This is a genomic window from Agathobaculum sp. TL06 (assembly GCF_054658635.1).
Genome location: NZ_BAAGGY010000009.1, coordinates 1 through 56,825, shown reverse-complemented (window position 1 = coordinate 56,825; position 56,825 = coordinate 1). Strand labels below are relative to the sequence as shown.

The 56,825-nt window shown below is 52.0% G+C and carries 55 protein-coding genes and 2 tRNA genes; 29 read left to right on the top strand and 28 right to left on the bottom strand.

The genetic code is table 11. The features are described 5' to 3' along the window. The first annotated feature begins 34 nt into the window (after positions 1-34). On the top strand, positions 35-511 hold the full coding sequence (locus tag ACYQ3S_RS06910) for an ABC transporter substrate-binding protein (RefSeq protein WP_459688081.1): 477 nt from the start codon (positions 35-37) through the stop codon (positions 509-511). 67 nt (positions 512-578) lie between these two features. On the opposite strand, the gene ACYQ3S_RS06905 is transcribed toward ACYQ3S_RS06910, so the two are convergent. The 3 genes from ACYQ3S_RS06905 to ACYQ3S_RS06895 form a co-directional block, all read right to left on the bottom strand. Then, positions 579-1,604 (bottom strand): zinc-dependent alcohol dehydrogenase family protein, encoded by a 1,026-nt coding sequence (locus ACYQ3S_RS06905; protein WP_459688079.1) that lies wholly within the window; start codon positions 1,602-1,604, stop codon positions 579-581. 250 nt (positions 1,605-1,854) lie between these two features. After that, on the bottom strand, positions 1,855-2,337 hold the full coding sequence (locus ACYQ3S_RS06900) for a flavodoxin (RefSeq protein ID WP_459688077.1): 483 nt from the start codon (positions 2,335-2,337) through the stop codon (positions 1,855-1,857). Between the two features lie 13 nt (positions 2,338-2,350). Further along, positions 2,351-2,890, bottom strand: coding sequence for a flavodoxin family protein (locus ACYQ3S_RS06895; RefSeq protein WP_459688075.1), 540 nt, complete (start codon positions 2,888-2,890; stop codon positions 2,351-2,353). Between the two features lie 98 nt (positions 2,891-2,988). Between ACYQ3S_RS06895 and ACYQ3S_RS06890 the strand changes: the two genes are divergently transcribed. The 5 genes from ACYQ3S_RS06890 (at position 2,989) to ACYQ3S_RS06870 (ending at position 5,947) form a co-directional block, all read left to right on the top strand. Continuing rightward, positions 2,989-3,369: a hypothetical protein gene (locus tag ACYQ3S_RS06890; protein ID WP_459688074.1), complete on the top strand. Its 381-nt coding sequence runs from the start codon at positions 2,989-2,991 to the stop codon at positions 3,367-3,369. Positions 3,370-3,517: 148 nt separating this feature from the next. Further along, the gene (locus ACYQ3S_RS06885; RefSeq protein ID WP_459688072.1) at positions 3,518-3,823 is read left to right on the top strand and encodes a MerR family transcriptional regulator; all 306 of its coding nucleotides are present in this window, start codon (positions 3,518-3,520) and stop codon (positions 3,821-3,823) included. After that, positions 3,820-4,677, top strand: a complete 858-nt coding sequence (locus ACYQ3S_RS06880) for an aldo/keto reductase (protein WP_459688070.1) — start codon at positions 3,820-3,822, stop codon at positions 4,675-4,677. The genes ACYQ3S_RS06885 and ACYQ3S_RS06880 overlap by 4 nt, the downstream gene beginning before the upstream one ends. A gap of 19 nt (positions 4,678-4,696) precedes the next feature. Further along, positions 4,697-5,128: a cupin domain-containing protein gene (locus ACYQ3S_RS06875; RefSeq protein WP_459688069.1), complete on the top strand. Its 432-nt coding sequence runs from the start codon at positions 4,697-4,699 to the stop codon at positions 5,126-5,128. A 60-nt stretch (positions 5,129-5,188) separates the two neighbouring features. Then, positions 5,189-5,947, top strand: a complete 759-nt coding sequence (locus ACYQ3S_RS06870; RefSeq protein WP_459688067.1) for a carboxymuconolactone decarboxylase family protein — start codon at positions 5,189-5,191, stop codon at positions 5,945-5,947. Positions 5,948-6,026: 79 nt separating this feature from the next. On the opposite strand, the gene ACYQ3S_RS06865 is transcribed toward ACYQ3S_RS06870, so the two are convergent. The 5 genes from ACYQ3S_RS06865 to ACYQ3S_RS06845 all read right to left on the bottom strand — a co-directional run bounded on the left by ACYQ3S_RS06865 (position 6,027) and on the right by ACYQ3S_RS06845 (position 10,055). Beyond that, positions 6,027-7,070: a flavodoxin gene (locus tag ACYQ3S_RS06865; RefSeq protein WP_459688065.1), complete on the bottom strand. Its 1,044-nt coding sequence runs from the start codon at positions 7,068-7,070 to the stop codon at positions 6,027-6,029. 76 nt (positions 7,071-7,146) lie between these two features. After that, on the bottom strand, positions 7,147-8,013 hold the full coding sequence (locus ACYQ3S_RS06860; protein WP_459688064.1) for an aldo/keto reductase: 867 nt from the start codon (positions 8,011-8,013) through the stop codon (positions 7,147-7,149). Between the two features lie 121 nt (positions 8,014-8,134). Continuing rightward, on the bottom strand, positions 8,135-9,214 hold the full coding sequence (locus ACYQ3S_RS06855; RefSeq protein ID WP_459688062.1) for an alpha/beta hydrolase: 1,080 nt from the start codon (positions 9,212-9,214) through the stop codon (positions 8,135-8,137). 62 nt (positions 9,215-9,276) lie between these two features. Next, positions 9,277-9,816: a flavodoxin family protein gene (locus ACYQ3S_RS06850; protein WP_459688061.1), complete on the bottom strand. Its 540-nt coding sequence runs from the start codon at positions 9,814-9,816 to the stop codon at positions 9,277-9,279. Between the two features lie 14 nt (positions 9,817-9,830). Next, complete coding sequence (locus tag ACYQ3S_RS06845; protein WP_459688060.1) at positions 9,831-10,055, bottom strand: hypothetical protein; 225 nt, start codon at positions 10,053-10,055, stop codon at positions 9,831-9,833. A 129-nt stretch (positions 10,056-10,184) separates the two neighbouring features. Between ACYQ3S_RS06845 and ACYQ3S_RS06840 the strand changes: the two genes are divergently transcribed. Beyond that, entirely contained in the window at positions 10,185-11,063 is an 879-nt protein-coding gene (locus tag ACYQ3S_RS06840) for a LysR family transcriptional regulator (protein ID WP_459688059.1), read from the top strand. Positions 11,064-11,179: 116 nt separating this feature from the next. On the opposite strand, the gene ACYQ3S_RS06835 is transcribed toward ACYQ3S_RS06840, so the two are convergent. Further along, positions 11,180-11,860 carry a helix-turn-helix transcriptional regulator gene (locus ACYQ3S_RS06835; protein WP_459688057.1) on the bottom strand — a complete coding sequence of 227 codons (681 nt, stop codon included), beginning with the start codon at positions 11,858-11,860 and terminating at the stop codon, positions 11,180-11,182. A 429-nt stretch (positions 11,861-12,289) separates the two neighbouring features. Between ACYQ3S_RS06835 and ACYQ3S_RS06830 the strand changes: the two genes are divergently transcribed. From ACYQ3S_RS06830 to ACYQ3S_RS06800, 7 genes are all read left to right on the top strand, one after another. After that, complete coding sequence (locus ACYQ3S_RS06830) at positions 12,290-13,327, top strand: threonine synthase (protein WP_459688056.1); 1,038 nt, start codon at positions 12,290-12,292, stop codon at positions 13,325-13,327. Position 13,328: 1 nt separating this feature from the next. After that, entirely contained in the window at positions 13,329-13,703 is a 375-nt protein-coding gene (locus ACYQ3S_RS06825) for a RidA family protein (RefSeq protein WP_459688054.1), read from the top strand. Positions 13,704-13,739: 36 nt separating this feature from the next. After that, positions 13,740-15,005 carry a dicarboxylate/amino acid:cation symporter gene (locus ACYQ3S_RS06820; RefSeq protein WP_459688053.1) on the top strand — a complete coding sequence of 422 codons (1,266 nt, stop codon included), beginning with the start codon at positions 13,740-13,742 and terminating at the stop codon, positions 15,003-15,005. A 75-nt stretch (positions 15,006-15,080) separates the two neighbouring features. Then, the gene (locus tag ACYQ3S_RS06815) at positions 15,081-16,085 is read left to right on the top strand and encodes an asparaginase (protein WP_459688051.1); all 1,005 of its coding nucleotides are present in this window, start codon (positions 15,081-15,083) and stop codon (positions 16,083-16,085) included. A gap of 564 nt (positions 16,086-16,649) precedes the next feature. Beyond that, entirely contained in the window at positions 16,650-16,859 is a 210-nt protein-coding gene (locus ACYQ3S_RS06810; protein ID WP_459688049.1) for a helix-turn-helix domain-containing protein, read from the top strand. After that, the gene (locus ACYQ3S_RS06805) at positions 16,859-17,725 is read left to right on the top strand and encodes a DNA-methyltransferase (RefSeq protein ID WP_459688047.1); all 867 of its coding nucleotides are present in this window, start codon (positions 16,859-16,861) and stop codon (positions 17,723-17,725) included. Before ACYQ3S_RS06810 ends, ACYQ3S_RS06805 begins: the two co-directional genes overlap by 1 nt. Beyond that, positions 17,725-18,612, top strand: coding sequence for a DNA methyltransferase (locus tag ACYQ3S_RS06800; protein WP_459688045.1), 888 nt, complete (start codon positions 17,725-17,727; stop codon positions 18,610-18,612). Before ACYQ3S_RS06805 ends, ACYQ3S_RS06800 begins: the two co-directional genes overlap by 1 nt. 206 nt (positions 18,613-18,818) lie before the next feature. On the opposite strand, the gene ACYQ3S_RS06795 is transcribed toward ACYQ3S_RS06800, so the two are convergent. Both ACYQ3S_RS06795 and ACYQ3S_RS06790 read right to left on the bottom strand, forming a co-directional pair. Further along, positions 18,819-19,550: an MvaI/BcnI family restriction endonuclease gene (locus tag ACYQ3S_RS06795; RefSeq protein WP_459688043.1), complete on the bottom strand. Its 732-nt coding sequence runs from the start codon at positions 19,548-19,550 to the stop codon at positions 18,819-18,821. A gap of 142 nt (positions 19,551-19,692) precedes the next feature. Next, positions 19,693-19,768 (bottom strand) — tRNA-Ala (locus tag ACYQ3S_RS06790). 154 nt (positions 19,769-19,922) lie between these two features. Between ACYQ3S_RS06790 and ACYQ3S_RS06785 the strand changes: the two genes are divergently transcribed. Then, entirely contained in the window at positions 19,923-21,314 is a 1,392-nt protein-coding gene (locus ACYQ3S_RS06785; protein WP_459688042.1) for a glycine--tRNA ligase, read from the top strand. 132 nt (positions 21,315-21,446) lie between these two features. On the opposite strand, the gene ACYQ3S_RS06780 is transcribed toward ACYQ3S_RS06785, so the two are convergent. The 3 genes from ACYQ3S_RS06780 to ACYQ3S_RS06770 all read right to left on the bottom strand — a co-directional run bounded on the left by ACYQ3S_RS06780 (position 21,447) and on the right by ACYQ3S_RS06770 (position 23,033). Then, positions 21,447-21,662 (bottom strand): DUF378 domain-containing protein, encoded by a 216-nt coding sequence (locus ACYQ3S_RS06780; RefSeq protein ID WP_459688040.1) that lies wholly within the window; start codon positions 21,660-21,662, stop codon positions 21,447-21,449. A 116-nt stretch (positions 21,663-21,778) separates the two neighbouring features. Then, positions 21,779-22,495, bottom strand: coding sequence for an NAD-dependent protein deacylase (locus ACYQ3S_RS06775; protein ID WP_459688038.1), 717 nt, complete (start codon positions 22,493-22,495; stop codon positions 21,779-21,781). A gap of 16 nt (positions 22,496-22,511) precedes the next feature. Continuing rightward, a complete protein-coding gene (locus ACYQ3S_RS06770) occupies positions 22,512-23,033 on the bottom strand; it encodes a nitroreductase family protein (RefSeq protein ID WP_459688036.1) in 522 nt (173 codons plus the stop codon). Positions 23,034-23,208: 175 nt separating this feature from the next. On the opposite strand from ACYQ3S_RS06770, the gene ACYQ3S_RS06765 reads away from it, so the two are divergent. From ACYQ3S_RS06765 to ACYQ3S_RS06755, 3 genes are all read left to right on the top strand, one after another. Next, positions 23,209-24,813, top strand: coding sequence for an ABC-F family ATP-binding cassette domain-containing protein (locus tag ACYQ3S_RS06765; protein ID WP_459688035.1), 1,605 nt, complete (start codon positions 23,209-23,211; stop codon positions 24,811-24,813). Next, positions 24,813-25,187, top strand: a complete 375-nt coding sequence (locus tag ACYQ3S_RS06760) for a DUF2752 domain-containing protein (RefSeq protein ID WP_459688034.1) — start codon at positions 24,813-24,815, stop codon at positions 25,185-25,187. The genes ACYQ3S_RS06765 and ACYQ3S_RS06760 overlap by 1 nt, the downstream gene beginning before the upstream one ends. A 143-nt stretch (positions 25,188-25,330) precedes the next feature. Then, entirely contained in the window at positions 25,331-25,942 is a 612-nt protein-coding gene (locus ACYQ3S_RS06755; RefSeq protein ID WP_459688033.1) for a CpXC domain-containing protein, read from the top strand. A gap of 48 nt (positions 25,943-25,990) precedes the next feature. On the opposite strand, the gene ACYQ3S_RS06750 is transcribed toward ACYQ3S_RS06755, so the two are convergent. Continuing rightward, entirely contained in the window at positions 25,991-26,842 is an 852-nt protein-coding gene (locus ACYQ3S_RS06750) for a putative manganese transporter (protein WP_459688032.1), read from the bottom strand. Between the two features lie 126 nt (positions 26,843-26,968). Between ACYQ3S_RS06750 and ACYQ3S_RS06745 the strand changes: the two genes are divergently transcribed. The 3 genes from ACYQ3S_RS06745 (at position 26,969) to ACYQ3S_RS06735 (ending at position 29,992) form a co-directional block, all read left to right on the top strand. Next, positions 26,969-28,600, top strand: a complete 1,632-nt coding sequence (locus ACYQ3S_RS06745; RefSeq protein WP_459688030.1) for a DEAD/DEAH box helicase — start codon at positions 26,969-26,971, stop codon at positions 28,598-28,600. A 32-nt stretch (positions 28,601-28,632) separates the two neighbouring features. Further along, positions 28,633-29,814, top strand: a complete 1,182-nt coding sequence (locus ACYQ3S_RS06740) for a phosphodiester glycosidase family protein (RefSeq protein ID WP_459688028.1) — start codon at positions 28,633-28,635, stop codon at positions 29,812-29,814. A gap of 87 nt (positions 29,815-29,901) precedes the next feature. Further along, positions 29,902-29,992 (top strand) — tRNA-Ser (locus ACYQ3S_RS06735). Between the two features lie 115 nt (positions 29,993-30,107). Here ACYQ3S_RS06735 and ACYQ3S_RS06730 read toward each other — a convergent pair. From ACYQ3S_RS06730 to ACYQ3S_RS06715, 4 genes are all read right to left on the bottom strand, one after another. Next, the gene (locus ACYQ3S_RS06730; RefSeq protein WP_459688027.1) at positions 30,108-31,283 is read right to left on the bottom strand and encodes a tyrosine-type recombinase/integrase; all 1,176 of its coding nucleotides are present in this window, start codon (positions 31,281-31,283) and stop codon (positions 30,108-30,110) included. A 134-nt stretch (positions 31,284-31,417) separates the two neighbouring features. Then, the gene (locus ACYQ3S_RS06725; protein WP_459688025.1) at positions 31,418-32,440 is read right to left on the bottom strand and encodes a hypothetical protein; all 1,023 of its coding nucleotides are present in this window, start codon (positions 32,438-32,440) and stop codon (positions 31,418-31,420) included. Beyond that, a complete protein-coding gene (locus tag ACYQ3S_RS06720; protein ID WP_459688023.1) occupies positions 32,427-33,077 on the bottom strand; it encodes a DUF6100 family protein in 651 nt (216 codons plus the stop codon). The genes ACYQ3S_RS06725 and ACYQ3S_RS06720 overlap by 14 nt, the downstream gene beginning before the upstream one ends. A gap of 341 nt (positions 33,078-33,418) precedes the next feature. After that, a complete protein-coding gene (locus tag ACYQ3S_RS06715; protein WP_459688020.1) occupies positions 33,419-33,613 on the bottom strand; it encodes a helix-turn-helix transcriptional regulator in 195 nt (64 codons plus the stop codon). Positions 33,614-33,750: 137 nt separating this feature from the next. On the opposite strand from ACYQ3S_RS06715, the gene ACYQ3S_RS06710 reads away from it, so the two are divergent. Together ACYQ3S_RS06710 and ACYQ3S_RS06705 are read left to right on the top strand one after the other, a co-directional pair. Beyond that, positions 33,751-34,257 carry a hypothetical protein gene (locus ACYQ3S_RS06710; RefSeq protein ID WP_459688019.1) on the top strand — a complete coding sequence of 169 codons (507 nt, stop codon included), beginning with the start codon at positions 33,751-33,753 and terminating at the stop codon, positions 34,255-34,257. Positions 34,258-34,308: 51 nt separating this feature from the next. Then, complete coding sequence (locus ACYQ3S_RS06705) at positions 34,309-34,731, top strand: hypothetical protein (RefSeq protein WP_459688017.1); 423 nt, start codon at positions 34,309-34,311, stop codon at positions 34,729-34,731. Between the two features lie 511 nt (positions 34,732-35,242). Here ACYQ3S_RS06705 and ACYQ3S_RS06700 read toward each other — a convergent pair. From ACYQ3S_RS06700 to ACYQ3S_RS06670, 7 genes are all read right to left on the bottom strand, one after another. Then, positions 35,243-35,851: a DUF1349 domain-containing protein gene (locus ACYQ3S_RS06700; RefSeq protein ID WP_459688016.1), complete on the bottom strand. Its 609-nt coding sequence runs from the start codon at positions 35,849-35,851 to the stop codon at positions 35,243-35,245. 238 nt (positions 35,852-36,089) lie between these two features. Beyond that, on the bottom strand, positions 36,090-37,220 hold the full coding sequence (locus ACYQ3S_RS06695; protein ID WP_459688015.1) for a sugar ABC transporter permease: 1,131 nt from the start codon (positions 37,218-37,220) through the stop codon (positions 36,090-36,092). Then, entirely contained in the window at positions 37,217-38,740 is a 1,524-nt protein-coding gene (locus ACYQ3S_RS06690; protein ID WP_459688013.1) for a sugar ABC transporter ATP-binding protein, read from the bottom strand. Before ACYQ3S_RS06690 ends, ACYQ3S_RS06695 begins: the two co-directional genes overlap by 4 nt. Before the next feature lie 75 nt (positions 38,741-38,815). Next, complete coding sequence (locus ACYQ3S_RS06685) at positions 38,816-39,889, bottom strand: substrate-binding domain-containing protein (RefSeq protein ID WP_459688011.1); 1,074 nt, start codon at positions 39,887-39,889, stop codon at positions 38,816-38,818. Positions 39,890-40,026: 137 nt separating this feature from the next. Continuing rightward, positions 40,027-41,469, bottom strand: a complete 1,443-nt coding sequence (locus tag ACYQ3S_RS06680) for an ATP-binding cassette domain-containing protein (RefSeq protein ID WP_459688010.1) — start codon at positions 41,467-41,469, stop codon at positions 40,027-40,029. A 4-nt stretch (positions 41,470-41,473) separates the two neighbouring features. Next, complete coding sequence (locus ACYQ3S_RS06675) at positions 41,474-42,424, bottom strand: sensor histidine kinase (protein ID WP_459688009.1); 951 nt, start codon at positions 42,422-42,424, stop codon at positions 41,474-41,476. A 14-nt stretch (positions 42,425-42,438) separates the two neighbouring features. Next, complete coding sequence (locus tag ACYQ3S_RS06670; protein WP_459688007.1) at positions 42,439-44,007, bottom strand: response regulator transcription factor; 1,569 nt, start codon at positions 44,005-44,007, stop codon at positions 42,439-42,441. A 400-nt stretch (positions 44,008-44,407) separates the two neighbouring features. Between ACYQ3S_RS06670 and ACYQ3S_RS06665 the strand changes: the two genes are divergently transcribed. Continuing rightward, a complete protein-coding gene (locus ACYQ3S_RS06665) occupies positions 44,408-45,589 on the top strand; it encodes an iron-containing alcohol dehydrogenase (protein WP_459688005.1) in 1,182 nt (393 codons plus the stop codon). 425 nt (positions 45,590-46,014) lie between these two features. Continuing rightward, positions 46,015-46,785, top strand: a complete 771-nt coding sequence (locus ACYQ3S_RS06660) for a hypothetical protein (RefSeq protein ID WP_459688003.1) — start codon at positions 46,015-46,017, stop codon at positions 46,783-46,785. Positions 46,786-46,838: 53 nt separating this feature from the next. Here ACYQ3S_RS06660 and ACYQ3S_RS06655 read toward each other — a convergent pair whose 3' ends face one another. After that, a complete protein-coding gene (locus ACYQ3S_RS06655; RefSeq protein WP_459688002.1) occupies positions 46,839-49,112 on the bottom strand; it encodes an ATP-binding cassette domain-containing protein in 2,274 nt (757 codons plus the stop codon). Positions 49,113-49,171: 59 nt separating this feature from the next. Continuing rightward, positions 49,172-51,619, bottom strand: a complete 2,448-nt coding sequence (locus ACYQ3S_RS06650) for a GH39 family glycosyl hydrolase (protein ID WP_459688000.1) — start codon at positions 51,617-51,619, stop codon at positions 49,172-49,174. A gap of 293 nt (positions 51,620-51,912) precedes the next feature. Here ACYQ3S_RS06650 and ACYQ3S_RS06645 point away from each other — a divergent pair, with 293 nt between their 5' ends. The 4 genes from ACYQ3S_RS06645 to ACYQ3S_RS06630 all read left to right on the top strand — a co-directional run bounded on the left by ACYQ3S_RS06645 (position 51,913) and on the right by ACYQ3S_RS06630 (position 56,807). Beyond that, positions 51,913-52,401, top strand: coding sequence for an RbsD/FucU domain-containing protein (locus ACYQ3S_RS06645; RefSeq protein ID WP_459687998.1), 489 nt, complete (start codon positions 51,913-51,915; stop codon positions 52,399-52,401). Between the two features lie 101 nt (positions 52,402-52,502). Beyond that, on the top strand, positions 52,503-53,864 hold the full coding sequence (locus ACYQ3S_RS06640; protein ID WP_459687997.1) for an MFS transporter: 1,362 nt from the start codon (positions 52,503-52,505) through the stop codon (positions 53,862-53,864). Between the two features lie 22 nt (positions 53,865-53,886). Further along, complete coding sequence (locus ACYQ3S_RS06635; RefSeq protein WP_459687995.1) at positions 53,887-54,723, top strand: alpha/beta fold hydrolase; 837 nt, start codon at positions 53,887-53,889, stop codon at positions 54,721-54,723. Between the two features lie 311 nt (positions 54,724-55,034). Continuing rightward, the gene (locus ACYQ3S_RS06630; protein ID WP_459687994.1) at positions 55,035-56,807 is read left to right on the top strand and encodes a GH39 family glycosyl hydrolase; all 1,773 of its coding nucleotides are present in this window, start codon (positions 55,035-55,037) and stop codon (positions 56,805-56,807) included. Positions 56,808-56,825 lie beyond the last annotated feature (18 nt).

The following is a 56,825-nucleotide window of genomic DNA, read 5'->3' as shown; positions in this document are numbered from 1 at the left end:
AATATAGACAGAACAAAAAAGGAGGCGGATGCGAATGCATCGAATAGCGACCTTTGTCGAAAAGCTGCCGGCGCACCCCAACGCGGAATATTATAAGGTCTACCCGCGTTCCGTGCGGCAGTACCCGGGCGGTACGGCGTTCATGGCGGCGGACGAGCAGGGCTGTGACAAGCTGTATTCCTGCGGGTACTCCATTCCGGATTCGCCCATTGAAGCGGTTATACCGGAGGAGCGGACCTTTTTGGAAAAATTTATCCAACGCTACGGCACAATGCCGGTGGCGGAAGCGGCCTACCGCGGCTACGACGCGATGATGCTGTTAGCGGAGGCGATGCGGCGCGCGGACACGCTGGAAAGCGAGGATATTCGGGACGCGCTGGTCAGTATAAAGGGGTATAAGGGAATTGGAGGGATTTTTGACTTCACAGATGGTTCGGGAGATGGTATCCGAACCGCGCGTCTGTTCCGTATAGTCAACGGAAAACCAGCCCTCTTCACGATACAGAAATAAATGCCTGTCAATCGCAAGGAATAAAAAACGCCCGCCGTAAATACGGCGGGCGAAGAGAAATCCGCGGCTACAGGCTGGGATCGATGATGAATTTGCCCAGGCTGCGCTCCTGCGGGCTGCCAAGGATGCCGGAAAGCCGGTCCAGTCCGCAGACGGCATGCACCATGCTGGTCACATCCAGACGGCCGGAATCGATCAGGTCAAGCGCGCGGCGCTGCGTATAGGGGTTAATATAGGACGCTTTGAGGACGATTTCCTTTTGGAAAACGGTAAAAGGCTTGACCGCAATCGTTTCGTCCGGCCTGGTCAGGCCGAACATCATTACGACCGCCTTGGGGCCGGCCAGTTCAATGGCCTGCTCGATGGTGGCCGGCCGGCCGACGCATTCGATAACCGTGGTCAGACGGGGCATGCCGTGCGCGGCGAGCGCTGCCGGCACGTCCTCGTGCAGCGGATCGATGCAGACATCCGCGCCGAGCGCTTTGCCGACCGCGCGTTTGCCCTCGACCGGCTCCAGCAGCGCGATACGCGACGCGCCCGCAAGCCTTGCCAGCTGCACCATAATCAGGCCGATCATCCCGCCGCCGATCACGGCGACATGGCTGCCGGGCCGGATCTCGCACATATCCATGCCGTGCAGGCAGCAGGCGACCGGTTCGGTCATTGCGCCCTGTTGGAACGAAGTGCCGTCTCCGAGCGGGTAAACCTGCTTTTCGTTGACCGCGCAGTATTCCGCGAAAGCGCCGTCCACGGTGGTGCCGTAGCCGGTCATGTGCGTACAGTAATGCGCCATGCCGTCGCGGCAGAATTCGCATGCCCCGCAGTAGTAATTGGGATCAACGCACACGCGGTCCCCCTTGCGGTAGCGCGTGACCGCGCTGCCGGTATCCGCGATAACGCCGGAGAATTCGTGACCCAGAATCGTGGGGGGATGGGTTTCGGCCGCGCCCTTGTCCCCTTCGAAAATATGCACATCCGTACCGCAGACGCCGCACGCCTTGACCTGGATCAGCACATCGTGCGCGCCGACGGCGGGGATGGGACGGTCCTCTATCCGGATATCATGCCTGCCGTAAAAAACTGCGCTTTTCATAACAGCTTCCTCCTCTGCAATCCGATTGTTTGGATGGTTCTATCCTTATGATACCAGCCCGCGCGGCGCAATACAATATGCAGCGCGCGGGTTTTCTGTTTTCCTGCTGGGAAACGCACGGTTCAATGCGCGGGACGCGGGCAGCCCCGTCCGCCGGCGGACACGAAAAGCGGGCGGCAGTCAAAAAAATACCGCGCGGATCAGCCGGTTCGGCCGACCCGCGCGGTGCCGGTTTGAGGGCAGCTTGTGGTTACAGGGCCAATCCCTCCACCCAGGCTTTCAGCTCGGACGCGGACAGCCGGCCGTTGAGCAGGCGCCCGTTGACGATTTTGGTATCAGCGGCCACGCTGCTTCGTAGGCTGTCCGCGGTCCGGCCAAGGCCGCTGCCGCCCGAGGTGGCAAACAGGACGATGGTCTTGCCCGAAAAATCGTAGCTTTCCAAAAAGCTGTTGATAATGGTGGGCGCGATATACCACCAGATAGGGAAGCCGACAAAAATAACGTCATACGCTTCGATGGGTGCGTCCGTGTCGGCAAGCGCCGGACGGAAGGCGCTGTCCTGCATTTCGACAGAGCTGCGGGAGCGCTTATTGGTCCAGTCCAGATCGGCGCGCGTATAAGGCACGGCGGGTTTGATCTCGTAAAGGTCCGCGCCAATCGCTCCGGCCAGCGACTCCGCGGCTTTCGCGGTCACGCCGCTGGCGGAAAAATAAGATACCAATGCTTTTTTCATGGTCAAGTCCTCCTCATTCAGTCAGTGATTTTCCAAGCGCATAGGCCAGCTTGGGGAAACGGCTGCTTTGGGTCATGGATACGGTGCCGCAGCCAGTACCCAGGAGCATGCCCTGGTCGTTGAAATGTAAATACCGGCACAAGGTTTGGTAATGGCCGGCAAGGTCCTGCATCGTCCAGTCGTTGCTGTCCCAGGCCGCCGCGATCAGTGCGGTTTTCAGATGTTTGGCCGCCAGCTCGCCGTTGAAGCTGTAAAAGCGGTCGATTGCTGTTTTAAGCTGGGCGGACATGCCGAAATAATAGAGCGGCGTGACAAATACCACCATATCGGAAGCAAGGATTCGGCGCTGCAGTTCCTCCATGCCGTCCTTCTGCACACAGGGGCCGGACATACCGCAGGCGTCGCAGCCCAGGCAGGGGCGAAGGTTCGCGCGCGCCACGTCAAAAACCTGTGTCTGGTGTCCGGCCTCTGTGGCGCCGCGTATGAATTCCGCGGCCAACAAATTGGAGGAGCCGTGCTTGTGAGGGCTGCTCTCCATCACTAAAATCTTCATGTTTCACACCTCCTCAGAGCAACAGGATAATTGTTGCAAGGGCGGCTTTGGCACCCTTACGACACTTTTATTATACCGCACCGCTGCAGAAATAGCGAATGCTTGTTTTCTATCGCCAGAAATACATTTGGAGCATGATCGCGCTTGCGGCCGCCTTGCGGCTGATCCTGCCCACGCAGGAATTGATGCAGCAAGCGATGCTCCACTGGTTCGGGCCGTATGCGGAACAGATACAGGTTGTGGCGAGTGGGAACCTGCCGTATAATCAGGCGCAGCTGGCCCGCAAAGGGCTTGGGCTTTACCTTGCGATCGAGCTGGACTGCGCTTACGAAGGGCTGCGAATGCTTTCGCTATCGCTGCCGCTGGAATCCAGCACGGTTCTGGCGTGGGAAAAAACGAAATCCTTTTCAGCGGCTACGGCGGCATTCCTTGGGTTTGCACAAAAATACATAAAACGCATATCTGACCATCCATTATAAGTATTAGACAGGGGCCGGCTTTGGCCTTACAATGTAGATGTCCGTTCAGGGCATCTACATTTTTTTATTTTGAGGGATGGGAAATGACAATCCTGGAAGCGAGCGAACGATATCAGATCCCCCTGGAAATCCTGCGGGAATATGAGCGGTGGGGCTGTGCGGGGCGGTCAAGCAGGTGATGGGCGAGTGGCAGTATGACGATCAGGACCTGGAACGGCTGAGCCTGATCCTGACCCTGCACGACATCGGCTTTACCTCAGAGGAGGTGGAGACGTACATGCGCCTGCTGCTGGAGCAAAGCGGAACGGGAAAGGCGCGGCTGCGGATGCTGGAGCAGAAGCGAAAGGCCGCGCTGGACGAGATTCATTTTCGGGAAAAGCAGGTGGCGCGCGTGGATGGCTTGCGGTACCGGCGTTTACAGGAGCAACAATCGACAGAGGAGGCAGAACGATGATTTTGAAAGAAACCTATACACTGGCCAACGGTGTGGCAATCCCCAAGCTGGGGCTGGGGACCTGGTTCATCCCCGACGAACAGGCAGCGGAAGCGGTAAAAGTGGCGACCGCCCTGGGTTACCGCCATATCGATACCGCGCAGGCTTACGGCAACGAGGCGGGCGTGGGCGAGGGCGTGTGCGCCTGCGGCCTGCCGCGGGAGCAGGTGTTCGTCACCAGCAAGGTGGCGGCCGAGGCGAAGGATTACGACAGCGCGGCGCGGTCGATCGATGAATCGCTTGCCAAAATGGGGCTGGACTATATCGATATGATGATTATTCACAGCCCGCAGCCTTGGGCGGATTTCCGCGGCGGGGACTATGCGGAGGGCAATCGGGCGGCCTGGTGCGCACTGGAGGATGCGTATGCGGCCGGCAAGGTAAGGGCGATCGGCGTATCCAATTTCCTGCCGGGCGATCTGGAAAATATCCTGTCGTCCTGCCGGATAAAGCCCATGGTCAACCAGATTTTGCTCCACATCAGCAACACCGATCGGGCGCTGCTGGACTACTGCAAAAACCGGGGGATATTGGTGGAAGCCTATTCGCCGATCGCCCACGGCGAGGCGCTCAAGAATGAACAGATTACCGCCATGGCGGCAAAGTACGGCGTATCCCCGGCGGCGCTGTGCATCCGCTATGTGCTTGAGCTGGGTACGGTCGCCCTGCCTAAGACAGCGGACCCCGCCCATATGAAAGAGAACGCGGCGGTGGATTTCCCGATCGACCCAGCGGATATGGAAACGCTGATGCGGCTCACCCCCATTGAGAGCTATGGGGAGTTCAGCTGCTTCCCCGTGTTCAGCGGTAAGTAAAAACAGGAGGGATATCATTATGAAAACCTTGGATCAGAATGCATTTGCAAAGCAGAATATGTTTGGCTTGGGCGCGGAGAATACCGCCTATGCCCAGTATTTTATCGGGCAGTCCTATCTTAACCCGCTGACACGGCCGGAAGACGGGATGTTCCTGGGCAACGTCACCTTTGAGCCGGGCTGCCGGAATAACTGGCACATCCACCACGCGCAAAAGGGCGGCGGTCAGATCCTGCTCTGCACGGCGGGCGAGGGCTGGTATCAGGAAGCGGGCAAGGCGGCGGTCAGCCTGACGCCCGGGACCGTAATTGTCATCCCGCCGGAGGTCAAGCACTGGCACGGGGCGAAAAGGGATGCGTGGTTCAGCCATATTGCGATCGAAGTACCCGGCGAGGGCTGCAGCAACGAATGGTGCGAGCCGGTGACGGACGAAGAATACGCCGGCCTGTAAAATGTTTGTTTGCGGCCCGCGGCGCCGGACCGGACGAAGCGAAAAGGAGAGCGATCGACGATGTCTCGAATAGAAAAAGCGGAACAAACGATAGCCAAACTGTATGGGGATACGGCCTGCGCGCTGCGGCAGACCGATCCGGAATTTGCCGCGATCAAGGAGCGGCTGATCTACGGCGAGATCTATGCCGAAGAACGGCTGGACGCCGGACTGCGCGAGCTGCTCATTCTGGTGGTGGCGGTCACAAACCAGACGATGCACGAGGTCAGGCGCCATGTCAAGGCGGCGCTTCGGTGCGGCGTACCCCCGCAGCAGATACGGGAGGCGGTCTACCAGTGCGCGCCATACATCGGCCTGGGGAAAACCGAAGCGGCGGTAGAGGCGGCCAGCGAAACGCTGGCTGACAGCGGCGTTTCACTGCCGCTGCCCAGCGGCTGCACGGTGGAGGAGGAAGGGCGGCTGGCGGCCGGCATCGCCGCGCAAAAAGCTATTTTCGGCGGCACCATCGACGCGATGCGCGCGGCCGCGCCGGACAACCAGAAAAATATACAGGATTATCTTTCCGCCTACTGCTTTGGCGACTTTTATACCCGCGAGGGGCTGGGGCTGCAGGAACGGGAGCTTTTGACCTTCGCCATCCTCTGCGCCCAGGGCGGGTGTGAGCCGCAGGTCAAAGCGCATGTGGGCGGCAACAACGCCGTGGGAAACGGCAAGGAAATCCTGCTGGGCGCATTGACGGTGTGCCTGCCGTATATCGGCTTCCCGCGCACGCTCAACGCGCTGGCCTGCGTCAATGCGGTTTTGCCGGAGGAGAAATAAGGAACCATAAGATAAGGACAGCCCTGCCCGTGGATATATACACAGGCAGGGCTGTTCGCCTGCTTTGAAGGCGCAGCCCCTATCCGGCTAAAGAATAGGTGATCTCCACATTGCCCTCGCCCAAGTCCGCTTCCAGGGCGGAGAGGTCCCCTTCCAGCCGGCCCAAACGGGTAAAGGTCCAGGAGTTGGTGGAGTAGTAAAGCACGATGTTATTGCCCTGATACAGGATGAGATCTCCGGCCGCCGCGTCGATAGGCTCGTCGTTTTGGGGCAGGCTGGCGGGCAGCTCGCCCACCTTTTCAAACCTGCCGTAGTCATGGGCCTGTATGGTGAGTGAGCCGCCGTTTTCGGCCAGAAGCGCCGCGAAAGCAGCGGCGGAGGTGTTATCCGCCAAGGCCGCGGTATAGGTGTGTCCGTTAAAGGATACCTGAAGCTGGTCAGCGGCTTGCGCGTCCGCTGCATGCAGGTGCAGGTCCTCCGCCCAGCCGGCGATGTCGTCAGGGGAGACTGCGCCGGAAAAACGTTTGCCCTCCAGCCAGACCGCGCCCTCCGTCAGCTCCGGCAGACCCGTGTTGCTGTATGCGCTGCCGCCGGAGGTACAGAAGCCTGCCACGGTTTTGCCGCTCCAGTCGTAGCTTTCCGCGAAGGTTCGCATGATCTTGGGCGGGATGCCCCACCAGATCGGATGCCCCAGCAGCACCACATCGTAGGACGCCCAGTTCTCCACGACGCAGCCGCTGGCAATCGCGGGACGGGCGATTTTGTCCTGCTGCTCGGCATTGGCGCGGCAGTCGCTGTTATAATCCAGGTCAGCGGCCGTATAGGGCTGCGCCGGCAGAATTTCAAAAAGGTCCGCGTTTAAGGATTGGGCAAGGGTTTCCGCAACGTCCCTCGTTGTTCCGGTGGCGGAGAAATAGGCGACCAGAACCCGACCGCCCGTTTCGGCGCCGGTGTTTCCCTCCGGCGTGTTCTGCACGCCGGAACTCTGATCGCTGCCGGATACCGCCGAAGAACCCGCGCCGTTTTCCGGAAGCGGCGCTCCGTCTGAATTGGTGGGGCTGCCGCAGGCCGCGCAGGAAGCGGCCAGAACAAGCGACAGAAAAAAGCTGAAAATACGTTCCATGAGCATATCCTCCTGTTGACAAGGGTGTGTCGTTTCCGTCTTTGTGTGCGCCGCGCGTGCAAGGCCGGCGCAGCGGTTACAGGCTGGTCAGCACCGGATTGCGCAGGTAGTCGTATACCCGACGCACTTCGCTGGGGCGGTGGGGGTCCAGCATGGAGGGCTGGCCGCGGTCGAGCGCGGCGATTTGGACGAGGTCGTCCATGTCCAGCATGAAATCCCACACGTCCAGATTTTCCTCCAGCCGCTCTCGGTGGACGCTTTTGGGGATGACGGCCACGCCCCGTTGGATATCCCAGCGCAGGATGACCTGCGCCACGCTTTTGCCGTGCTTGTGGGCGATTGACGTCAGCACAGGATCGGTGAACATGCCGTGCATGCCCTCGGCAAAGGGCGCCCAGGCCTGGGGCTGCACGCCCAGCTCGGCCATGATGCGCAGCTCCTCCTCCCGCTGGAAGTGGGGATGGCGCTCGATCTGGTTGACCATAGGCTGGATATCCGCATTCCAGCACAGATCCATCAGTCGGGCGGCGTCAAAGTTGCACACGCCGATGGCCCGCACCTTTCCGGTCTGGTACAGCTCCTCCATGGCGCGCCACGCGCCATAGTAATCGCCGAAGGGCATGTGGATGAGGTACAGGTCCAGATAGTCCAGCCCCAGCTTCTGCAGGGACTCGGCAAACGCCGCTTTGGTCTTTTCATAGCCCATCTGGTGAATGTACGCCTTGGTGGTGACGAACAGCTCCTCCCGCGGGACGCCGGCGGCGCGGATCGCCGCGCCTACCGCCTGCTCATTCTGGTATGAACTGGCGGTATCGATGAGCCGGTAGCCCGCGCCGAGCGCGGTCTGAACGGTCCGGCGGCATACCTCCCCGTCGGTGACCTGGAAGACCCCGAAGCCTTCCAGTGGCATGGTCACGCCGTTGGACAGTTTGACGGTCTGCATTATTTTGCTCCTTTCCGGGCTGCCTGCCCGCAGACAGCCTCCGGACCGGCGGCTGGTCCGGAAGCAGTTGTTATACTTACGCACGTTGCCTCATACGGCCGGATAGGGGCCGCAGGCCTGCTTACAGCAGGGCGTCTTTGAAGAATGTCTCGACCTGATCGAACGGGATTTTGGATACATCGTCGTACAGATCCACATGGTTGGCGCCCGCCACGATCGACAGCTCCCCGTTTTCGCCAAGCTGCGCATAGACCAGCTCGCTCAGGCCGCGCGACATGGCGTTTTCACCGGCGAGAAGCAGGACCGGCCGGGGAGAGAGGGTGTCCAGGTGCGCCAGCAGGCTGTAATTGGCAAACGCGCTCTCGCTGGTGGTGGTAAAGTTCGCGCGGGCGCGGGGATGGAAGCCGCGTTCGGTGGCGTAGAAGGAATAAAATTCCGCGTTCATGGGGTCCAGCCCCTCAGGGATGTCCGCGGTGGGTTCCTCCGGATAGGAGGGGATATACTCCGGCTCGCCGTTTGCAAAGTCCGTCCAGCGCTGCGCGCTCAGTCGTTCCAGCAGGGCGGTGCGCTCCTCGGGCGTCAGGCCGGCATAGTTGCCGCTGATATCCACCATGCTGGCGGTGGCCACCGCTTTGATGCGGGTATCTACTTGGGCGGCGGAAAGGGCGAAGCCGCCGGAGCCGCAGATGCCGATGGCGCCGATCTGCTCCCGATCCACATACGGGAGGGAGCCCAGGTAATCCACACCAGCGCTGAAATCCTCGGTAAAGATATCCGGAGAGGATACATGACGGGGTTCACCGCCGCTTTCCCCATTGAAAGAGGGATCGAACGTCAGCACCACAAAGCCGCGCTGGGACAGCTCGTTGGCCCACACGCCGGAACCCTGCTCTTTGACACCGCCGTAAGGCGGGCCGATCACCAGCGCGGGATAGGTCTGGGACTCGTCCAGCGTCTTGGGGGTATAAAGGTCGCCGGAAAGCTCGATACCGTAACGGTTGGCATAGGTGACAGGGGTGCGGACGACGTTTTCGTTCAGGTCAAAGATATAGTGCTCTGTCTCGGCGGTTTCCGATGCCTGCGCCGGTGAGGTATCCGGCGATGCGCTCTGCCCGACGGAGGAGGCTGTGTTTTGTGTGCCGCAGCCGGCAGTGGTCAGCAACAGCGCGGTAGCGGCAAAAAGGCTTGTCAGTTTTTTCATGGCTCGATCTCCTTTTCCTTTAATATTTGTGGAACATGGAGCGGTGCATTAGCCAGCCCGCTTTACACGTTCCGGCCCATTTCACAGGCTTCCGCCAGCTTGGCGTCCAGATGCGCCATCTCGCCGGGCGCGTCGGCACCGCCGCCGCGGACCACGCCGGCCAGGCGGGCCTGCTCGAAGCAGGCGATCCAGCCCTCCAGCCCGTGAACGGGTCCGTCCGAGGCGCTGTCCTCCGCCTCGGCAGAGGCGGTCAGCAGATAGATGTCCCGAAAGGCGTAGTCTGCAGAAAAGAGCGGATTGGCACGGTCCAGCAGGGTCTTCATCTGGCCGGACATCTCGTAGTAGTAGACCGGCGTGGCAAAACAGATCACGTCCGCCCGCCCCATCTTTTCCACGATTGCGTTCGCGTCGTCCCGAATCGAACAGACGGGGGACTGCAGGCAGGCCATGCAGCCGGTACAGAAACGAAGCTCTTTGCCGCGCAGGGAAACGGTTTCCACCTGATGCCCGGCCGCCCGCGCGCCCGCGGCAAACTGCTCCGCCAGCAGGTCGGAATTGCTGTGCAGGCGCAGGCTGGTGGAAATAATCAGTACATTTTTCATCTCGATATCACTCCTTATGGCAATTCTTTGCGCAGGGTATGGATGAGCAGATCCAGCAGGTCGATGCGCCGCTGCGCCTGGTGCAGATCGCCCAGCAGACGGACGCGTTGGCCGGTCAGCAGGTGAAGCTGGCGGCTCCGGCACTCCTTTCCGGCGCAGGCGAGGATTTGCTCCCGCACCTCCGGCGGCACGTTGCAGGTTTTCAGGCAGTCCGCAAGCATCTGGTAGGATAGTTCCATCCGATTCCCTTCTTTCCTGCTACCATCATAATCCAGATACAGAAAAATGACAAACGGTTATTTAGAATGATTTATTATCGTTGACAGGAATGATAAAAAGAGGTAGACTGAAAAAAGGAGGCGGCAAGCATGATTGAGACCAGACTGCTTCGGTACTTTTTGACGATCGCCAGGGAGCAGAATATTACCAAAGCGGCGGAGGCTCTGCATGTCACCCAGTCCACGCTGTCCAAGCAGATGATGGAGCTGGAGGACCGGCTGAGGAAGCAGCTTTTGATTCGGGGAAAGCGCCGCGTCACGCTGACCGAAGAGGGACAGTTCCTGCGCAAGCAGGCGCAGGAGATTATGGAGCTGATGGACAAAACGGAGTCCGCCTTTTTGTCCGGTGACAGCATTGTGGGCGGCGATGTATATCTGGGCTGTGCTGAAACGCAGGCCATGAGCGAGATCGCGGCGGTTTTCCAATCTATCCATGCGGAGTATCCCCGCGTGCAGTTCCACATCTTCAGCGGCGACGCGGAGGCGGTAATGGAGCGGCTGGACAAGGGCTTGCTGGATATCGGCATCCTGCAGGATCCGGCCGTTTATGAACGGTTTGAATATACGCGTCTGCGGCTCAAGGACGTATTCGGGCTGCTGATGCCGCGGGATTGCGCGCTTGCCCAAAAGAAAGCCGTCACACTGGACGATCTGGAAGGCCTGCCGCTGATTTTTTCCCAGCAGACCCATCACGGCCCTTCGCGGACCGAGTGGTTCGGAAGGCGGTATGAGCAGTATCGCATCGTCGCGACGTATAATCTGCTTTACAATGCCACGCATCTGGTGGAGCAGGGAATCGGCTATGCTTTCTGTCTGGATGGGCTGACGGATACCAAGAACCGGAACCTGACGTTCCGCCCGTTCGTCCCGCCGCTGGAGGCAGGGCTTGTAGCGGTTTCCAAAAAGTATCAGCCCTTTTCACCGGCGGCCAAGGTGTTTATGGAACGGCTGAAGGAAGCATTCCTTTGATTGGAAATGGCGCGGCTGCCGGTGAAACGTAAAAACATCCTCAGAACTTGATGTTCTGAGGATGTTTTTTTATGTATTTGCGGCAGGATGCCTATGCGTACATATGGGATGACCGGTTAAGTATTAGCAGGTTCATTCCGATCCTTTTCCGGATGCTTATTGCGCACTTCATCCAGATAATTATAAATCGTTACCCGTGACACATTCAACCGTTCCGCAATTTTATCGACAGCCCCTTTGACCAGAAATACACCCTTCTTATCCATAAAATCAATGATCTCCAGATTGTCTTTTTTCTTGAAGCCGGAAGTATCGTCCGAACCGATAATGTTGTCAATAAGCTTGTCAACAATGGAAGTGACTTCATCAAATTTCACAGAAGAGTCCGGTTCGGTTACCGTTGGATTTTCGTTGACATCGGGCAGGAATTCGGTAAGCATAGCAAAGGCTTGATAAAACATGGTCAGATCGATATTGATGCAGAGCATGCCGATCACAACGTCGTTTTCATCCCGTATTAAGGAAGAGGAAGATTTGATCTTTTTCTTATCAAATTCAAAGATATAATTCGATACACGGTCGTTATCAAACTTGCTGTTGAGCAGCACCTGCTTAATCAGGTGTTCGAAAGACTGCCCAGGGGTGCGTCCGGTTACTTTGTTGTTGGCAACGTATATAACGGAATTTTGCGGATGCGTTAAATCGTGTACGACTACCTCGCAGCAGCTGCCGAATGTTTCCGCCAACATGTCGGCGACGGGGAAAAAATTTTGTAGGATTTTATTCATAAAAGTCATAGCCCTTTTCCTGTATATGATAATTCTATTATACACTGAAAAAAAGTGAAATCAACCAAAGGATTTGTTTATAAGAAATTAAACTGCGCTTTCTCTTTGAAAGAAGGGCTATGCACGGCATAATCAAATAGATTGGCAGCATATGTTTATTTTCAATAAAGATAATATAGAAAATTAATAAATTATAAAGGTGATATTCTGCATAATGACGAAATTTTAACTATAAATTAAAAATTATTGATTAATCATCTTTAATATTTTATAATGAAAGCAACAAAAACTTAATTTTTTATAAACTTTCTGGCTGCGCAGGAAACTGCAATTTCCGAAGGAGGAGGAATGGCGATCATGAAATTTATATGCCGGAACTGCAATCGTGAATATCCGGAGGATGAACTGCGGTGGCGGTGCGATTGCGGGGGCTATCTGATGGCGGACTACTCGGCCCCGATCAGCAAAGAAGATATTAAAGCGGATCGCTTTAATATGTGGCGGTATGATACGGCCTATCCCATTTCGTATGAGGAACTGTCCGTCACGTTTGACGAAGGGCTGACCCCGTTGGTCAAGGTTCCCGATTCCCCCTGCAGGCTTCGGGCTAAAATGGATAATCTGATGCCGACAGGGTCGTTTAAGGACCGGGGAACGGTCATGGTGGTAAATTACCTGCTAAAGCATGGCGTGACGCAGATAACCGAGGATTCCTCGGGCAACGCAGGGGCGTCTGTCGCAGGGTATTGTGCCTTAGGGAAAATAGACTGTGAAATATACATACCCAAAGGCACCTCGTACGGAAAAACCGTCCAGATCCGCTCCTATGGGGCAAAGGTGCATGAGGTGGAGGGAACGCGCGAAGCCGTTGCGGCTGCAGCGCAAAAAAGAAGCCGTTCCTACGCGGGCCACAATTGGCATCCCCTGTTTATCGAGGGGACCAAGTCGCTGGCCTATGAATTATGGGAACAGAATCATTTTGAAGCGCCGGAGAACATAGTTGCTGTTGCCGGTAATGGAAGCACGATCCTGGGCCTTTATTACGGCTTCAAAAACCTGCTCGACAATCGGCAAATTGAAAAAATGCCAAGGTTGTTTGCGGTTCAGGCATTAAACTGTAATCCGATCTACCGCATGTACAAAGGGATTGCCGCCGGCCAGCCGTTTGCAAAAACAGTAGCCGAAGGCATTGCGCTCGCCGCGCCGAACAAAGGGATGCTGGTGGTGAATGCTGTGCGGGATACAGGGGGAGAGGTCCTGTGCGCGGACGAATCGGAAATCGTTGCGGCCTTAAAAGAAACCGCAGCTCAGGGCTTCTTTGTGGAACCGACGTCGGCAACGGCTTACGCCGGAATCAAACAGTTGGCTGCAAGAGGCGTTTTGGGACGGCAGGATGATGTTATCATGATCGTTTCGGGGAACGGACTCAAAGCAAGCGTGGAAATCACAGAATTATATAAAAAAGGAGTGGATTGATATGCAGTTTTTTCAAACGAATGACGCCCTGAAGCCCAACGGACACTACTCGCAGGCTATCGAGCACAATGGAACGGTGTACTGTTCCGGAATCTTACCCTTTGACAGAACGACCGGAGCGTTTGTAAACGGGGATATTGTGACGCAGTGCAAGGTGGTGTTCCAAAACCTTGAAGCGATTTTGCAGGCAAGCGGAACGTCCAAGGAGCGCGTCATCAAAACAACGGTATATATACCGGATATTGGCTTGTGGGGGCAGGTGGATGCCCTTTATAGTGATTTTTTCGGCGGGCATAAGCCTTGCAGAAGTATAGTCCCCACAAACACGCTGCATTACAATTCGAATATTGAAATGGAGGTCGTTGCGGTAAGGTAGATGCGGTTCACAAAAAATGATTAGGAGGGTTTTTAGATGAAGTTTTACAAAAATCTGAGTATGGCAAATAAGATCTTGCTACTCATGGTGGTCGGTCTGGTTTTTGGATTTCTTTTTAAGGGATATTATAGCTACTGGAGTCAGGTCACAACCCCGATCGGAGATATTTTTCTCCGCCTTTTGAAGATGACCATTCTCCCCTTGGTTTTCTTCTCTATCATATCCGGTATTTCCAGTATCGCGGATATGAAGAAGCTGAAGAAAATAGGCGGCCGCTTCCTGGTCTTTTGGGCGATCGCGTCAGTGCTGTCCGCGCTTGCCGGCATCTTCTGGGCGTACATAATCAAGCCGGGCGTTGGGGTTTCCATTGAAGCGCCGGCAGAGGAATACTCGACGGAAGGCGTCAGCATTATTGAAAGCCTGGTAGGCTGGGTGCCGGAAAATGTCTTTGAAGCTTTTGTTAATTTCAATCTGATTCAGGTTATTGTTTTTGCCATGTTCCTCGGCATCGCCATTACGCTGATGCCGGAGGGCAGCGTCAAGAGCGGCCTGTCCAAAGCCTTTGATGCGGGCAATACACTGATGAACCGCGTTATTGAAATTGTTATGGGATTTTCTCCGATCGGCGTCCTGTGCCTGATGGCGAATGTGGCGGGAAGCCTGGGAAGCGAAGTCCTTGGCGCGCTTGGCAAAATGCTGCTCACCCAGTATATAGCATATGCGACTCTGATCGTTATTGTATTCCCTGCGATCCTTCTGCTGATCGCAAGAGTCAACCCAATCAAGCATTTCAAAAATATATTCCCCGTCATGATTATGGCGTTTTCGTCCTGCAGCTCTTCGCTGACGCTGCCGATGACCATGAAGTGTACAAAGGAACGCTGCGGCGTACCGTCGGAAAATGTAGACCTGATCGCGCCGCCGGCAGCCACCATCAATATGCAGGCATGCTGTGCGGAAATGCCGATCTATGCTATTTTTGCCGCGCAGCTATTTGGTCGCGATTATGATGTGGGCGAGCTGATTGTTATCATCATTATGGGATGCGTGATGGCAGCCGGCGCGGCAGGCGTCCCGGGCGGCGGCATTATGATGTCCGCTATCATGATGCAAACCATGGGACTCCCGCTGACGATCGTTCCGTGGGTAGCGGGTATCTACCGCCTGATCGACATGCCGAATACCACGTTGAACGTTACGGGAGATACTGTGGGAATGGTTACGGTATCTGCGCTGCTGGGTGATTTGGATAGAGACACATTCAATGCGGAAAAGCCCAATTTCATTAGCGATAAGAAGTAGAGAAAAGGGGCGCGGTGTGCGTGCAGGCGGCCCGAACAAATGGCAGGGAAATGACAGAAGAAAGGCGAGTGGACTATGAAACGTATTTTGATGCTTACGACCGGCGGCACGATCGCTTCGGAAGCAGGAGAAGACGGCCTGGTACCCAAGACGACCGGACAGCAAATGCTTGAGATCATTCCGGAATTGGCAGACCTCTGTGAAATAGACTGTACGGATCTGATCAATTTGGACAGTACGAACATCCAGCCGGAGGAATGGGCGATCATGGCGCGGGCGGCCTTCGAAGGGATGCAGAAGTACGATGGCATCGTGATTACGCATGGAACGGACACAATGGCCTACAGCGCGGCCGCGCTGGCAACCATGCTGACCAACCCGACCGTACCGGTGGTGCTGACGGGCTCGGTATTTCCCATCGGTGCAGAAAAAACAGATGCCAAGAAAAATATCTACGATGCTTTTCTTGCCGCGATGCATATTCCAGCCGGAATTTATCTTGTGTTTGACGGACGGGTGATCGATGGATTGTATGCCTCCAAGGTCCGCAGTGCCGGTCTGGACGCCTTTGTCAGCGTAAATCGCCCCTATGCCGGTAAAATAGAGGACGGCAAGCTGGTCTTGAGAGATGCGGAACCGCAAGCAACGCAAGGGGAAGCTGCGCTGGATGAACGCTTTGACCCGAAAGTCCTGCTGTTTAAGCTGATTCCAGGCTTTGATCCGGAATTACTGCGGATGGCGGCGACGCTTGGCTACCGTGGGGTTATATTGGAAAGCTTCGGCCCTGGAGGATTGACTTACTATCGAAGAAATTTAATTCCGGCCGTAGAAGAACTTATATCCGCCGGTATTGTGGTTGCAGTCACCACGCAATGCCTGTATGACGGGTGTGACATGAATACCTATGAGGTTGGGGTCAAGGCGTTAAAGGCAGGCGTGATCCCCACTGGCGATCTGACGACGGAAGCGCTTGTCGTCCGCATGATGACAGCCTTGGGACGGTGGCAGGACCAGGAGAAGATCGCGGCGTTTGTACAGGGAGAGCGGGGATATATTGATCGTGAAACACCGCTGACATAAGAGAACGGGCATCGGGCCGTGCATTTTTGCAGGTCCGATGCCCTGTTGCTATAACTGTGCATGATAGATAGTAACGCAATCAGAATAGTGAAAGATATAATTAAAGAACGAATCGCTACCGGCATATACCTTTTCGGAGAGATGATTTAAAAAAAGAAAATTATCGAAGATCTTTCGGTCAGCCGGACACTGTTCAGAGGGGCCTGTGGTTAAAGGACTTTCGCGAACATATAACGACTCCTGTCAGCGGCGGGCGTTGGCAAGTTTTTTGCCGCGAATGGGAGGAGAAAGAGCGGCTGGGAAAGATGCCCAGCCGCTCGTGCTGTCTTATTTGCGTTGTGCTCTCATAAAAGTGCATCAAGATTGCGACGGCCTGCATGCGGATACACGAGGCATGCGGTGCAAAAGCGGCGCCGCGCGCGTCCAACATGATGACACCGCATATAAAGCAAAATTCCTGCAAAAGAGAGATTGGTATGCGACTGCCTGATTGACAATCAGATGTTGCTATATCGTGACATTTAGTGTATAATACATGACATTGCTGAGGGGGAGGTATCGCAAATGGCTGTTAGTTATGATAATCTCTGGAAATTACTGATAGATAAAAAACTCAAGCGGACTGATTTGAAGCAGTTGTGTGGAATCAGCAGTAACGTTCTTGCCAAGCTGGGCAAAAATGAGCCGGTATCTATTGATTCGCTTGAAAAGATTTGCTTATCCTTAAACTGCCAAATTGAAGAAATCATGCAAATAGTGGAGGATAATAAGTGATGGAGCACTTTATTAAGTGTGGAGATACGTTGGATTTAATCAAGTCGATTCCCAAGAATTCAATCGATTTGCTGGTTACATCACCTCCTTATTGGGCAAAGCGTGTTTATAATGGCGAGGGCGAAATCGGTTCTGAAAAAACACCGGAGGCATATGTTGCTCGACTTGCGGATTTTTTTGATGAGTTAAAGCCGTATCTGAAAAATGAAGCAAATGTTTTTATCAATATAGGGGACACGTTCTTTGGTTCTGGAGCAGGAGCATGGAAGAAATACCTTGACGGGGAAGGAAATGTTACGGAAGTACAGAAGGAACGAAAGGAAAAGTTTTTTACAACTAAGCCGCTTCAGCCCAAAATCAAGCAAAACGGAAAACTATATCAAAACAAACAGCTTTTGCTGATACCGTCACGGTTTGCCATTGAAATGCAGGAGCACGGCTGGCTCCTGAGAGATGACATTATTTGGCATAAGCCGAACCGTATACCTGCAAGCGTTACCGATCGATTCAATAATACATATGAGCATGTTTTTCATTTCACGCTAAAGAAGAAATACTTTTTTGATCTTGACGCTGTAAAGGTTTTAGGACAAAACGGCAAAATGAAAAATCCGGGAGATGTATGGTCGATCAATACGCAACCCCTGAGTGGAGATCATACTGCAACTTTTCCAGAGAGCTTGGTTGAACAGGTTGTAAAATGTGGTTCTCCGGCCGGCGGAACGGTTTTTGATCCGTTCCTTGGAACTGGCACAACATGGGTGGTATGTGAACGATTAGGAAGAAAATGTATTGGCTTTGAAATCAACGAAGGATACTTCAATTTTGCGAGCCAAAGATTTAGGGAGGCAAAAGACAAGCGGTAATGGCCGATTATATTGAAATAAATAGCGAACGACTTTGTGGCTGCAAAAAAGGATATCTCTCCTGTGTTGAAGCAAGAGAATGGATGAAAAATCAGATTGGGGTATGGAATTTTAATTATGAACCTCGTGATGTTCGGGATAAAACAGTACACCCTGCTGTGTTTCCGATTAGCCTTGCAACAAGAGTAATAGAACAATTTACCCATAAAGGGGAACTCGTTTTAGATCCTTTCTGCGGTTCGGGAACAACACTTGTTGCAGCACAGGACCTTGAAAGAAACTGTATTGGAATTGACCTGAAGCAAGAATACGTTGATTTGTCAAATAGTCGTGTTGACAATGAAAAAAACGGCAATCCGTGCAAGCAAATTGCTGTCTGCAGAGATGCAAGAACGCTTTCTGAGGTGGTCAGGCCCGGGACAGTCAAGCTATCACTCACATCCCCGCCGTATGCCAATATTTTAAATAGAGAAAGAAAAAACAAGAGCAGACGCGGCGATTTAAGAGAAAATAAACAATATCTCAAGGTGGAGCAGTACAGTCAGGACGAACGAGACTTGGGAACGCTCTCTGCTGAACAGTTTGAAACGGCGATTTGCGAAATTTATTCATCAATGAAGCCTGTCTTTTCGGAAAAGGCCCATGCCCTGATTAATATTACAGACGCGTGGATTGATGGAAAAAGGGTGCCGCTGCATATCAATATCATTAATGCACTTGTAAAGGCGGGGTATGAATTTAGAAATACAATCATCTGGGACAGAAGAAATCTGGTAAATAGGATCGGTATTTTTGGTTGGCCGAGCAGTTACATCACAATGGGAACGACATTTGAATATATTCTTGATTTTACGCTCCCAGCCGAGCCTCAATCAGCACAAAAGTAAAAGCAGACAGTCTCATTTTTGTGGATGAGGCTGTCTGCTTTTTATATAATGATGAATGACGTGTTTTCCTATAGAATGGGTTTGCAAATTGCAGAATTTCAAATTTTGTTCCGTAGATGTGTCCGGTGGGACATTCCCAGTGCGAATACGTTATCTCGAGTCTGACCCGCAGAAATATGGTGCTTTCTCCCTTTGCTCTGACGTTCTTACAGGACTCGCTCAACGCTTTCAAACAAAGCGGAAAGTTTTTTTACTGGTATACGGATATGCGGCCCTCTGTCATGCGGGGCTTTTTTTCCGAACTCGTTTGTTGGTTGATCTATGCACAACTCCATTACTACCGCACCGCTGCTTATAGCGTCGTAAATGTTTTTGGGCGAACTTAAAATGTAGGCTTCAATGAAATGAAATTGTTCGTATTTTGAGTTGGCTGGCCCTTGCGTTTCTGCAAGAACGAATAGTACCTGATTGATTTTTCCTTTCCCGCCTGTTAGATCCCAGGTTGCCAGGTATTCCTCTTCGTGATAGAGACACACTTCGGATACACCCTGCGCGCGCAGAGTAAAACCAAGGCGATTAAACTTATTTCCGTAAATGGTTGTAAAGAGTTTACGCTTCAAAGAGCCGTCTCTGTTTGACGGCTTCTCGTAACTAATGCGGTCAAAGATTTGCCTGGGAGTCATTCCGGAAGTTGATGTTTGGTGAAATAGGGTTAACTTACTGGTTTTTCCCTTTTTCTTGCGCATTCCTTTCAGCTCATATGTGCCTAAATCAGCAAGATGAAGGTTGTTTTCGGCAACACCAAATTCGCGTTCGAGTATTTGCCCCACAATTCCGTCATCAGCCCGAAACATACCTTGGGGAACGGGAATGAATCCTTTGGAATTGATTTCTTTCAGCCGTTCTATCACAGCCCCTTTGGTCCAGATATCAGCCATTGCAGTTCCTCGCTTTCTATGAATCGTTTGTCTTTTTTGTGGCTCTGCGGGCTCTGTTGCAGCCAGTCCCCTGCATGCTTAGGTGAAAATTGGGCATAAGCTAAAAAATCCTTATTTTATCTTCCGATAAAATAAGGATTTATGGTGGACCTGAAGAGATTCGAACTCTCGACCTCTCGGATGCGAACCGAACGCTCTCCCAACTGAGCTACAGGCCCAAATATGAAAAATTTTCTGTTCTTGGGCGCATCTGGCTAACTGCCCTTGACAAGTAATAATTATACATGTAGAATGGGAACATGTCAAGCATTTTTTTAAACGGCTGGCAAAAAAAGCGTGCATCAGCCAGATGCGCCAAAAGGAGAATGTAAAATGAACAACAGCGAAAAAACCATGGAAAAGATCGTTGCCCTGTGTAAGGGCCGCGGCTTCGTATACTCCGGCTCGGAGATCTACGGCGGCCTGGCCAACACCTGGGACTACGGCCCGCTCGGCGTGGAGTTCAAGAACAACGTCAAGGCCGCGTGGCGCAAGAAGTTTGTGCAGGAGAGTCCGTATAACGTCGGCTTGGACGCGGCGATCCTGATGAACCCGACCACCTGGGTTGCTTCCGGCCATGTCGGCGGCTTTTCCGACCCGCTGATGGACTGCAAGGACTGCAAAACCCGTCACCGTGCGGACCAGCTCATTGAGGAGCAGGCCGGCGAGAATCCGGCCGGCTGGACCAACGAGCAGATGAAAGCGTATATTGACGAGCATCAGCTTGCCTGTCCGAACTGCGGCGGCCATAACTTCACCGATATCCGCCAGTTCAACCTGATGTTCAAGACCTATCAGGGCGTAACCGAAAATGCCAAAAATGAGATCTTCCTCCGGCCGGAGACCGCGCAGGGCATCTTTGTCAACTTCCAGAATATCCAGCGCACCACCCGCAAGAAGATCCCCTTCGGTGTGGGGCAGGTGGGCAAGTCCTTCCGCAATGAGATCACGCCCGGCAACTTCACCTTCCGTACCCGCGAGTTTGAGCAGATGGAGCTGGAGTTCTTCTGCAAGCCCGGCACCGACCTCGAATGGTTCAAATACTGGAAGGACTACTGCCATAACTGGCTGCTGTCCCTTGGCATGAAGGACGAGAATCTGCGTCTGCGCGACCATGATCCGGAGGAGCTGTCGCACTACTCCAACGCCACCACGGATATCGAATTCCTGTTCCCGTTCGGCTGGGGCGAACTATGGGGCATCGCGGATCGCACCGACTTCGACCTGACCCAGCACCAGAAAACTTCGGGCGTTTCCATGGAGTATTTCGACCAGGAGGAGAACGAGAAGTATATCCCGTACGTCATCGAGCCGTCGCTCGGCGCGGACCGCGTGGCGCTCGCTTTCCTGTGCGACGCGTACGACGAGGAGGTCGTCGGCCAGGATAAGAACGGTAAGGACGACGTGCGTACCGTGCTGCGCCTGCATCCGGCGCTCGCGCCGTTCAAGGCGGCCGTGCTGCCGTTGTCTAAAAAGCTGTCGGAAAAGGCAATGCCGGTGTGGGAGATGCTGGCAAAGCAGTTCTCGGTCGATTTCGACGACGCCGGCTCGATCGGCAAGCGCTACCGCCGCGAGGACGAGATCGGCACCCCGTACTGCATCACGGTCGATTTCGAGACCGAGCAGGACGGCTGCGTGACCGTGCGCGACCGCGACACCATGGAGCAGGAGCGCATCCGGATTGAGGATGTCGCAGACTACCTTGCCAAGAAGATCGCATTCTGAAAATTCGCTGTTTTCAAAAAACCGCTGCATGTTGCAGCGGTTTTTTCTGTGCGGGGGGGGGGGGGTGATGCGTTTGTCAACGGCGGGATGGAAATGCAAAAAAGAACACCCGATCGGGTGTTCTTTTTTGCTTCAAGAGGCGTGCCGCTCTACAGGCTCCTGGCTGTTTCGGAACAGGAGCGAGATGCACCAGACCGCCGCCAGACCGACCAGGCAATAGACGATACGGCTCATTACGCTGGCGGAGCCGCCGAACAGAAATGCGACGAGGTCAAAGCCGAACAAGCCGATGCTGCCCCAGTTCAGGCCGCCGATGATAGCAAGTGTCAGCGCGATTTTATCGATCATTGAAAAATCTCCCCTCTTGGTTTTGCAATAGTATGGCCGAAAAGGGGAGAAATATACGGAACGGAAAATAGTTGTTTTATCAAAGCCGGCTGCGGCGCCGCCTTGCGGGACGCCGCTTAAAGCTGTGAGAAAACCTCGCCGATCGGCGCGTGTATGACCAGGTCCGCGCGGCGGTCGGCAGGGGTAGAGGTTTTGTTGACCAGTACCAGCTTGCTGCCGCGGTAATAATCGATCAGGCTCGCGGCCGGATAAACGGCCAGCGAGGTGCCGCCGATAATCAGGATATCCGCGTTTGCAATGTATTCGACGCTTTTGTTGATCGTAACGCTGTCCAGGCTTTCCTCGTAGAGGACGACGTCCGGTTTGATGGTGCCGCCGCAGGTGCATTTGGGTACGCCCTTGCCCGCGGCGATGTCACGCACGTCGTACGGCTTGCGGCAGCGCATGCAGTAGTTGCGCAGCACCGAGCCGTGCAGCTCAAGCACTTCTTGGGAGCCGGCCTTCTGGTGCAGCCCGTCGATATTCTGCGTGACGACCGCGCGGCACTTGCCCATGCGCTCCCACTCGGCCAGCTTTCGGTGCGCGGCGTTGGGCTGCGCGTCCAGCGCAAGCATTTTTGCGCGGTAGAAGCGGAAAAATTCCTCCGGCTCAGCCAGGAAGAACGTATGGCTCAAAATGGTTTCAGGCGGGTATTTGTACTGCTGGTTATACAGCCCGTCCACCGAGCGGAAGTCAGGGATGCCGCTTTCCGTGGATACGCCTGCGCCGCCGAAGAAAACGATATTGTCGCTCGCATCGACCCATTCTTTTAACTTTGCGATCTGTGCGTCCATTCCGGCGCGCCTCCTTTTATTCCGTAAACGTGACCGTACCCTCCTTGCGGGGCTTGGCGGGGGTCTCCTTTGCAATGTAGCCGACCGCGGCGGAGCAAATGACGATATGGTCCTCCGGCACGCCGTATTCGGTCAGCAGCGCGCGCACCGAGGGGATGTCGCAGGTCTCGCGCAGCTGGTTGATCCAGCAGGAGCCAAGCCCCAGCTCGGTGGCCATGAGCAGCAGGTTCTCCATCGCGGCGGCGCCGTCGACGAAAGCGTGGTGCTCGCCGCGCTGATAGGAGATGATGATGTTGACCGGCGCGCCGTAAAAGTTGTATTCCGGACCGCGGTTGTCTACCTCAGCGACTGCGCGGGCGAGCTTGTAGGATTTTTCCGCGCTGTAAACGACCGTAAAATGCCACAGGTATTTGCCTACGCCGGAGGGCGCCCACTCGGCGGCCTCGACAAGCTGCATGATCTGTTCTCTGGGCGGGAGCTCGGCCTGGAACGCGCGCGTGGAGCGGCGGCTCTGGATGACTTGCATCAGGTTGGACATAGGGAAAGACCTCCTTAAACGATAAGAATAAATATAGTATAGCGCTCCGCGCGGCCGGTTTCAATACAAGATGAACAAAAATGCGGGAAAGGTTGTAAAAAAAACTGTGAAAAGCCGCGTTTATATGGTATACTGATACAGATTTGAAAAAATGGATGGAGGAGACGAACGCGATATGATCACGATTACCGACCTGAGCCTGAACTTCAGCGGCGAGCCGCTGTTCAAAGATGTAAACCTGAAATTCACCGAGGGCAACTGCTATGGCGTTATCGGCGCCAATGGCGCGGGCAAATCCACGTTCCTGCGCATCCTGTCCGGCGATCTCGACCCCTCGACCGGCACGGTGTCCATCGCGGCCAAGACCCGCATGAGCGTGCTCAAGCAGGACCACTTTGCCTTTAATGAGGAAAGCGTGCTGAATACCGTACTTGGCGGCAACCCGCGCCTGCTGGAAGTGATGCGCGAAAAGGACGCGCTTTATACCAAGGAGGACTTCACCGAGGAGGACGGCAACAAGGCCGCCGAGCTTGAGGCCGAGTTTGCCGAGATGGGCGGCTGGGACGCGGAGACCGAGGCAGGGCAGCTTCTCAACGGCCTGGGGCTGGACGCGGACGCGATTCTGTATACCGAAATGCAGTACCTCGGGGACGTGGAAAAGGTCAAGGTGCTGCTTGCCCGCGCGCTGTTCGGCAAGCCGGACATCCTGCTGCTGGACGAGCCGACCAACCACTTGGATATCCAGGCGGTGCGCTGGCTGGAGGACTTCCTCGCGGACTTTGAAGGCACTGTGCTGGTGGTGTCGCACGACCGCCATTTCCTCAATAACGTGTGTACGCATATCGTGGATATCGATTACGGTAAGATCAAGCTGTATGTGGGCAACTACGAGTTCTGGTATGAGTCCTCGCAGCTCATCCAGCGCATGATTAAGGACCAGAACCGCAAGAACGAGGAAAAGATCAAGGAACTGCAGAACTTCATCCAGCGCTTTGCGGCCAACAAGTCCAAATCGCGCCAGGCGACCAGCCGCCGCAAGCTGATCGACAAGCTGACCGTCGAGGAACTGCCGGCCTCCTCGCGCCGCTACCCGTGGGTCGCGTTCCAGCAGGACCGCGAGGCGGGCAAGGATATCCTCGAGGTGCGCGGCATTTCCAAAACCATCGATGGGGAAAAGGTGCTGGATAACGTGTCCTTCATCGTGCGCCGCGGGGATAAGATCGCCTTTATCTCGGATAATGAGCTGGCCATGACCACGCTGTTCCAAATTCTGATGGGCGAGATCAAGCCGGACGAGGGCAGCTTCAAGTGGGGCGTGACCACCTCGCAGAGCTATTTCCCCAAGGACAACAACGACTTTTTCGAAGGCCATGAGGAAAACATGCTCGACTGGATCGCGCCCTATTCCCAGACCGATACGCTGGAGTCCACGCTGCGCGGCTTCCTGGGACGGATGCTGTTCTCGGGCGATGATGTGTATAAGCCGGTGCGCGTGCTGTCCGGCGGCGAAAAGGTGCGCCTGATGCTTGCCCGCATGATGCTGTTCGGCTCGAATGTGCTGGTCATCGACCAGCCGACCAACCATCTGGACTTGGAATCCATCACTGCCGTGAACAACGGCGTGCGCGATTTTAAGGGTACGGTGCTGTTCGCCTCGCATGACCATGAGTTTGTGCAGACCATTGCGACCCGCATCATCGAGATACGGGAACAGGGCGTTCTGGACAAGGAATGCACCTACGACGAGTTCCTCGAGTTCCGCGAAACCTATCAGGGCTGATGCGCGGGCGTCTCGGGGCGGGGGTGCTCGGCGTGCTTGTGATCGGGCTGCTGTTCGGAGCGGCGAGCCTCAGCGCCTCCCTGCTGGGATGGGGCTGTCCGGTGCAGCATTTTACCGGCGTGCCATGCCCGGGCTGCGGCCTGTCGCGCGCAGTATACGCGCTGCTGCGCCTGGATTTTGCGGCAGCGTTTCGGTATCATCCGATGGTCTATGTGCTGCCGCCGGTGGTTTTATATGTCCTGTTCGGGAAAAAACCGCTGCTTGGCAGCAAAACACGCGAGCGGGCGCTGCTCTGGGGTGTGATGACGCTCTGGACGGCGGTCTGGATAGTCCGTCTGGCCGCGCACGACCCGCTGGTATGGGGGTCTGTCTGAAACCGGATACAGCAGCGCACGGCGCGGGCCGTGCGCTGCTTTTCTGTGCCGGATAAATCCGGCGCGATTGCTTGCCTATATCCGGTATTTTGTGGTATACTATAAAATAACTGGGCATATATCGAGGAGGAAAAAACGCAGCTATGACCGTTACCTGTCCGCATTGTCAGGCCGAGACCGACCATAAGATGCTCGACCATATCAATATTGACCGTAATCCCGAACTGCGGGCCAAGGTGCAGGACCTGTCCTGCTTCCGCGTCGCATGCCCAAACTGCGGCGAAACCGTGCTGGTGGTGCATCCCTGCCTGTACCATGACATGTCGAATCAGTTTATGGTCTGGCTGTGGCCGGAGGAGGGCGAAGCTCCCCGCGCGGAATTCGACCCGCTGGCAGGCTACACCCTGCGTATCGTGGACAGTATGAACGCGTTCCGCGAAAAGATCAATATTCTGGAGCGCGGCCTGGACGACCGCACGGTTGAGATCATGAAGCTGCTGCTGTTCACTCAGCTGGACCGCGACCTGGATGTGGTTGAGCTGCTGTTTCATGAGCTGGACGAGCGCACGGGTGACATCCGGTTCGTCGCCGTGCTTTCGGACGGGGCGGAGCAATACGCCGCCATGCCGGGGGCGGTTTACCAGCGCATACACGGCGATGTGGAGGACTACCTGTATACCTCCGGCGGGGATTTCGCGCGCATTGACATGACCTGGGCGCACGAGGCGCTCGGGCTGCTGCACGAGCTGGGATAAAAAAACAGCCGCTCCGTATGGGAGAGGCTGTTGAAAATGCCGGCTGTGTTATCCGTAAAAGAACTGGACAAGCGTGCCGCCGATGACTGCAACGGCGAGCGTGGCCGCGATGACCGGAAGCGCGCGCCGGCGGCCCTCTTTTTCTTCAAAGAGGACGATGTAGCCGAAGCCGGCACCGGTTGACAGGCCGGCGATCAAAGCGCCGAAGCTGATCGTCCCGCTGACGAAAAGCTCGGAGAGCAAAACGCTCATTGCACAGCTGGGTACCAGGCCGAGCAGCGCGCAGAGCAGCGGCTGGAAAATGCTGTCCGACAGCATGAGGGAAGCGACGCGCTCCTCGCCGATGCCGTGTACCACGAGATCCAGCGCAAGCAGTACGGCAAACAGGAAGAACGCGGTCTTGAGCGTGTGCCAGACCACGCTCCAAACGGGCGAGCCTGCGCTGCAGTCACAGGCGGTCATTTCGATCTCGAGCGCTTCTCCGCTGCCTGCGCGGTGGGAACGGAACACGGTAAAGCGCAGGATATAGCCGCCGATCACCGCAATGCCGAATTTGACCGCCAGCAGCAGCACAACCTGCGGCACGCTTGCACCGCCGGCCAGCATAACGGGTACCGCCTCGTCGGAGGTGGCCAGAAAGACGGCGACCAGTGTCGCGGGGGCGAGATAGCCGGCGGAAAAGAGCGCGGCCGCGGCCGCGGAAAACCCGCATTGTGGGATCGTTCCGGCCAGGGCGCCGACGACCGGACCGAATTGCGCCGCGCGGGACAACAGCGCGGGGGTGTTGGTGAGGCGGTTTTCGATATAGTAAAGCAAAGCGTAAACCAGCAGCAGCAGGGGTACGGTTTTGACGACATCGAAAAACGCTTCGGGTACCACATGGGCCAAAAGATGCAGCAAAAAGATTCACCTCAGATTTAATGGGGGCATAAAAACGTACTATAATAGTATAACACAAGGCGGTGCGTTCGGGCAAGCGGGATTTGCCGGAATCATCCAATTCAAAAAAGGAAACGAAACGATATTATGAAATTTCAAGAACTGAAGATCGAAAAAAATATTCTCAAAGCGCTGGAAGAGGCGGGCTATGAGCAGCCGACGCCAATCCAGCAGAAGGCGATTCCGCCCGTTTTGGACGGACACGACCTGATGGGCTGCGCGCAGACCGGCACGGGTAAGACGTGCGCGTTTTCCGTGCCGATCATCCAACGCTTATGCGCGCAGGGGGAAACGGGCGCGGTGCGGGCGCTGATCCTGACGCCGACCCGCGAGCTGGCGCTGCAGATCTATGAAAATGTGTGCCAGTACGCGCGCTATACGCGCTGCACAGCCGCGGTGGTGTTCGGCGGCGTTTCTCAGGTGCCGCAGGTGGAAGCGCTGCAGCGCGGCGCGGATATCCTGATCGCAACGCCCGGCCGGCTGTGGGACCTGATGGGGCAGAAGCTGGTTTCGCTGGACAAGGTGGAATGCTTTGTGCTGGATGAGGCGGACCGCATGCTGGATATGGGCTTTTTCCCAGATGTCAAGCGCATTATCAAGTATCTGCCGGAGGAGCGGCAGACGCTGCTGTTCTCCGCGACAATTCCGCAGGAGATCGCGTCGCTGGCCAACAGGCTTTTGAAGAATCCGGCAAGGATTTCGATTACGCCGTCCGCCAAGCCGGTCGAGAAGATCGAGCAAAAGGTGTATCTGGTCGAAAAAGCGGAAAAGCGGGAACTTTTGGCCGAGGTCATCCGTCAAAGCAACGTGCATCAAACGCTGGTCTTTACGCGCACCAAACACGGTGCGGACCGTGTGGCGCGCGACCTGAACCGCGCGGGCATCAAGTCCAAGGCGATCCACGGCGATAAATCGCAGAACCAGCGCCAGACTGCGCTGGCGGATTTCAAGGCCTGCAAGATTGCGGTGCTGGTCGCGACCGATATTGCGGCGCGCGGCATCGATATTAACGAGCTGCCGCTTGTGATCAATTTCGAGCTGCCCAATATTCCGGAAACGTATGTCCACCGCATCGGCCGCACGGGCCGCGCCGGACAGGAGGGGACGGCGGTTTCGTTCTGTGACCGGAGCGAGCGGCCGTATCTTGCGGATATCGAAAAGCTGATCGGGAAAAAGATACCGGTCGCGGGCGAGATTCCGCATGAGGAAAAGCCGGCGGCTTCCGCAGAGCGAGAGAGCGGCCAGCGCAAAACGACGAATACCCGCACCCGCCGCAAGCTGGTTTCGGAAAATGCCCCCGCAGAGGCGGTAGCGGCCGAAGTAGAGCGGGAGAAGGCCGCGAAGCAGAAGGCGCGCAAAGCCGCGCCTGCCAAGCGTGCGCCGCGCAAGGAAAAAGCGGCGGAGCTGCAGCTGGAGCAGCGCGCGAAAGCGGCCGCGCCGCGCGCGCGGCGTACCACCGCCGCATCCGTATCCCGCGGCCGTGGACGGAGGAACGACCCATACGCGCGGTTTGAAAAAAATGAACCGCGGGTGGACGCGCATACCCCGTCCCGCGCCTATGCTCTGAGCGCGGAGGCGGCGGAACGTATCCGCAAAAAGGTGGAAGCCGCGCTGTCGGCCCGCGGACAGAAGGCGGAAAAAGCGCCTGCGGCCGCGCCACAGGAAAAGAAAGGCACGCCGGCACGCCGCCGCAGCCCGCGCCGCCGCAGTGGGAAATAGAAAAAACAGCGTAAAAGGGGAGAAAACAGACCATGAACGGCGCCAGACACCGCTTTGCCTTAGGGCTAACCTGTTTTTTTATGATATGCCTGACCGTGGTCTACCCCTTTTTGCTGTATACGCCCAATGCGTTTGTAACACGCTGGCGGGAGTGGTATATTGAGACCGCAATGGGGACGATGACGCACCAGTGGCTGGCCACCTGGTTTATCCCACACGATATGATCGAAGAGGTTATGGTGAAGCGCTATCTGCTGAACCAGAAGCAGGAGGGCGCGGAAAGCGCCTGGGGGGACAGTGGAAATCATACGGTGACGGCATCCACCCCCAAGGAGCGTTTTTACCAGACCTTTTCCGAGTTGGACAGGGACAGCTTTGAGCAATTCCTTCAGGACAATCCGGAGTACATAGCCAACGGATACGACCATATTGATATTGACCTGATCGGCGAAGCAGACAAACGAGATTATCATACCGGTATAACGACTAAGCAGGGGGATACGGTGTTAGCGGTCAACGCGGAATACGGTATCCTGATCGCGGAGGTGGTCGGCGAGGACGCGCTGGGTATGGAGTATGCGGGTAAGCTGGCGCTGTGCAAGCAGCCGGAGCGCGTGATTGTCGGCACCTGCGAGGGTCTGTTTGAATATGGCTCCTATGTGTCGGACATGACGCGCGCGTATGACGCCATACTCGGCATCAACGCATCCGGCTTTGCCGATTATGAGGGGAACGGTACGGGCGGGCTGCCGTACGGGTTCCTGAAAAGCGAAGGCAGGGAACTGCAGAGCGCGGTCGGGGACGGCTGGAAGATCATCGGCTTCGATGAAAACGACCATTTGCAGGTCGGCGCGTTCAGCGATACCTCCAATCTGCGGGATGCGGTCGAATTTCATCCGGCGCTTATCATTAATGGGGAAAATCTGGTCGCGGGTACGGGGCTGAACGAAGAACAGCCGCGCACTGCGATCGGACAGGCGGAGGACGGCACCGTGATTATGCTGGTCGTGGATGGGCGGCAGTTCCATTCGTTTGGCATTTCGATTGAGCGCTGCGGCGAGATCATGGAGAGCTATGGCGCATATCAGGCCTCCATGCTGGACGGAGGCTCGTCCTCGGTTATGGTGTACGACGGACGGGAAATCACCAGCCCGACCACGCTTTCCCAGAATCCGGAGGGCCGCTATCTGCCGGACGCATTCCTGGTAAAATAAAAATCCGGATGGAAAATGAAAAAACCCTTGTGTTTCAACGCAGCATATGGTAAAATAATTAAGCGCCTGTAGGACAGGCGCAAAAATGGAGAAGTATCGAAGTGGTCATAACGAGCTCGACTCGAAATCGAGTTGACGGTAAAACGTCACGTGGGTTCGAATCCCACCTTCTCCGCCAGATAATCGCACTTTTTCTTGATGAAGAAGTGCGATTTTTATTTTCATATGAAGAATTCAAAACTTTTTTGGCAGATATAAATTTCTCCACCCCTATCCATACCCCTAAGAGGATTTTACAGGGTGGACACCTGATGGATGAATTTCTCCATGCGGTCCGAGCTTTCCTTGCGCATTCGGTCGGTCACATGGCCATAGACATCAAGGGTAAATGCGGCTGTCGCATGGCCAAGGTTCTCCTGAACGGTCTTGATATCGTCGCCGTTTTCCAGGGAGACGACCGCGTAGGTGTGCCGCAGATCGTGGAAGCGGAAATCGGGGAATCCAAGTTCGGCAATGATCTGCTTGAAATGTCGGTATACGGTGATATGAGTCAAGTGTCCGCCCAGCTCGTTGGTAAAGACCAGGTTCATGGGGTTGGACCATGCAGATCCGGCAGCAAGCTGCAATTCTGACTGATGGATACGGTGCCGCTTGAGAAGTGTCATCACAGATGGCGCGGGTTTGATCACACGGCTGGCGTGATCCTTGGGTTCTGCATAGTCATATCCGGCGCCGCGTTCTTTGAGACGGCGCAGCTGCCGGTGTACCAGAATAGTGCCTGACCTGAAATCTACATCCTCCCAGCCCAGGCCAAGCACCTCGCCTTGCCGCATACCGGTAAACAAAGTGACAAAATACAGCGTGGCATAGGGGTATGGGTAACTTTGCAGCTGATGGATCATTGCTGCAATTTGCTCATCCGACAACGGCTGTATGTGCGATCTGGGAATCTTGGGGAGATTACAGACATCAGCGGGGTTATCGCGCAGATAACCGATCAGTACCGCCTGCTGTAAGCACCGATGTATAATCCCGTGAATATTTTTAACAGTCTTTGGGGATAAAGCGGTTTTTGCAAGTGCGTTAATAAATTTTTGAATATGGACTGGCGTGATATGGTCTAAGCGGATCGCTCCCAATGCGGGTTTGATATGGTTGCGTGCATAGCTTTCATAGGAGCTGACCGTCAGCGGCGAGCGCCCAGTAAGGTACTCCTCCAGCCAGATATCCAGCCATTCGGAAAACTTCATCGCGCATGGCGCGACATACGCCCCAGTATCTACATCGGTCGTGATCTGGCGGAGCCGCTCGCGTACTTCCTTCTGCGTTTTTCCATAAATGGAGCGGCGGATCTGCCTGCCGGTTTTGGGATCGGTGCCTGTGGTGTACCGGCCTTCCCATGTCCCGTCTTTCCGTTTTCGGATAGTTCCGTTGCCCGCAGCGCTGCGGGTCTTTTTGACTTGTGCCACGATGTCCTCCTTTCTGTGGCACATGGATCCCGTTGCTATGAACAGTATAACACATTCCATGCTGGGTGAGTAGTGGGTCTATCGGTCTGCCTGTCTGGTATGGACAGGATTGGAAAATATGTGGACATGCCGTATCAGAACGGCGGTATCCCACGGCAGAAATCCCCTGCCTGATAGGAAACGACACGCCAGCCGTCCGGCAGCAAGCCGCGTCTCGTCAGCTCCCACAGGATCGGGAGCTGGATATCCCAGACCGCGAACGTCACAGGCATATCTGTCGTGTACGCCTCGGATAAGTAGACCAGCACATCCATCCATGTGCCGTCGAGCGTGGACAGAAATATCCCCTCTTCGGGGCGAGCATCCTCCCCTAAGCGCTGTATGGTCTGCGGCCAGTGCGGGTGCCGGAAAGCCCATACGAAATCCCCTGCGTCTTTGGTCAGTGGCAGAAGGATCGCATTGTCCTCGTAGGTGATATGGTAGTTGAGCTGCATGTGCCGAAGCTCACGGCTGCTTTTGTTCAGCGCCCATAAGGAGTATCCCAGAACGTCCACGATGCCTTTTTCCGTTTCGGTCAGGATGAACTTGCCGCATGGGTGCTTGTAGTCGCTGAACAGTGCCGCGGCATTGCGCTCGCCGTTCGCGTTGAGCCGCTGGTTGCCGTTGCCGAAATGGTAGACCAGCGAGGCCTGCTGACCGCGCCAGGTCACGCCGGCAAAGCGGGAATATTTGAGGTTATCCGAACTGCGGGCGGCCTTTTGCTCCATTTCACGCTTGACTTCCAGCGAGGTCCGATACGGCGCCAGCCCGAGGAAAAAGAAGAACATCTGCGCTTCGTTGATGCGGCTGAGCCGGATGGCCTTTTGGACATTGCGGGTGAATTCCGGCTTGTCAGGGAAGTCCTCCCAGTCCAGAAGATCGTCGTCCTTCATCATGGTCTGGAGATACGCCTCATAGCCGCTGTCCGTAAGGAAGAAGCTCTTATGTCCAGGTGCCTTGACGACTTCGAGATACTCAGCCCGGCACAGCTTCTGGAACGCGTCCTTTGCGGTCTCATAGGGCAGGGAGAGGAAGCGCAGCGCACGGTACGGCAGCTGCCCATAGCGCGCGCTGATAATCAGCAGATATTCTGCCGTACTGTTTCTAAAAATTCGCATAGTCTCCTGCCTCCTCACAGACTGGTATCTTGCCGGGCCGGATGACGATGATGGTCTGATCCTGTTCCGCCCAGCAGCTGGTCTGGATGTTGGAGCAGTAGATACCGCTGTCGCTGGTGAGTAAGTACCGTTCGATGACGTTGAGCACGGCGCGAGTCTCCAGGTTATCATGGTCGCGCACATCGGCGGGATGATGTGATGAAGCATAGCAATGGAGAAATTCTATCGTACACTCCTGGAACCGGGGCAGGGCGGATGCGTGCCGGGCAAGGAGCGTGTCCAGCGGCGCGCATACGAACGCGCTGTCGTTGCTCCGTTTGGACAGCCGCAGCGGCAGCCGGATCACCACCGAGCCGTCTGCTCTGACCTCCAGCGCATACCCGTCCGGCAGCACCGCAGACCTGATCTCTGCCATGCTTGCTCCCACCCATGCCCGCGAAAAAGATCTCCTGCTGCACAGGATATCTTTTTCGCGGGCTTCTGCATAGACCTCGCGTGCGGCGATGGAGGTATCCTGTGCAGCGTTGGCAAGGCGGTACAGGTAGCCGTCATCCTGTCGGCCTATTGCAAGCCGCTCGGATAATTCATTCAGCTTGTGCAGGGCGGACTCGTAAGCCGCCCTTGTTGGATCGGTCATTTGCCGCTCCTCCTTTCTGCTGTTTTTGTTGGAAATGCCCCGGAACGGTACCGTCCCACTTGCACAGCCAGCAGCCCGGTAACGAGGAGCCGTGCGGAGCGGCGCGCCTGATGAACTAAGCACTTTTCCGAGGGCTTAGAGAGATAAAGTGGACGGCTTTCCCTCTGTTTTTGCAATTACCGTCCAACTTTTCTAGACGCCGAAAGTACACCTTTTCAGCGGTTTCGGTTTAGGGGAGGAAAGGTGTGCTTTCGGCCAAATCACCGTTGGACCTGGGAACAAAACAGCGGTACTGGAAAGCCGTCCAAAAGTTCGGAAAACGCTGATTTTTGCTTGTATGGTCATGTCATGGTCTGCCGGTCTATCCATGCAAGAACTTTGTCCTTGGGCGCCAGTTTGCGCTTGCCGATGTGGAGCGTGGGGAAGTCCGCACGATCCATCAGCTGATACGCACCCGCGCGCGAGATGCCCAGCAGTGCGGCAAGCTGCTCGGCGTTCAGCACGTCAGGATAATCACTGTAGGGAATATGTTTCATATAGTCATCTCCTTGCCAGAAAAATCGTTAAAACAGGAAAATATAGCGTGTTCAAATAAAACACAGACAACCTTGCTATATGGACGGTTAATTTGTTCTTTCATAGATAGTGTAACACATGGATGCCTAATAGAATAGTGGAGGTTTCCTCCACAAAATTTTGTAAATATAATCTTGTTGAAAGGCAAATTACAGCGGCGCTTCGGGTGTGGCTGAAAGGGTATAGGGTGAAAGTCTCGACGATTGGATTTGGAGAAGATATGGTCTGCAAGAAAAAGATTGCCGGATTGGATGATGAGCTTGAAAAGCAGAACGCGCAAATGGAAAAAGCGTATGACATGGTTGAACAAGAAGTTTGCTCCCTCGAACTGTCCAAAACGCGCCAAGAAAAAATAGGCAACTCGATTGCCCGCCTACAACAGCAAAAGAATATCTTGCTGACATCACTGGCCAAATACGAACAGACCGATGCAGTATCTTCGAACTTGATTCCAACAACAGAGAATCCGTTGGAAAGCTACGATACCATGTCCCCCAAAGAGCGGAATGCTTTGCTTAAAGAAATCCTTTATAAAATAGAGTATGACAAAGGGCCGGATGGGAAAATTGGGATTGATTTGTTTCCCAGGCTTCCGAAGATTTAACAGCGTTGGCACCATGATCGTACTGACGTACATAGAGCCATGATGGTTGGAATGGACGAAATCGCGGAAGACACTGGGCGCCTGATATCTGTGTTGGACTGCCTTGAAAGCCGCCATGACGATGCGGCGCATATGTTACTGCGGCTGGCTGCGGAGGCAAAAGATGCGCCAGACAAAACAGCGGAAGCGTGTAGGGAGGCGGCTGAAACGGCAAGCACCGCGGAGCAGATGCAGGCAGTTGCCGGCATGATAGAGGATATCCTGCGCAAGCGGCGGGCGGAGGCTGAACAGGCGGCATGCCTCGCCCTGCAGTATGCGTATGAGGCGGCTGAGTTGGCGGCATATACGGTTTTGTGCTGGGGAGATGGACGGTCTGAAGCTGCAGCGCAGCAAGCGGTCTATAACCGTGACCTGCTGGACAGGATAAAAACAATGAGATGCTGCTGGGTGTCACCCGCCAGTTGGGGCGCATGAAGATAATGCTGTCCGATCTGCGGAAAAACGACTACGCGCACGACCGCAGAGAGAAATATTCAATTACGCGGCGGCACGAATTTTGAAAGGCCGATCAGGGAAGCCCTGTGACTGATAAACAAGGAAGCGTTTGGGGACGCGGATATCCTGTTCATCACGGACGGTAAGCGTACCATATATCCGAGATGAACTGGCGGAACAGCGACAGGACGCGATCCGTGATACGCGGTGCGCCGTGGTAAGCCTGCTGGATGCGGATAACCCAGGGATGGAGTTCAGCCTGGAAAAGTTTTGTGAAAAGATTATAAAGCTGAGTGAATGTGGTGCAGATCACAGCAGGTTAGAACAAAGGATATATACGATTTTCTATAGACGCATCCCCCTGTACTCTTGTGCAGGGGGATGAATTGATACTTAACCATATAGCTGCAATTTTGTCTACAGTTGATTTCTATAATAAAATGCCATCTCGGCAACTTCCGATTTTCTCTTTTTTAAACTGAAATTTCCATCAAGTCATATCAGGTGCCTGCCCGTCGTGAGGCAACCATAAACATTCCGTTATTTGCATATTACTGAAAGTAGCTTTAAAAGATGAATCTTCCGGACTACACGCATATATTCCAAAACAAATAGAATTTTGGGCTTTCCACATATGACAAATACGCATTTGATGGAATACTTTTCCGTCAGCAGAATATTCGATACAAAAATCATCTTCTCTGCGGCTAAGCCTATACCACATTGATTTAACCGAAGCACTGATTTCTGTTATTGCCCAATCAGAATATCCATTATTTGTTACAACACTCCCTAAATGCTGAAATACTTCATTTTCATATTCTATGGAACCTTTAAGCCAATTTCCACTATCCAAATAAACAACAACTCCGCATTGGTCAAAACGGTGTTTACTTTCAAATTCTGTTTTAACTACAAAAGAAAAATACTTTTCTTCTGTACTCATTTGAAGAACAGGCGCATTGTCATTGCGAAAATGATAATATGTTCTCTGCCATAAATCTGTATGGGGCTTAGTAATTATCTCTATTTTTTCTGGTGAAATAGTAAAACGCAATGGTTCCCTTGTCCATTCCAATTTGTTGACATCAATTTTCATTTTAATTCTCCTACAACTTCTGATTTTCTTAGTTCTCAAAACTGAGAGCTGTTTCGACTGCATGACAGCTGCTCAAAACAAGTTCCTGCGTATTTGTGGCGTTTGGTAGAAAGAGTGCTTTAAGGATTCATACTGGATGGCATTTGAATAAAGCAAAATAATAGTGGTGGAACGTATTATAAATGTTCCACCACTATTACGAAAGAGAAGAAAATGATGTGGGCCGGAAGAATATAAGTCAATCGCTTTGCTTGGAATTGCGTATATCGATCCATACCGCTAGAATTAATACGATGCCTTTGACAATATTTTGCACATAAGTATCCCAAGCCATTAAACTCATACCGTTAGTGAGACTGGTCATAACCAGAGCCCCTAAAATAGCGCCCCATATACTGCCTTTGCCGCCAGAGAGACTAATACTGCCTATGACACAGGAAGCAATAGCATCTAATTCCAACCCTGTACCCGTGGAAGGCATCGCCGATGCAAGTCGGGCGATTGAGACAATGCCGGATACGGCGCCTGTAAAACAAAGAAGGACGAATACACCAAGAACAGTACGCTCATTGTTGATGCCGGACAGGCGGGCAGACTGGCTGTTACCGCCAACAGCATAGATGTATCGGCCTGTACGCGTTTTCATCAGCAAAAACTGAAAAAGTAATGCAAGAGCAATAACGATTAGCAAAGGGAACGGTATCCCTTGGTAGCTATTCATAACGACAATAAAAACACCAAGAACAATAACGATGAATGCGTATCGGAACATTGCAGATGTAATAGGTGGATTATCAAAACCATATTTCTTGCGACTGTTACGATGCCGCAGATCCATACCGATTAAGATGATAGCGGCCAATATAGTTAGGACGTAGCCGAGCGGTTTTGACAAATAGCCTTGGCCTATAAAAATAAATGTAGGGTCGTTTAAGGCAATGGTATTACTGTCGGTTAAAAATAACACCAAACCACGGAAAATTAGTTGTCCGCCCAAAGTTACAATGAATGCAGGGATTTTTCCGTATGCAACCCAGACACCTTGAAACAAACCGATTAGCAGACCAAGACATAAAGCGAGTACAATAGAGGGAACTACTCCAAGATCCCATCTAACCAGAGCGACAGCCGACAAAGCACCTGTTGCACCGACAACTGAACCAATAGAAAGATCAAAGTAACCGGCAATAATGCATACCGCCATGCCGAGGGCGATAATACCTGTAACTGTCATTTGTCGAAACAAATTGGAGATGTTGCGTGGTGTAATAAATACTTGATCGGTTAAAAAAGCAAAAACGATCCAGATAATTGCCAGCGCAATTACCATCATATAACTGCGTAAAAACGATTTTACCTGTTGTTTCATATTGCTTCCTCCATTGTACAGAAATGCATGATCCGCTCTTGGCTCAGCGCCTGGTCATTCTTTAGGACCCCAGTTATCCGTCCTTGATTCATAGTGATGATTCGGTCGGACATGGCCAGCACCTCCGGCAGCTCTGATGAAATCATGATGATCGACATGCCCTGCAAACGCAGATCGCTCATGATTTGATATATTTCATGCTTTGCACCGATATCAATGCCGCGAGTCGGCTCGTCAAGGATTAGAACCTTAGGATGCGTCATCAGCGCTTTTGCTAAAACTACCTTTTGTTGATTACCGCCGGATAACCGGCCGACTTCCATTTCTATCGTTTTTGTCTTAATATGCAGTTCGCTGCAATATTCCCGCGTGCGTCGGATAATTTCATTTTGATTAATGACACCCATCTTGGTACACTGCTTTAGGCTTGCGAGTGTTATATTGTTTTGAATATTCATTTCCAGCACAAGCCCTTTTTCCTTTCGGTCCTCGACTACAAGAAATACCCCTTGTCGGATCATATCACCGGGCGACCGGGCGTGCAGCTTTTGTCCCTCCAAACGGATTTCACCGCTGATTTGCGCATTGGGCAAAGCCTTCATAACGGCAAGCGCGGTTTCTGTACGCCCAGCCCCCATCAGACCTGCCAGACCGACAATTTCGCCCCGTTTTACTTCAAAGGAAATATCCTTTAGAATTTGCTTGCCAGTCAGTTCGTCTATCGCACTGAGATGAGAAATTTCAAAAATAACCTCTTGCTCCTGATAAGTGCTACGGATAAACTGATCGGATAATTCACGGCCTACCATATATTTGATTAGCGAATGGGCGTCCATCTTTGAGCGAGGTTCTGTAATAACTGTTTTTCCATCCCTTAGGATAGTGATGGTATCAGAAATTTCCAAAACTTCTTCCAGCCGATGCGAGATATAAACTACGGCTACGCCTTCAGAGGCCAGCTTTTTTACCAGTGACAACATGTTTTTCACTTCAATTTCTGTTAAAGCGGCAGAAGGCTCGTCCATTACGAGTACTTTGGGCTGGCGAAGCAGAGCCTTAGCAATGACAACCATTTGCCGCATGCCTACGCCCAGATCAGCAACCAAGCTGAGCGGATCTATGTTGATTTTCAGTCGCTCGAGTATCTGGGCAGATTCACGGTTCATGTAATCATAATCAATGAGACCGTGCCGGCATGGCTCACATCCTAAAAAAATATTCTCTGCAACCGTCATATTGGGCGCTACTTCTAACTCCTGATAAATAATCTCAATGCCAACATCGGAAGATTCCTTGGTATTATGGAATGTACAATTCCTGCCTTCCATCATGATGGTTCCCTCAAACGTCCCATATGGATATGCACCGCTTAGTATTTTCATCAACGTAGATTTTCCAGCTCCGTTTTCCCCACACAACGCGTGTATCTCGCCCGCGCGGACCTGCAAATTGACGTGGTCGAGTACACGGACGGAGGAAAATTCCTTGACGATATTCTGCATCTGTAAAATGTAATCCAACGCATTTCGCCTCCTTGTCCGTCGTGATATTATAGAAAACTGCAGGAGGCCTTTGGCCTCCTGCAGTCCGTTTCTTCATGATGCCGACGGCCATTCTGTTTCCGGTATATTTGCATATACGTCTTCTAACTTGCACAAGCCGGATTCAATCATGGTTTCGTAGATGTTATCTTGATTGACATAAATGGGTTCTGCCTGAATAACCGGAATTTCTTTGCCGTTTACTTCACGTGTACCCGTAATGCCGGAAGGCTCCTCGCCTTTTGCCACAGACAGGGCAGTATCAAATACGATGTCAGCATAGGGCGCATGGCCAGTATATACAGTGACATTCTGCGTGCCTTCTGCCACACGCTGCAGTGCTGTAATTTCACCATCCATGCCCGCTACATAGACCTTGCCTTGCAATCCTTGCGCGGTTAGAGCTTGGATAGCACCCGAGGCGATCGAGTCATTGTTGCAGATCACTGCCTGAATATCATTTCCGTTCATAGTCAGTACATTTTCCATTGCAGCCAACGCTTCGTCAGCAGACCAATGGGACATATATTGGTCGAAAACTATTTCAATATCGCCTGATTCCACATAAGGATCCAATACCTTATGATATCCATCGTTTATGTCATGCGGCAGGCTATCAGCATCTTCGCCATTGAGCAGAACATATTTGCCCTGCGGGACAGCTTCAATGGCGCGTTCTGCATTATGAATGCCAATCGCGTGATAATCGAATGTGACAATATAATCTTGCTGATCGGAACTAACAATATCCGTGTAGGAGATTACCGGAATGCCTGCCGCTTTCGCCGCAGCAACGCCTGCAGCTGCACCTTCAAAATCAACCGGAGCAACTAAAAGCACATCAACGCCCTGTGCGATCAAGTTTTCCATTTGGTCATTTTGGGTAGTGGCGTTGTTGCCGGCATCCGTGTAAATCAACTCAACACCAGCTTCATCAGCCCGTTTTTCCAGTTGAGCACGTTCCGACTCCCATACCTCTTCCTGCAGTGTCTTAAAAGCAATGCCGATTTTGATGCCATCATCGGCAGCCGCTTTGTCACCTGCCACATCCTGACTACTGCTGCATCCGGTCAGGGCTGCTGCAAGTAATGCAAAGCATGTCAATGTACTCCAGATCCGTTTTCTCATTCTTGCGTCCTCCATTCTTTCAATGTTTCATTACTGCAGGATGTCATGAGAACTATCCTGCTTGTTGTAAAAAGTATAAGGCTGACAGCCCCTCTCATCAACGTGCAGATCTTAGGGAAAAGTGTGCATTTTTTAGATTATTCATTTAAAGGGTTGCAAAATTTACATGAATATGACGTTTGATTTGGACAAGATATACAAGCGCTGTCAGGAACAAAACGGGTGCATTGACATGATAACCATGCAGTGGTCTGCGGTGTCAGCAAAATTAGCTTGCCATGCATAGCAGCCCAGTGCAGAAAAACGGAGATTTCACGATAAAAAGTCTTTTGATATTCGCTTTGTGGTATGTCAAGTATTAATGCAGGTATAGCGCGGGCCATCATTTGATACAGACGTACCTTTAATCGGTCGCGCGGCGCCAATTGATAAACCGGTTGCTGCCATTGCATGGGTGACAAATCGAGCAGCTTTCCCCATTCATCATATATGAAGTGGCAGAACTTGTCTGCTATAAAATATTTTCTGTGTCCGAGCGCATGGCAAACAAAACAATCAAGCACACTCATTTTCTCAACACTGCCCCAATCGATATAGTTTTGGTCGATCCATGCAATATGTTCTGCTGCCCACTTTGCATACTGTGCTGGAGACAGCGGTAAACGGTAAGGCTGTACAAAAATAGCGTTAGTGGATTTACCGGCAATGGCTTTGGCAGCTTCTTCACTGCACAATCCAATGACTTCGCCTTGATACAGAATAGTGGGATCCAACGATACACAGCGGGCCTTGCTTAACTGCAAAAGTGGCTTGCCTTTGAGCAAAGGTTGTGGTGGGCAAGGAGCATCGGTATGTGCCTGAAGCCAGCGGTTCAGAATTGAGGCGCCAATTGATGGATCATATTCGTTCCGCAAGTATTCCATAGCGATTTGGCCATCTCTCATGAGAAGAACTCGATCGGCCAAACCCGGCGGCAGAAAATCAGCACATTCCAGCAGAACAACGGACAACCCTGTGTTGCAGTAAGACTTGATCTTTGAAACAAGTTCAGACCTTTGCTGCGGGTTAAAAAAGCTTAGTACCTGATCGAACACTATCAACCGCGCTTTGGAGTAAACTGCACGGCAGAGTTCCAACATAATACGTGCAGGTTCAGACAAAGTGGTAGCTGGCATGCAGGCAGGGCAGGGGAACCCATAATCATCCAGTATTTTTTGTGCATATGCGTTCAACTTTTCTGAATCAGAAAATACAGATTTTCGGTAACATGGCAAAAGCAAATTTTCACCTACCGACCAACTTCCTACCAGTGCGCTTTCAGGACCTATCATAAAAATTCCTTTTTTCTGTGCCTGCTGTATATTATTGATTCGCACAGGGGTTCCGTCCATCCAATAGCCGCCCGAATGATAAGGGGTTACGCCCGCAATTACTTTGGCGGTCATTGTTTTGCCGCAGCCCGGCAGACCGAGTATTTGAATGAGCTCACCCTGAAATAAGCTGAGAGACAACCCTTGCAGTGCAGGTATTCCCTGATTACAGCAATAAATAGAATAAAGCTGTATCAGTTCCTGTTTCACCTTGTCAGTCACCTCCCTGATTAAACATTACTTGCTTAGGTAGGATGCACTCCACAATGGTCCCATGGTCAGGCTCGCTCATAATGCGTAGGCCATAATAACTGCCAAACAACAGCCGGATACGCTGCTGAACGTTGGTGAGCGCAATTCCCAGATGCTTTCCGCCTGTATATTTGTGGCTGTCGGGGTGTTCGATCGAGCGCCGCAGTTGTTGCAGCGTTTCTTTATCCATGCCTATACCGTCATCCTTGACCCGAATATAAAGATTGTCTGCACTAATGGATATAGAAAGCGATATCGTTCCCAGCCCGATCTTGGATTCCAGGCCATGCTGAACCGCGTTTTCTACTATGGGCTGTAGCAGCATTGCGGGTACAGCGAGATGAGAAATTGCGGTCCCCTCCATTTCGAATGTTTTTAAAAACAAGAATTTGTCACGAAATCGGTAATTTTGAAGTGCGATGTAATCCTCAATATGGTCAATCTCCTGCTGGAGCGTCACAAGCTGACTGCCTGCGCCAACGGTATAACGGAACATTCGGGCGAGCAATTCAATTGACTTTGCGATTTCCATTTGCCTTTCACGAATCGCCTGTCCCCGGATGCATTCGAGCGTATTATACAGAAAATGCGGATTGATTTGCCGCTGTAGTGAAATAACTTTAGCTTGGTTGTGAAGAATACGCGATATCAGAGCCCGATCACCTATGTCCTGTATTTGTATGAGAAGCTGATCCATGTTATCCAGAATTTGCTCACTGCTCGTAGAAAACAGCGGATTTTTTGCCGCTTCAGAGATTTGCTTAATGTGACGGTACAGCATCCAGCCTTGCCATGCGAAAACACATAGAATTATGCCAATTGCACATGCATATTTGCCGTTTGCTGCAAGCGGGATGACTGCCAGTAGTCCAATGTCGCTAGCTGCGATGGATACCTTTGCTTTTTGCTCCATCAGATAATCCCTTTCTATGAATAAAACTTTCGGTATTCTCCAGGTTTGATCCCTGTAATTTTTTTGAATACCCTGCTGAAATGCTTAACGTCCGCATAACCCACTTTATCTGCAATTTCTGCCATTGTGCAATCCTGTGTCCGCAGAAGCAACATAGCTTGTTTAACACGAGCCTGCATCGCAAATTCCGCAAAGCCGATACCGTTTTTGTCTTTGAAATAGCTGCTAAAATAAGAGGGGGAGAAATGAAGTTGTTCTGCGACTTCTTGAAGAGTGACTTGTCGATCCAAATGCTTTTCTACATATTTTTTTGCAGCTAATATCGGTTCGAGCTCTCGACGCTGCTTTTTTTCGTAAAGGTCCTGAACTGCCTGAGTCATACATGACAATAATTGCATTCGGCTCTCGCAATGCATGGACCATTCAAGCGCGTCATCAATGATCGTATTCATATTCTCATCCAGCCGTACTTCCTGCTGTTCAGCAACGCGGCGGAGCTGCTTTAGAAAATAGTCAGCCCATTCATATACATGGAAAAAATACTTCGGCTGGGAACAAAATTTTTGAAATTCACTTTCTAACCGACCAATTAGTCTATTTTGGTCGGTCTCAAACAGCATGCTGGCAGTGTCGGCAATAGCGTTTTTTACCTCTATGCTCAGACCATCAGATACAGGGGAAATATACTGCCCGTCCAGTATAACTGAAGTATTTTCGCAAATTCGCATGCTCAATAGTTGCCTTACATGCTCAAAACCTTGCCTGAGCTGCCCTGGATGGAGGACTGGCAGACCTACAGCAAGGAACAAATGCAAGTGAGGGTATTTGATAAAATCCTCCTGTGCGAACGGTTGAAGCGCGCAAAGGATATCAGGTCGTTTGTCCGGGTTGCACTGCACCAAAATGTAGGAAGTATGCGGAAAATAAACCACATTCCATAGCTTGATCCAAGAACGAATTAGGGTATATACATGCGCACTAACATTCTCCAAAATACTTCGTGCGGATGCTTGATCCATATCCGGACGAGAAACACAATCTGCTCGAAGCGCGAAAAACATCCAAGCAGGATGTGTGCCGATTATTGAAGCATCTGGAATATAGTTCTTTTCTGTGCAAATCCGCAAAAGCGCATTTTGCCGTATTTGTTCCATCTGCATAGAATACTGTGTATTGCGCTTGTGCTCGAGCCGAATATGCTCTTGAGCAGCTTCAATTTGGGAAGTTAATTTGCATAGCAAAGTATTTAGCTCCTGCTCATTAACCGGTTTGAGCAGATAATCCTCTACCTGATATTTAAGCGCACGCTGAGCGTATGAAAATTCGCGGTAGCCGCTGAGAACAATAAAGCGGATTTTATGGCCGGACTCAAAGCACTTTTGGATCAACTCTAATCCATCCATTCCAGGCATTCGGATATCCGTAATCACAATATCCGGACGCTCTACATGGATCATCTCCAATGCTCCAATCCCGTTATATGCCATCCCAACACAAGTGCATGTAATCTCTTCCCAATGAATGAGACAATGAATTAGCTCACAAATGCGTGGTTCATCGTCTACGATTAGTATTTTGCTCATAATGACACCGTACTTTGTGACAGGATATATAAAAGTATTAATATAAATTATAAAATAATTAATGAAATATGTCAATCGCTTTTGAGGTATCTTTAAGGGAGGGGGCCGTTTATATCTTTTGGGTGTTGCATTCAAAGGGAAAAATATATTGCGCATGCTATTTAGCCAAACGTCTCATGCATGCTATACGGAAAGAAGACAGGAGACATCCGGCTTCGGAGTCTTGCGCTGCCTGTTCTTACGAGCGCAGCGATTAGTTCGCCAATGTAGAGAAGGCGTAATTGACAGTATTGATTTGCTGTGATATTATTTTTTTTAGATACTTTAATATATAAAATAATAAAGATTTTATTTTGATGAAATAGAGTATCTGAAAAAGTAATAAAAGGAGAGATCAGTAATGAGCAGATTTTGTTTGCCAAGAGACATCTATCATGGCAAGGGGTGCATGGAAGAACTGAAGAGTCTGAAGGGTAAAAAAGCGATCGTAGTCGTCGGGGGAGGCTCTATGAAGCGTCAGGGTTTCCTCGACAAAGCAGTCTGCTACCTGAAAGAAGCCGGCATGGAAGTTCAGCTTTTTGAGGGTGTAGAGCCGGATCCGTCGGTTGAGACTGTGATGAAGGGTGCAGAGGTCATGCAGGCATTTGAGCCGGACTGGATTGTCGCGATGGGCGGCGGTTCTCCAATCGACGCAGCAAAGGCAATGTGGGCGTTCTATGAGTATCCAGATACAACTTTCGAGGATCTTTGCACACCGTTCAATTTCCCAGAGCTGCGCCGGAAAGCCAAATTTGCCGCCATCCCGTCTACATCAGGAACGGCTACGGAGGTGACAGCTTTCTCGGTCATCACCAATTATCAGACGGGCGTGAAATACCCGCTGGCTGATTTCAATATCACTCCGGATATTGCGATCGTGGATCCGGAACTGGTCGTGGGGCTTCCTGCCAAGCAGGTCGCGTACACGGGTATGGACGCGCTGACTCATGCGATTGAAGCGTATGTTTCCACGCTGCACGGCCCCTTTACCGATCCGCTGGCTTTACAGGCGATTGAAATGGTATTGGATCATCTGCCGGCATCCTACCATGGCAATATGGATGCCAGAGAGCAGATGCACTATGCACAGTGCCTGGCTGGAATGGCATTCTCGAATGCGCTGCTTGGCATTGTGCATTCTATGGCACATAAGACTGGCGCAGCGTTCTCGACGGGTCATATCCCGCATGGTTGTGCCAATGCGATCTATCTGCCATATGTCATCAAGTATAACGCGAAAGATCCCATAGCAGCAAAGCGTTATGCGGAAATCGCACGCCGGATGGGGCTGGCAGGCGTTTCTGAAAAGGCGCTTATCAATAGCCTGATTGAGAAAATCGATGCCTTTAACATAGAACTCAGCATACCGAAGACGCTGAAGGATTTCGGGATCAACGAGGACGAATTCAAGCAGAAGTTGTCCTCCATTGCGGAACTTGCAGTAGGTGATGCTTGCACTGGCTCTAATCCCAGAAAGATTACTCCGGCTGAGATGGAAAAGCTTTTAATATGTACCTATTACGGTACCGAAGTGGATTTCTGAGCACAAACAGAACCAACTTGACCGTTTGATGTTATCAGCTCCCCCTTGGAAACGACGCGCCATGTCGCCGTTGAGCAGGGGGAGCTTTCCTTATGCTGTATCGGCAGATCGCCGGGGACGCAAGGGAACTCAGCCGTTGGGCGCAATACGCCGCTCTTCCATATAGTAACGTTTTTCCAATGCTGTATCCAGTTTCCGTGTTCTCGGCGAGGGATGCATTAAGTGCCTGTGCAAGAACGTTATGGGCAGCGCGCCTTCGGAGGCAGATAGAATATGTGCAACAGATCGAAACCATGGTGAAAAACAATGCGTGAATTATGTCAACCTTTTTTCGATCTTCCATAGATACAGGCTTGACAAAGATCATACCTTATTTTATTATATACTTATATTAAATATTAAAATAAACAAAAGGGTGTGATTCCATGGTTCAACTAATATATAATGTGAAAAATGTTGGTATTCTTCCTGGCGATCAGGGTACAGTTCCGGATGGGATTCTGTATGATGGAAAACTCCCTGGCGAAACAGAACGATATATTTGGGAATTCGCGCCGGAGCAGCAGAGATCGCGGTGGAAGGAATTATTTGCCGCTTGCCCGCAGGAAAGGGTCATCATCCGGCTCTCAGGCAGCATTTTAGAAGATGCACAGAAGAAAAGCGTACCGTTGTCTTTCGACAAGTGCATGGAAATGCTTATTCGCGCAGCGGAGAGTTGCGGAAGGGAAGAGCTGATGATACTGTTCCCTTCGACGGGCATCCCGCTGGATCAACTCAGATGTCTGATCAGTCTGTTCAATATTTCTGCGGCAGACAGTACGCTCCTATGCCGCACCGGTGTAGAGATTGCCGATCCGCAGGCGGCGCTCATGGCGGAAGAATACGCGAAGATAGCAGATTTCATCATTTTCCAAACCGAGGAACTGACTAAAACAATGTATGCTATCGCTAACGGTGATGCGCGTGAGGTGGTGTGCGAATATATGCAGGACGGCATTTTCGAACAGAGCCCGTTCTGCACGTTTGACAGCGTTGGCTTAGGGACGTTGCTGCTGTTTGCAATTTGCCAGGCCAACACAGCAAAGAAGGGAATCTGCTTTGGCGCGGCAGGAAAGCCGATTGAAGAGCCACAAGGGCAGAAATTCTGCAGAGAAAACGGCATCGGCTGGATGTTGTTCGATGCACCGGCAGCATAGCGCTACACGACAGGAAAAATGGGGATGCGGGCATTGCCGGCATCCCCATTTGTTTACCATGCCTGACGCAGATAGGCTGCAGTCTCAGAAGTCTGACAGTGGAGAAAATCAGCGACAGGCCCTTCAAACAGCAGACGGCCGCCATTTTTTCCGCCTTCCGGACCGAGATCAATAATCCAGTCGGCCTGCGCGATTATTTGCAGGTTGTGCTCGATAGCAACAAGTGTGTTGTCTTGATCAACCAGACGATGGAACAGGGTGAGCAGCTGGGCAGTATCTGAGGGATGCAGGCCGGTGGTCGGCTCGTCGAACAGATAAAGCTGGCTGTGTCCCCGCAGGTGGGCGGTCAGCTTGAGCCGCTGGCACTCGCCGCCTGAGAGTGTGCTGGTAGGCTGCCCCAGCGTCAGGTATCCCAATCCGACATCACAGAGCGTTTGCAGCTTGGCGCGGATTTTGGACGAGGGGAAGAAAGAAAGTGCTTCGCAGGCTGTCATAGCCAGAACATCAAGGATGCTTTTGCCGGAAAGACTGCAGGCAAGCGCCTGTTCGCTAAAGCGCGTACCGTGACAGGCCTCGCAGGGGATGACGACCGGATCCATGAAAGCCATTTCGGTTTTGATTACGCCTTTGCCGCCGCAGACAGGACATGCACCCTTAGAATTGTAGCTGAATAATGCCGCCGGTACGCCGTTTTCTCTGGCAAACATCCGGCGGATCTCGTCCATAATACCGATGTAGCTTGCTGGAGTGGAACGTGAGGACTGACCGATCGGTGCTTGACCGATATGGATTGCCTGCGGGTATTGGCGTGGTAACTCACCACAAATCAGCGAGGATTTGCCTGCGCCTGCCATACCGCTCACTACGGTAAGCGCGTTGCGCGGCACATGAATGGTGATATCCTTGAGGTTATGCAGCGAAGCATGTGAAACAGTCAGGAATTGATGACAGGCGCGTGGTAGACGGTGTGGGCGAACGGAGCTGCGCAGGCTGCGCGCGGTGCGGGTGTCCTGCTTGAGCAGTTGGGAAAAATTCCCTTGAAACAGCACTTGACCGCCCGCACGTCCGGAATCCGGCCCCATGTCGATGATCTCGTCCGCTATGCGGATGATAGCGGGGTTGTGCTCAACAACAAGGATTGAGTTGCCGCGGTCACGCAGGCGCAGCAGCAGGCGACCGAGCCGGTCAACGTCTTTGGGATGCAGGCCGGCGGAGGGTTCATCGAATACATAAGTCAGCCCAGTCAGGTTGCTGCCAAGGTAGCGAACCATACGCAGGCGTTGGGTCTCACCACCGGAAAGGGAGGGGCTGGGACGATTGAGGTTGAGATACCCCAGCCCCATATCTGTGATCCCGCGCAGCACCTGCACAATCCGATGGGCGGTTTCTTGTCCGATTGGGTCCGTCACTCCGTTCAGCAAAGGGATTAGATCGTTGATCTCCAAATCGCCCATTTCCGCGATGTTGTATCCTATCAGGCGGCTTCCCAGCGCTGCAGGATTAAGCCGCTTGCCGCCGCAGTCCGGACAGGGACAGGAGGTGGTGAATTCTTGTATCAACCGCTGGGCCGCCTTGTTTTGCGTGTTGACACCACGGTTGAGATACAGACGGGTTATGCGGTCGAGCAGTCCCTCGTAGGTGAGCGTATAGTCGCTCCACACCTTTCCAGTGGTGTTGCGGATGGGGACGATCCGGTCTGTACCGTGCAGCAGGTCATGCCATTCCTGCTCAGTAAATTGGTTCAGCGGCTTGTCCGGCGAAAAAAAGCCGGAATTGGCATATAACTGCCACTGATAGGTGCCGACCTGATGGCCGGGGAGACGGATAGCGCCTTCATTGAGGGATTTCGAGGTGTCGAGCACTTTATTCAGATCGAACTGCACGACGTGTCCCAAACCGCTGCAGGAGGGACACATGCCTTGCGGGTCGTTGAAAGAATAGCAGGGGGAACTGCCGAGATGGGGCTGCGCACAGCGGGAAAACAGCAGGCGTAACATGGGGGCGACGTCAGTCATTGTGCCGACGGTCGAGCGGGCATCGCCGGTGAACTGCCGTTGGCGGATGACGATGGCAGGGGAAAGGCAGTCGATCCGTCCGACACGAGGGCGCTCGTAATGCGGCATGCGGTTGCGGATATACAGCGGGAAAGTCTCGCTCAGCTGACGCATAGACTCTACAGCGATGGTGTCGAATACCAGTGAGGATTTGCCCGAGCCGGACACACCGGTCACCACCACGAGACGGTTCTTGGGGATGGAGAGCGTAACGCCTTTGAGATTGTTTTCCCGCGCGCCGATGATCTGCATCGGCTGGATGGATTCTGACATAATAGTATAGCGTCCTTTCTGTATGAGAGAAATTGGATGGCTTGAGGCGGGAGAATAGTTCAGTCATTGTGCGGGGATATCAGAATCTGCACGACTTCCAGCGGACGGAGCGTAATTTGCAGATTGCGTAGATTGGTGCGTTGCTCCAGCCTGCGCTGCGGTTCGGAGCGGTGCTTGAGATAGGAAAGATAATCCGGCGAAAGCTCAGCAGGCGCTCCGAGCCGGATCCATTCATCATAAGCATTGCCGCTGTCAAGGCCGATGGAGAAGTATTCGCAGGTATACCGCTGCGCCTCCATGCCTGAAATGGAGAGATGGAAACAGAGCGGCGGCTGGTCGGAAAATGGAGTGTATCGTTCTTCGTCGGCAACGACGTCGCCGGAGAGCTGATATTCTGCTTGATAAGGACAGGCGTGATAGAGCAGGATCTGCAAACCGCGTATACTGCGGGTCACATACCACCCTCGACCTGCGGAGAGAACATGCGTCCCCATGCGGGCAAGAAAATGGAGAGCATACAGGGCAGGTTTACGAATGCCGTTATAGGTATAAAGACCGTGTCCGCCGTGAAACAGCTTAGGCTCCATTTTTTGATCCCCGATCAGGTCGCTGACGGTCCAGTAAGCTTTGGAAAGTGTCTGTCCCATGGTTTCGGTCAGGTTTTTAATCACATAGGAAGATTTATAGCAGGTGTCGTTCTGCATGTCCCATTGCCATGCGGTTGCATCCCATTCCTCCACGACGATGGGCAGGCGATCGAGTCCGCCCTCATGAAGGGCAGTCCGCATTGCTCGAATGGCATCCGGCATGAAATCGAAATTACGGCTCAGTCGGAAGCGGGCGTTCCTATCGCCCTGGTGGATGATGCGGTTGAACCCGTTTTGGATATCGTCCAGGTCATGCGGATAGATTTGCATGGAAATGAAATCCGGTACGCACCGATGGATGCGGCAAAAGTGTAGGAAATCCAGAAAAAGCTGTTTCTGATTGGATAGAAGCATACTGCCTTCTGCGCCGGGACCGCCGAAGCACAGCCGAGACGACGCCTGCTTGACCTTTTGGAACGTGCGCAGATAAAGCTGCCGGTATTCTGCCGGCGTCAGAAAACCATAAAGGGAGAATGTCATGCTGAACAGCGAAAACCGCCACTGGCGCACATTTTCCTCTCCGTAACGCTCCAGACAGTGCAGGGTGAAATGATAGACAAGGCTTTCCCATTTTTCCAAGTCGGATGGGAAACCGATAAAACAGCGGTTTTGATAGACCGGCGTGCGGCCCGGGGCAAGAAGTTGGGGCAGGAAGCCGAATTCAATATAGGGCTTGAAACCGAGCGCAAGCAGCCGGTCAAGCAGCAAGTCAATATGCGCGAACTGAAAGATCGTGCCGCCCTGTGGATTTTCGTAATAAACGTGCATGGAGTCGTTGAAAATTCCGTGAAAACGGATGTAATCGAAATGGATCAGCGCCTGCAGATCCGCAAGCTGCTGCTGGACTTCGATGGTGAGGCAATCGTCGGCATAGCCGGCGTTGATCATGTCCTGCCAGTCACGGTGCATGGTCTGTCCGCTTTCCAGCGCGGATAGGGGAATGTGCATATGCTGTGCAGCCTGTACCGGTGCCAGAAGCGAATTATGCTGAGGGACAAGGTAGCGCAGTAAGGCGTGATACTGTCTCTGCGGAAGCTCCTGTGGGATGAGTTGAGGGTCATCCCGCGGAACGTGGATCAGACCACGACGGTACTTGTTGGGCGTGACAGCATATTTGCGCTGGAAACGATTGATAAAATTGTCCGGTCGGCTAAAGCCGTTGTCCAGAGCGATGGCAGTGACGCTCTTATCTGTGATACATAGTTCCAGGAAAGCATGCTGCAGACGAATATCGTTGAGGTATTGGGTGAATGTTGTGCCGAGTTTCTCCCGAAAAAACTGCGACAGATAATTCGGTGAGAAATGCTCCTGGGCAGCGAGCGTGGCAAGCGAAATACGCTCCATATAATGAGAATTGAGGTAGTGCAGAATAGAATAAATATGTGAATCGTCAGAGGGCGGGAGAGAAGCATAGCAAAAATTCCGTTTGAGTTCGTAAAATACATCGTAGATCCGCCCAAGTAGAGCGAGGTCCGGATCGGATGGGGCGTTGAGATGGGCCTGGAAGAGTGATGCCAATGCGGCACGCAGGCGGTCATAGCGCGCCGACTCTTTCTGCTGCGCCAGAAAAGAGAGGCATCGAAATCGCAGTCCGGCCAAAGCAGTCTGGACGATTGCAGGCGAAAACGAAAAGAAGAGCATGGAGGACGAGCCGAGAAGTTCGCTGCTGTAAAGTTCATAAGGATTGATCAGCAGCACATCTGCCTCGTGCATGAGATATTGCTGTCCGTCGAGCGTGACATGCGCTTTGCCTGCCAACAGATATAAGATACCGAGGGAACTGTGCCAGTGCATGCGGCAGTCTGTAGTTGACTGGTGAAAAATACGGACGGGCGGTTCTGACAGGATGGCTTCCGGCATGATATCATCTCCTGCACAATATTTATAATATTTACTTTAACACATAAAATTAAAGTTGAAAAGATGCAATGCAGAAGAAAATACAAAAATATGAGATTAAATCACAAAAATGTTAGGGGATTGGCCATTGGATTTTTGAGTGAGGACACGGATTCCGAAAACCAGATGGAAAACCACTGTGTTTTGGGGAAGAAAATCAGTGAGGAGAAAGTTATACTGGATACATAAACAAACGGGCAGCTGGCGCCGCTGCTCTCAAATCACCGGACAGAATGACAGGAGCGTATTGAATTATGAAAAGAAGAATTTTGAATGAAAGATTGGCAGCGATTGTGGCAAGCATCCGTCACGGCGAAATGATCTTTATTGCCGATTCCGGCAGCGGCACCTGTTCCAAGGCTTTATATCCGCTTGATCCGAGCGTGGAGTACCTGGACGTCGAGGTCGTGACTGGCTCTCCGACCTTTGAGGATATTGTGCGCACGCTGGCAGAAGCGGGAGATTTTGAGGGTGCGATTATCACGGAAGACATGCCTGACCAGAACCCGAAGGATTATGGAACGCTGGTAGAGCTTTTCGGAGAAAACAAGGTGCGCCAGATCAATTATGCGCCCGAGTATTATCAGCTCCGCGACCGGTGCCGCGCGGTTGTACAGACCGGCGATATCGGCATCCACGCGCAGGCCGTGCTGGTCGCGGGCTATCCGAGTGCAGATATTGAGTTGGATGTTTTGCTCGGTAAAAAGAAGTTTACGACTATCCCTAAGAAAGACAGGAAGTGACCCTATTCCGATGAGGGTGACTTGCTGATCAAAGGCCGGCTTGGTTCCCTCATCTGTAGTCGAAGCAACGCAGGGGGCAAAGGAGAAAGGGGAGCGATCAAATGAAAAAGAAATCATCTCTGACATTGCAGGCGAGAGCAGGATACATGTTTGGCGGTGCCGCACAGACGACTATTGTCACGTTAATAAATGTCGGCCTTACATATTTCTATACAAATGTTATGGGTATCAACATCGCCAAGGTCGCACTTATCATGTTAATCAGCCGTATTTTTGATGGCTTCAGCGATGTGATAGCCGGTGTTGTGATGGATCGGACTAAGACGAAGTATGGTAAGGCGCGGCCGTGGATATTACGCATGGTGATTCCGCATTTCATTGCGCTGATTGCTATGTTTACCGTGCCGCATACATCAGAAAATCTGCAGCTGATCTATATTTTTATCGCATATAACTTTGCTAACACATTCGTTAATACCTTTGCAGGGCTGGCGCTCAGCACGCTCAATTCTCTGATGACACGCGATGCGGATGAACGCAGCCAGCTGAATGCACTGCGCCAGTTCGGTGCTCCGGTGATGGAGTTGGCGATTTCAGCATTTCTGATTCCAGCCGCCAATCTATTGGGCGGCGATCAGCGTGCGTGGATCATCGTAGTCGGTATTTTTTCGTTGATTGCATCTCTTTGTTATTTCCTGTGTTTTTTGTGGTCGCGGGAAACCTCGGAAGAAGAACGCGGCGCGAATAAGGAAACCACTTCGGCGGGCAAAGGCTTTCTGGCGGTCATCAAAAATAAATACTGGTATATCGTGCTGATCACCTGGATTATGGCGACTTTTTATCTGACGATCTCGGGTACAAATTTGTCATACTACTGTCAGTATCTGCTGGGGAATGTAGACTATATGAGCATAATCAATACAGCGGAAAAACTGTCGACTATTGTGCTGACTGCGGTGGCTGTGCCGCTTATGATACCACGGATGGGCAAGCGGAACATGATGTTGTTGGGGGCGTGTATTGTTACAGCAGGACATTTGCTTACTTTTGTTGCGCCGTTGAATATGAAACTTGCGGTTGTAGCGGCAGTGTTACGCGGTGCTGGTATTGCGCCATGCTTTGCCGTGCTGTTTGCTATGATTGCCGACTGTGTGGAATATGGTCATTGGAAAACCAATTTGCGCACAGAAGGTTTGATTTTCTGTGCAGCAACTGTCGGGCAGAAATTTGGACAGGGAGTTGCCAGCACGATCGTAGGGGGCTTGCTTGACAGTGTGGGATATGACGGCACGCTGGCGGTGCAGTCAATGCAGGCCATGGAGATGATTGAAAAGATCTATTTGTTTACACCAGTGCTTTGCTTCGGTACAGTTGTTGTCTTGATGCTTTTTTATCGACTTGACAAGGAATTGCCGCGCATAATGGAGGAACTGGAGGCAAGAAAAAGAACAAGAAATTGCTGATATTGCATGAGAGGGGAAAACCATGAATAGAATTCCATTGCACAAAGATTGGCAGAGTAAAACGCAATACATAGACCTGCCGACCGGCATCCGCATGTATTACATGGAGTCAGGAGATCCGCAGGCGGAGCCGCTGCTGTTGATCCATGGTCTGTGCGACTCCAGTCGGATCTGGCGCAGGCTGATGTGCGAGCTGGGAGATAAATACCACATCTTTGCCATTGATTGCCGCGGCGCGGGACAGACCGATAAACCGAAAGAGTTTGCCTATATGCCTGCAGAACACGCGTTGGATATTGCAGCGTTTTTAGATGCGGTACAGGTTCGGTCGGCTTATGTGTTGGCGCACTCCATGGGAACGATGATAGCCCAGGCATTAGCATTTACTGCGCCGGAACGTGTACAAAAATTATTTATGGCAGCGCCGATGGTGCGAGGCTTAGACGATGCAGCGGCTTTGCACGCGCAATATGATCAGTATGAGACAATGGATACGGCCTCCATGCCACAAAAACGATTGCAGGAACTGTTTCTGCCTTATCCGGAAAACTGCCGTGATCCGGAATTCCCTGATGGATTTTTCACAACACTGCGCGGCACTCCGGCCTGGGCAATCCGTGCTGCATGGTTTGGTGCCAATATGGCGGATCATCGCAACTTTGTGCAGTTTATCCAAGCGCCTGTCATGATGATTTGGGGCAATCGGGATACTGTTCTGGGTGAGACCTATCAAAAGGAAGTCAGGGCATGTTTTCCACATGCACCGTATCTGGTGATGGATGGGATCTCGCATGAGATTCCTAATGAAATGCCGGAAAAGCTTGCGGCATTGGCAACGACCTTTTTTGCACAAAAGTAAACAAGAAGCAAGCAGCGTGCAGAATACATGCACGCTGCTTTTCTATTGCCAGAGACAGCGGATAAATGAAAATGCAAATTGGAGAATGAAATGTCAAGTAGATAAAGCGTCTTATGCAGATTTAGGAAGATTGTTTTATATAGTGCTTTGGTGCGAGGCAGAGGAGAGACTTGATTTTAATTGTACAATAGATTAAAATAATAACAATATATAAATTAAATCATATTTAAATATATAGAATATTAATGGGAGAAAAGAAGAGCTTTACTGGTGTATATGAACAATTGTTTTGTAAACGGAGGGGATATTTGATGCTGCAGTTAGGGGATGAATACTTCGGAGTGCAGATATCTGTTAGAAGCAATGCTGAATTTCAGTTGGCGTGGAGTGATGAACTACAAGTCATTTACCAGCTTTCTGGGCGAACCTATATCAGTATGGATGAATCGTATTTTTTAATGAAGCAAAATGATCTGTTTGTTATTAATCCTTATGAAGTGGTAGATATTTCTTTACAGGGCATGTTGTTGTGTCTCTCTTTTTCCTCTTATTTGACGGCACCGGTGAATGGGATACAATTTTTGTGCCGTTCTTTTTGTTATGGAGAAGAGAGTCAGGATCAGTTTGACACTTTGCGATCCGAACTTGCAGAGATTTTGAAAATATATTTATTCCGCGAAGAGGAAAATAAGGTTGACTTGTTAAGTCATATTTATGCTTTTCTCAATTTGTTAGTTAAATTTTTTACGGCCAAAAAAGATATTGGAAGAGAATATGATAATAACTATTCTCGCTTGACGCTATTGCTCAAATATATACAAGAGAATTATCAACAAAAAATATCTCTGGGGGATTTGGCTGATATAACGTTCTTTGCACCCAATTATATCTCCCATTTTTTCAGGGATAAAATGGGGACAACATTTAGTAATTATTTGAATGATGTGCGGATGAAGCATGCTTTTTATGAATTATGCCATACATCAAAAAATATTACAGCTATTGCCATGGATAACGGCTTTAGCAGTACGAATGTTTTCATTTCTCGATTTCGCGAAAAATATGGGGTGACCCCAAAAAAATATCGGCTTGGTGTTCAATTTCAGGAAACTGATTGGAAAGGCGGTAAGGACTCTCATGATTCCGCTATTTCTATGGACAGTTTTCAGGCACTGCTTCAATATGGAAAGATTGTTCAGCCCCATATCCCAATTCCCAAGGAACCTGTGATACGAAACATCGCCTTAAATGCTGCCGATCAACCTACACAGCTGTATCATGATTGGCGGTTAATTATAAATGCGGGATATGCATTTAGTTGCCTGAGCGAATCTGTTCAGAAGCAATTGGAGATCGCAAAAAGGGAAATTGGCTTTGAATATGTTCGATTCCACGGGCTGTTTAACGATAATATGCAGGTCTATTTTGAAGCTGAGAATGGTACCCCCTGTCTCCGGTTTCAAACCGTCGATTTGCTCTTTGATAAATTATTAGAGCTTTCATATAAACCATATATTGAGTTTGGCTATGTACCGCAATTGTTGGCCACCAATAATAGTTCTATTTTTGAGACCAGAAGTTACATATCCTATCCGAAAGATATGGAGAAATGGATATACATGGTTCAGACTTTTCTAAAGCATATGATGCAACGTTATGGGACAAAGCGGATACGGGAATGGCGATTCTCGCTGTTTGGTATTAGTTTTACACAATACGGGCATTTGAGCAGGGATGAATACTATCAGCTCCATAAATATACATATCAAACAGTAAAAGATGTGGATGAACAATTAAAGTTTTGCGGGCCTGGATTTGAAGGGAGTTTATTGCTGGCCAAGAATGAGCAGGTCAGCAAACAGTTTCTGGAAAGGTGTATGAAAGAGAAGTGTGTGCCGGACTATATAACTGCGCATTCATATCCACATTCTTTCCAAGAATTGATTAAAAACTACAAGAGAATTCGCTCGGAAAGAGATTTGCAGGCTACACTGCGCCTTAGTGATAATGAACACTTTATGCAAGATGTAATCTGTTCTTTGAAAAATACATTGGCCAAATTGTACTGCTCCACTCATCGATAATAATTGATTTCGTTAAGT

Bases quoted from the DNA above. Each gene is read 5' to 3' on its own strand.
- ACYQ3S_RS06800 (WP_459688045.1), top strand. From the start codon at position 17,725: ATGGCCGATTATATTGAAATAAATAGCGAACGACTTTGTGGCTGCAAA.
- ACYQ3S_RS06825 (WP_459688054.1), top strand. From the start codon at position 13,329: ATGCAGTTTTTTCAAACGAATGACGCCCTGAAGCCCAACGGACACTAC.
- ACYQ3S_RS06900 (WP_459688077.1), bottom strand. From the start codon at position 2,337: ATGAAAAAAGCATTGGTATCTTATTTTTCCGCCAGCGGCGTGACCGCG.
- ACYQ3S_RS06670 (WP_459688007.1), bottom strand. From the start codon at position 44,007: ATGAGCAAAATACTAATCGTAGACGATGAACCACGCATTTGTGAGCTA.
- ACYQ3S_RS06745 (WP_459688030.1), top strand. From the start codon at position 26,969: ATGAAATTTCAAGAACTGAAGATCGAAAAAAATATTCTCAAAGCGCTG.
- ACYQ3S_RS06760 (WP_459688034.1), top strand. From the start codon at position 24,813: ATGCGCGGGCGTCTCGGGGCGGGGGTGCTCGGCGTGCTTGTGATCGGG.
- ACYQ3S_RS06890 (WP_459688074.1), top strand. From the start codon at position 2,989: ATGCTTGTTTTCTATCGCCAGAAATACATTTGGAGCATGATCGCGCTT.
- ACYQ3S_RS06700 (WP_459688016.1), bottom strand. From the start codon at position 35,851: ATGAAAATTGATGTCAACAAATTGGAATGGACAAGGGAACCATTGCGT.
- ACYQ3S_RS06755 (WP_459688033.1), top strand. From the start codon at position 25,331: ATGACCGTTACCTGTCCGCATTGTCAGGCCGAGACCGACCATAAGATG.
- ACYQ3S_RS06635 (WP_459687995.1), top strand. From the start codon at position 53,887: ATGAATAGAATTCCATTGCACAAAGATTGGCAGAGTAAAACGCAATAC.
- ACYQ3S_RS06705 (WP_459688017.1), top strand. From the start codon at position 34,309: ATGGACGAAATCGCGGAAGACACTGGGCGCCTGATATCTGTGTTGGAC.
- ACYQ3S_RS06775 (WP_459688038.1), bottom strand. From the start codon at position 22,495: ATGGACGCACAGATCGCAAAGTTAAAAGAATGGGTCGATGCGAGCGAC.
- ACYQ3S_RS06765 (WP_459688035.1), top strand. From the start codon at position 23,209: ATGATCACGATTACCGACCTGAGCCTGAACTTCAGCGGCGAGCCGCTG.
- ACYQ3S_RS06865 (WP_459688065.1), bottom strand. From the start codon at position 7,070: ATGGAACGTATTTTCAGCTTTTTTCTGTCGCTTGTTCTGGCCGCTTCC.
- ACYQ3S_RS06855 (WP_459688062.1), bottom strand. From the start codon at position 9,214: ATGAAAAAACTGACAAGCCTTTTTGCCGCTACCGCGCTGTTGCTGACC.
- ACYQ3S_RS06740 (WP_459688028.1), top strand. From the start codon at position 28,633: ATGAACGGCGCCAGACACCGCTTTGCCTTAGGGCTAACCTGTTTTTTT.
- ACYQ3S_RS06695 (WP_459688015.1), bottom strand. From the start codon at position 37,220: ATGAAACAACAGGTAAAATCGTTTTTACGCAGTTATATGATGGTAATT.
- ACYQ3S_RS06785 (WP_459688042.1), top strand. From the start codon at position 19,923: ATGAACAACAGCGAAAAAACCATGGAAAAGATCGTTGCCCTGTGTAAG.
- ACYQ3S_RS06820 (WP_459688053.1), top strand. From the start codon at position 13,740: ATGAAGTTTTACAAAAATCTGAGTATGGCAAATAAGATCTTGCTACTC.
- ACYQ3S_RS06780 (WP_459688040.1), bottom strand. From the start codon at position 21,662: ATGATCGATAAAATCGCGCTGACACTTGCTATCATCGGCGGCCTGAAC.
- ACYQ3S_RS06910 (WP_459688081.1), top strand. From the start codon at position 35: ATGCATCGAATAGCGACCTTTGTCGAAAAGCTGCCGGCGCACCCCAAC.
- ACYQ3S_RS06715 (WP_459688020.1), bottom strand. From the start codon at position 33,613: ATGAAACATATTCCCTACAGTGATTATCCTGACGTGCTGAACGCCGAG.
- ACYQ3S_RS06645 (WP_459687998.1), top strand. From the start codon at position 51,913: ATGAAAAGAAGAATTTTGAATGAAAGATTGGCAGCGATTGTGGCAAGC.
- ACYQ3S_RS06870 (WP_459688067.1), top strand. From the start codon at position 5,189: ATGTCTCGAATAGAAAAAGCGGAACAAACGATAGCCAAACTGTATGGG.
- ACYQ3S_RS06725 (WP_459688025.1), bottom strand. From the start codon at position 32,440: ATGCGAATTTTTAGAAACAGTACGGCAGAATATCTGCTGATTATCAGC.
- ACYQ3S_RS06685 (WP_459688011.1), bottom strand. From the start codon at position 39,889: ATGAGAAAACGGATCTGGAGTACATTGACATGCTTTGCATTACTTGCA.
- ACYQ3S_RS06655 (WP_459688002.1), bottom strand. From the start codon at position 49,112: ATGTCAGAATCCATCCAGCCGATGCAGATCATCGGCGCGCGGGAAAAC.
- ACYQ3S_RS06830 (WP_459688056.1), top strand. From the start codon at position 12,290: ATGGCGGACTACTCGGCCCCGATCAGCAAAGAAGATATTAAAGCGGAT.
- ACYQ3S_RS06815 (WP_459688051.1), top strand. From the start codon at position 15,081: ATGAAACGTATTTTGATGCTTACGACCGGCGGCACGATCGCTTCGGAA.
- ACYQ3S_RS06795 (WP_459688043.1), bottom strand. From the start codon at position 19,550: ATGGCTGATATCTGGACCAAAGGGGCTGTGATAGAACGGCTGAAAGAA.
- ACYQ3S_RS06845 (WP_459688060.1), bottom strand. From the start codon at position 10,055: ATGGAACTATCCTACCAGATGCTTGCGGACTGCCTGAAAACCTGCAAC.
- ACYQ3S_RS06640 (WP_459687997.1), top strand. From the start codon at position 52,503: ATGAAAAAGAAATCATCTCTGACATTGCAGGCGAGAGCAGGATACATG.
- ACYQ3S_RS06805 (WP_459688047.1), top strand. From the start codon at position 16,859: ATGGAGCACTTTATTAAGTGTGGAGATACGTTGGATTTAATCAAGTCG.
- ACYQ3S_RS06660 (WP_459688003.1), top strand. From the start codon at position 46,015: ATGGTTCAACTAATATATAATGTGAAAAATGTTGGTATTCTTCCTGGC.
- ACYQ3S_RS06860 (WP_459688064.1), bottom strand. From the start codon at position 8,013: ATGCAGACCGTCAAACTGTCCAACGGCGTGACCATGCCACTGGAAGGC.
- ACYQ3S_RS06905 (WP_459688079.1), bottom strand. From the start codon at position 1,604: ATGAAAAGCGCAGTTTTTTACGGCAGGCATGATATCCGGATAGAGGAC.
- ACYQ3S_RS06665 (WP_459688005.1), top strand. From the start codon at position 44,408: ATGAGCAGATTTTGTTTGCCAAGAGACATCTATCATGGCAAGGGGTGC.
- ACYQ3S_RS06895 (WP_459688075.1), bottom strand. From the start codon at position 2,890: ATGAAGATTTTAGTGATGGAGAGCAGCCCTCACAAGCACGGCTCCTCC.
- ACYQ3S_RS06810 (WP_459688049.1), top strand. From the start codon at position 16,650: ATGGCTGTTAGTTATGATAATCTCTGGAAATTACTGATAGATAAAAAA.
- ACYQ3S_RS06850 (WP_459688061.1), bottom strand. From the start codon at position 9,816: ATGAAAAATGTACTGATTATTTCCACCAGCCTGCGCCTGCACAGCAAT.
- ACYQ3S_RS06720 (WP_459688023.1), bottom strand. From the start codon at position 33,077: ATGACCGATCCAACAAGGGCGGCTTACGAGTCCGCCCTGCACAAGCTG.
- ACYQ3S_RS06675 (WP_459688009.1), bottom strand. From the start codon at position 42,424: ATGGAGCAAAAAGCAAAGGTATCCATCGCAGCTAGCGACATTGGACTA.
- ACYQ3S_RS06875 (WP_459688069.1), top strand. From the start codon at position 4,697: ATGAAAACCTTGGATCAGAATGCATTTGCAAAGCAGAATATGTTTGGC.
- ACYQ3S_RS06650 (WP_459688000.1), bottom strand. From the start codon at position 51,619: ATGCCGGAAGCCATCCTGTCAGAACCGCCCGTCCGTATTTTTCACCAG.
- ACYQ3S_RS06835 (WP_459688057.1), bottom strand. From the start codon at position 11,860: ATGACTTTTATGAATAAAATCCTACAAAATTTTTTCCCCGTCGCCGAC.
- ACYQ3S_RS06880 (WP_459688070.1), top strand. From the start codon at position 3,820: ATGATTTTGAAAGAAACCTATACACTGGCCAACGGTGTGGCAATCCCC.
- ACYQ3S_RS06770 (WP_459688036.1), bottom strand. From the start codon at position 23,033: ATGTCCAACCTGATGCAAGTCATCCAGAGCCGCCGCTCCACGCGCGCG.
- ACYQ3S_RS06630 (WP_459687994.1), top strand. From the start codon at position 55,035: ATGCTGCAGTTAGGGGATGAATACTTCGGAGTGCAGATATCTGTTAGA.
- ACYQ3S_RS06840 (WP_459688059.1), top strand. From the start codon at position 10,185: ATGATTGAGACCAGACTGCTTCGGTACTTTTTGACGATCGCCAGGGAG.